At 54.5% G+C, this 57,671-nt stretch carries 47 protein-coding genes (1 of these 47 only partly in view); 23 read left to right on the forward strand and 24 right to left on the reverse strand.

Features of this window, described 5'->3' with window-relative positions:
- Positions 1–78: 78 nt before the first annotated feature.
- On the forward strand, positions 79–1,038 hold the full coding sequence (fepB, locus tag NL510_RS16695) for a Fe2+-enterobactin ABC transporter substrate-binding protein (protein ID WP_253378318.1): 960 nt from the start codon (positions 79–81) through the stop codon (positions 1,036–1,038).
- Positions 1,039–1,084: 46 nt separating this feature from the next.
- On the opposite strand, the gene entS is transcribed toward fepB, so the two are convergent.
- Complete coding sequence (gene entS / locus NL510_RS16700) at positions 1,085–2,332, reverse strand: enterobactin transporter EntS (RefSeq protein ID WP_253378320.1); 1,248 nt, start codon at positions 2,330–2,332, stop codon at positions 1,085–1,087.
- 112 nt (positions 2,333–2,444) lie between these two features.
- Here entS and fepD point away from each other — a divergent pair, with 112 nt between their 5' ends.
- Genes fepD through fepC form a run of 3 tightly spaced genes read left to right on the forward strand, consistent with a single transcriptional unit; the run spans position 2,445 to position 5,235 of the window.
- On the forward strand, positions 2,445–3,449 hold the full coding sequence (gene fepD, locus NL510_RS16705) for a Fe(3+)-siderophore ABC transporter permease (protein WP_253378322.1): 1,005 nt from the start codon (positions 2,445–2,447) through the stop codon (positions 3,447–3,449).
- Positions 3,449–4,438 carry an iron-enterobactin ABC transporter permease gene (gene fepG / locus NL510_RS16710; RefSeq protein ID WP_253384974.1) on the forward strand — a complete coding sequence of 330 codons (990 nt, stop codon included), beginning with the start codon at positions 3,449–3,451 and terminating at the stop codon, positions 4,436–4,438. Before fepD ends, fepG begins: the two co-directional genes overlap by 1 nt.
- Positions 4,435–5,235, forward strand: a complete 801-nt coding sequence (gene fepC, locus NL510_RS16715) for an iron-enterobactin ABC transporter ATP-binding protein (protein WP_253378330.1) — start codon at positions 4,435–4,437, stop codon at positions 5,233–5,235. Before fepG ends, fepC begins: the two co-directional genes overlap by 4 nt.
- A gap of 78 nt (positions 5,236–5,313) precedes the next feature.
- Here fepC and entF read toward each other — a convergent pair whose 3' ends face one another.
- From entF to fes, 3 genes are read right to left on the reverse strand one after another with little or no spacing between them, the layout of a single operon-like run.
- A complete protein-coding gene (entF, locus tag NL510_RS16720) occupies positions 5,314–9,171 on the reverse strand; it encodes an enterobactin non-ribosomal peptide synthetase EntF (protein ID WP_253378332.1) in 3,858 nt (1,285 codons plus the stop codon).
- Positions 9,168–9,380, reverse strand: coding sequence for an MbtH family protein (locus NL510_RS16725; protein WP_253378340.1), 213 nt, complete (start codon positions 9,378–9,380; stop codon positions 9,168–9,170). The genes entF and NL510_RS16725 overlap by 4 nt, the downstream gene beginning before the upstream one ends.
- Positions 9,381–9,393: 13 nt before the next feature.
- Positions 9,394–10,593, reverse strand: a complete 1,200-nt coding sequence (gene fes, locus NL510_RS16730; RefSeq protein ID WP_253378342.1) for an enterochelin esterase — start codon at positions 10,591–10,593, stop codon at positions 9,394–9,396.
- Between the two features lie 253 nt (positions 10,594–10,846).
- On the opposite strand from fes, the gene NL510_RS16735 reads away from it, so the two are divergent.
- Together NL510_RS16735 and entD are read left to right on the forward strand one after the other, a co-directional pair.
- Complete coding sequence (locus NL510_RS16735) at positions 10,847–13,096, forward strand: TonB-dependent siderophore receptor (protein WP_253378344.1); 2,250 nt, start codon at positions 10,847–10,849, stop codon at positions 13,094–13,096.
- A 62-nt stretch (positions 13,097–13,158) separates the two neighbouring features.
- Entirely contained in the window at positions 13,159–13,800 is a 642-nt protein-coding gene (entD, locus tag NL510_RS16740; protein ID WP_253378352.1) for an enterobactin synthase subunit EntD, read from the forward strand.
- Here the strand turns inward: entD and sitD are convergent.
- The 6 genes from sitD to betT form a co-directional block, all read right to left on the reverse strand.
- Complete coding sequence (gene sitD / locus NL510_RS16745) at positions 13,787–14,626, reverse strand: iron/manganese ABC transporter permease subunit SitD (protein WP_253378354.1); 840 nt, start codon at positions 14,624–14,626, stop codon at positions 13,787–13,789. The two genes, entD and sitD, sit on opposite strands and share 14 nt — an antisense overlap.
- On the reverse strand, positions 14,623–15,480 hold the full coding sequence (gene sitC / locus NL510_RS16750; RefSeq protein ID WP_253378356.1) for an iron/manganese ABC transporter permease subunit SitC: 858 nt from the start codon (positions 15,478–15,480) through the stop codon (positions 14,623–14,625). Before sitC ends, sitD begins: the two co-directional genes overlap by 4 nt.
- A complete protein-coding gene (locus tag NL510_RS16755; RefSeq protein ID WP_253378358.1) occupies positions 15,480–16,283 on the reverse strand; it encodes a manganese/iron ABC transporter ATP-binding protein in 804 nt (267 codons plus the stop codon). Before NL510_RS16755 ends, sitC begins: the two co-directional genes overlap by 1 nt.
- 3 nt (positions 16,284–16,286) lie before the next feature.
- Positions 16,287–17,198: a metal ABC transporter substrate-binding protein gene (locus NL510_RS16760; RefSeq protein ID WP_436298441.1), complete on the reverse strand. Its 912-nt coding sequence runs from the start codon at positions 17,196–17,198 to the stop codon at positions 16,287–16,289.
- A gap of 121 nt (positions 17,199–17,319) precedes the next feature.
- Positions 17,320–18,060 carry a cytolytic delta-endotoxin (insecticidal protein) gene (locus NL510_RS16765; RefSeq protein ID WP_253378360.1) on the reverse strand — a complete coding sequence of 247 codons (741 nt, stop codon included), beginning with the start codon at positions 18,058–18,060 and terminating at the stop codon, positions 17,320–17,322.
- Between the two features lie 485 nt (positions 18,061–18,545).
- Positions 18,546–20,579 (reverse strand): choline BCCT transporter BetT, encoded by a 2,034-nt coding sequence (gene betT / locus NL510_RS16770; protein ID WP_253378362.1) that lies wholly within the window; start codon positions 20,577–20,579, stop codon positions 18,546–18,548.
- Between the two features lie 128 nt (positions 20,580–20,707).
- On the opposite strand from betT, the gene betI reads away from it, so the two are divergent.
- From betI to NL510_RS16800, 6 genes are all read left to right on the forward strand, one after another.
- The gene (betI, locus tag NL510_RS16775; RefSeq protein ID WP_253378370.1) at positions 20,708–21,295 is read left to right on the forward strand and encodes a transcriptional regulator BetI; all 588 of its coding nucleotides are present in this window, start codon (positions 20,708–20,710) and stop codon (positions 21,293–21,295) included.
- Between the two features lie 13 nt (positions 21,296–21,308).
- Positions 21,309–22,781, forward strand: coding sequence for a betaine-aldehyde dehydrogenase (gene betB / locus NL510_RS16780; RefSeq protein ID WP_253378372.1), 1,473 nt, complete (start codon positions 21,309–21,311; stop codon positions 22,779–22,781).
- A 13-nt stretch (positions 22,782–22,794) separates the two neighbouring features.
- Entirely contained in the window at positions 22,795–24,459 is a 1,665-nt protein-coding gene (betA, locus tag NL510_RS16785; protein ID WP_253378398.1) for a choline dehydrogenase, read from the forward strand.
- 765 nt (positions 24,460–25,224) lie between these two features.
- Positions 25,225–25,887, forward strand: coding sequence for a lasso peptide biosynthesis B2 protein (locus NL510_RS16790; protein WP_253378400.1), 663 nt, complete (start codon positions 25,225–25,227; stop codon positions 25,885–25,887).
- A 2-nt stretch (positions 25,888–25,889) separates the two neighbouring features.
- A complete protein-coding gene (locus NL510_RS16795; protein WP_253378402.1) occupies positions 25,890–27,521 on the forward strand; it encodes an asparagine synthase-related protein in 1,632 nt (543 codons plus the stop codon).
- On the forward strand, positions 27,518–29,179 hold the full coding sequence (locus NL510_RS16800; RefSeq protein ID WP_253378404.1) for an ATP-binding cassette domain-containing protein: 1,662 nt from the start codon (positions 27,518–27,520) through the stop codon (positions 29,177–29,179). Before NL510_RS16795 ends, NL510_RS16800 begins: the two co-directional genes overlap by 4 nt.
- Before the next feature lie 124 nt (positions 29,180–29,303).
- On the opposite strand, the gene NL510_RS16805 is transcribed toward NL510_RS16800, so the two are convergent.
- On the reverse strand, positions 29,304–29,846 hold the full coding sequence (locus NL510_RS16805; protein ID WP_301308569.1) for a chorismate mutase: 543 nt from the start codon (positions 29,844–29,846) through the stop codon (positions 29,304–29,306).
- 1,085 nt (positions 29,847–30,931) lie between these two features.
- On the opposite strand from NL510_RS16805, the gene NL510_RS16810 reads away from it, so the two are divergent.
- Positions 30,932–31,426 carry a hypothetical protein gene (locus NL510_RS16810; protein WP_253378408.1) on the forward strand — a complete coding sequence of 165 codons (495 nt, stop codon included), beginning with the start codon at positions 30,932–30,934 and terminating at the stop codon, positions 31,424–31,426.
- Positions 31,371–33,086, forward strand: coding sequence for a hypothetical protein (locus NL510_RS16815; protein WP_253378410.1), 1,716 nt, complete (start codon positions 31,371–31,373; stop codon positions 33,084–33,086). Before NL510_RS16810 ends, NL510_RS16815 begins: the two co-directional genes overlap by 56 nt.
- 218 nt (positions 33,087–33,304) lie before the next feature.
- Here the strand turns inward: NL510_RS16815 and NL510_RS16820 are convergent, their stop codons facing one another.
- The 4 genes from NL510_RS16820 to budA all read right to left on the reverse strand — a co-directional run bounded on the left by NL510_RS16820 (position 33,305) and on the right by budA (position 37,173).
- Positions 33,305–33,778 (reverse strand): cold-shock protein, encoded by a 474-nt coding sequence (locus tag NL510_RS16820; RefSeq protein WP_253378412.1) that lies wholly within the window; start codon positions 33,776–33,778, stop codon positions 33,305–33,307.
- Positions 33,779–33,909: 131 nt separating this feature from the next.
- Complete coding sequence (locus tag NL510_RS16825) at positions 33,910–34,680, reverse strand: (S)-acetoin forming diacetyl reductase (protein ID WP_253378414.1); 771 nt, start codon at positions 34,678–34,680, stop codon at positions 33,910–33,912.
- A gap of 20 nt (positions 34,681–34,700) precedes the next feature.
- Positions 34,701–36,380, reverse strand: a complete 1,680-nt coding sequence (alsS, locus tag NL510_RS16830; protein WP_301308570.1) for an acetolactate synthase AlsS — start codon at positions 36,378–36,380, stop codon at positions 34,701–34,703.
- 13 nt (positions 36,381–36,393) lie between these two features.
- Positions 36,394–37,173 (reverse strand): acetolactate decarboxylase, encoded by a 780-nt coding sequence (gene budA / locus NL510_RS16835; protein WP_253384980.1) that lies wholly within the window; start codon positions 37,171–37,173, stop codon positions 36,394–36,396.
- A 105-nt stretch (positions 37,174–37,278) separates the two neighbouring features.
- On the opposite strand from budA, the gene NL510_RS16840 reads away from it, so the two are divergent.
- Positions 37,279–38,154 carry a LysR family transcriptional regulator gene (locus NL510_RS16840; RefSeq protein WP_253378416.1) on the forward strand — a complete coding sequence of 292 codons (876 nt, stop codon included), beginning with the start codon at positions 37,279–37,281 and terminating at the stop codon, positions 38,152–38,154.
- 217 nt (positions 38,155–38,371) lie between these two features.
- On the forward strand, positions 38,372–38,827 hold the full coding sequence (locus NL510_RS16845) for a hypothetical protein (RefSeq protein WP_253378419.1): 456 nt from the start codon (positions 38,372–38,374) through the stop codon (positions 38,825–38,827).
- Positions 38,828–39,170: 343 nt separating this feature from the next.
- Here the strand turns inward: NL510_RS16845 and NL510_RS16850 are convergent, their stop codons facing one another.
- Positions 39,171–39,488 (reverse strand): YebG family protein, encoded by a 318-nt coding sequence (locus tag NL510_RS16850; protein ID WP_253378421.1) that lies wholly within the window; start codon positions 39,486–39,488, stop codon positions 39,171–39,173.
- A gap of 201 nt (positions 39,489–39,689) precedes the next feature.
- On the opposite strand from NL510_RS16850, the gene NL510_RS16855 reads away from it, so the two are divergent.
- Positions 39,690–40,811: a YbdK family carboxylate-amine ligase gene (locus tag NL510_RS16855; RefSeq protein ID WP_253384982.1), complete on the forward strand. Its 1,122-nt coding sequence runs from the start codon at positions 39,690–39,692 to the stop codon at positions 40,809–40,811.
- Here NL510_RS16855 and NL510_RS16860 read toward each other — a convergent pair.
- From NL510_RS16860 to NL510_RS16870, 3 genes are all read right to left on the reverse strand, one after another.
- Positions 40,801–43,896: an efflux RND transporter permease subunit gene (locus NL510_RS16860; RefSeq protein WP_253378423.1), complete on the reverse strand. Its 3,096-nt coding sequence runs from the start codon at positions 43,894–43,896 to the stop codon at positions 40,801–40,803. The genes NL510_RS16855 and NL510_RS16860 overlap by 11 nt on opposite strands.
- 9 nt (positions 43,897–43,905) lie before the next feature.
- The gene (locus tag NL510_RS16865) at positions 43,906–44,970 is read right to left on the reverse strand and encodes an efflux RND transporter periplasmic adaptor subunit (protein WP_253378425.1); all 1,065 of its coding nucleotides are present in this window, start codon (positions 44,968–44,970) and stop codon (positions 43,906–43,908) included.
- A gap of 115 nt (positions 44,971–45,085) precedes the next feature.
- Positions 45,086–47,794, reverse strand: a complete 2,709-nt coding sequence (locus NL510_RS16870; protein ID WP_253378427.1) for a cation-transporting P-type ATPase — start codon at positions 47,792–47,794, stop codon at positions 45,086–45,088.
- 486 nt (positions 47,795–48,280) lie between these two features.
- On the opposite strand from NL510_RS16870, the gene NL510_RS16875 reads away from it, so the two are divergent.
- Positions 48,281–48,529, forward strand: coding sequence for a DUF1158 family protein (locus NL510_RS16875; protein WP_253378429.1), 249 nt, complete (start codon positions 48,281–48,283; stop codon positions 48,527–48,529).
- Here NL510_RS16875 and NL510_RS16880 read toward each other — a convergent pair.
- From NL510_RS16880 to NL510_RS16890, 3 genes are all read right to left on the reverse strand, one after another.
- Positions 48,515–50,083, reverse strand: coding sequence for an alpha/beta hydrolase-fold protein (locus NL510_RS16880; RefSeq protein WP_253378431.1), 1,569 nt, complete (start codon positions 50,081–50,083; stop codon positions 48,515–48,517). The genes NL510_RS16875 and NL510_RS16880 overlap by 15 nt on opposite strands.
- A 92-nt stretch (positions 50,084–50,175) precedes the next feature.
- Positions 50,176–50,517, reverse strand: coding sequence for a RamA family antibiotic efflux transcriptional regulator (locus NL510_RS16885; protein WP_253384984.1), 342 nt, complete (start codon positions 50,515–50,517; stop codon positions 50,176–50,178).
- 32 nt (positions 50,518–50,549) lie between these two features.
- Positions 50,550–51,653, reverse strand: coding sequence for an MBL fold metallo-hydrolase (locus NL510_RS16890; protein WP_253378433.1), 1,104 nt, complete (start codon positions 51,651–51,653; stop codon positions 50,550–50,552).
- Positions 51,654–51,844: 191 nt separating this feature from the next.
- On the opposite strand from NL510_RS16890, the gene NL510_RS16895 reads away from it, so the two are divergent.
- The 3 genes from NL510_RS16895 (at position 51,845) to nfsB (ending at position 53,567) form a co-directional block, all read left to right on the forward strand.
- A complete protein-coding gene (locus tag NL510_RS16895) occupies positions 51,845–52,435 on the forward strand; it encodes a TetR/AcrR family transcriptional regulator (protein ID WP_253378435.1) in 591 nt (196 codons plus the stop codon).
- Positions 52,425–52,793 (forward strand): MmcQ/YjbR family DNA-binding protein, encoded by a 369-nt coding sequence (locus NL510_RS16900; RefSeq protein ID WP_253378437.1) that lies wholly within the window; start codon positions 52,425–52,427, stop codon positions 52,791–52,793. The genes NL510_RS16895 and NL510_RS16900 overlap by 11 nt, the downstream gene beginning before the upstream one ends.
- A 120-nt stretch (positions 52,794–52,913) precedes the next feature.
- The gene (gene nfsB / locus NL510_RS16905) at positions 52,914–53,567 is read left to right on the forward strand and encodes an oxygen-insensitive NAD(P)H nitroreductase (RefSeq protein ID WP_253378439.1); all 654 of its coding nucleotides are present in this window, start codon (positions 52,914–52,916) and stop codon (positions 53,565–53,567) included.
- Between the two features lie 75 nt (positions 53,568–53,642).
- On the opposite strand, the gene NL510_RS16910 is transcribed toward nfsB, so the two are convergent.
- A complete protein-coding gene (locus tag NL510_RS16910) occupies positions 53,643–54,512 on the reverse strand; it encodes a helix-turn-helix transcriptional regulator (RefSeq protein ID WP_253378442.1) in 870 nt (289 codons plus the stop codon).
- 107 nt (positions 54,513–54,619) lie between these two features.
- Here NL510_RS16910 and NL510_RS16915 point away from each other — a divergent pair, with 107 nt between their 5' ends.
- Both NL510_RS16915 and NL510_RS16920 read left to right on the forward strand, forming a co-directional pair.
- Positions 54,620–56,056, forward strand: coding sequence for an MFS transporter (locus NL510_RS16915; protein ID WP_253378444.1), 1,437 nt, complete (start codon positions 54,620–54,622; stop codon positions 56,054–56,056).
- Positions 56,057–56,121: 65 nt separating this feature from the next.
- Positions 56,122–57,366, forward strand: a complete 1,245-nt coding sequence (locus tag NL510_RS16920; protein ID WP_253378446.1) for a mechanosensitive ion channel family protein — start codon at positions 56,122–56,124, stop codon at positions 57,364–57,366.
- A gap of 72 nt (positions 57,367–57,438) precedes the next feature.
- Here the strand turns inward: NL510_RS16920 and pheP are convergent, their stop codons facing one another.
- Positions 57,439–57,671: the 3' end of a phenylalanine transporter gene (gene pheP, locus NL510_RS16925; protein WP_253378448.1), read on the reverse strand. 1,153 nt of this gene lie beyond the right edge of the window; 233 of the gene's 1,386 nt are visible here — the last part of the coding sequence; its start codon lies off the right edge, out of view; the stop codon is at positions 57,439–57,441.

Genomic DNA, 57,671 nt, shown 5'->3' on the forward strand with positions numbered 1-57,671 from the left:
GCGACTAAAACTTGCATCCCGTCAGCGCAATCATGAAAATGAGAAGCATTAACTTCAACAAAAACAGGATGCCGCGTTGTGAAACTCCCTGCCATTTGCCGTAATGCCCTTCTTTTATCAGGACTTTTTGTTTTAGGACTTACCTCAGCCTGGGCCGCAGACTGGCCGCGTCAGGTGACCGACAACCACGGTGTGCACACCCTTGAAAGCAAACCGACGCGTATTGTCTCCACCAGCGTGACCTTAACCGGCTCCCTGCTGGCGATTGACGCCCCGGTTATTGCCAGCGGGGCAACAACGCCAAACAACCGCGTGGCGGATGCACAGGGCTTTTTACGTCAGTGGGGCGACGTCGCGAAAAAGCGTAAGCTGGCGCGACTCTACATTGGTGAGCCAAGCGCCGAAGCGGTTGCCGCTCAGATGCCGGATCTGATTTTGATCAGCGCCACCGGGGGCGATTCCGCGCTGGCGCTTTACGATCAGCTTTCCACCATCGCGCCGACGCTGGTGATCAATTACGACGATAAAAGCTGGCAGGCGTTGCTGACGCAGTTGGGAACGATTACCGGCCAGGAAAAACAGGCCAGCGAGAGGATCGCGGAATTTGATAAACAGCTCGCGCAGGTGAAACAGCAGATGACGCTGCCGCCGCAGCCGGTGAATGCCATCGTCTACACCGCCGCCGCGCATACGGCGAACCTGTGGACCGCAGAATCCGCGCAGGGCAAGCTGCTGCACCAGCTCGGTTTCACGCTGGCAGAACTGCCGGCCGGACTGCACACCTCAAAAAGCCAGGGCAAACGCCACGACATTATCCAGTTGGGTGGGGAAAATCTGGCGACGGGGCTTACCGGCGAAGGGTTGATAGTGTTTGCTGGCGACCAGAAAGATGTGGATGCGATTTACGCTAACCCGTTGCTGGCGCATTTGCCGTCAGTGAAAAACAAACGCGTCTGGGCGCTGGGAACCGAGACGTTCCGTCTGGATTATTACAGCGCAATGCTGATACTGGACAGACTGAATGCGTTGTTTAGATAGGCATTTTCCCGCTCTCTCCCCGTTGGGAGAGGGCGGGATAAGAGCATCAGGCCGCACCGTCGTGCAACACAACCTCCTGCCTGAAGCGACGCAGTTCCGCCAATACCACCAGCAATATCACGCCAGCGATGGCTAATACAAAGCCGCTGCTGCTTGCCGAGGCCACCGGCGTCATTATCGCGCCCAGGCCACCGAGGATCGCCGCGCCAATCGCATCACCCGTCACGTTTTGCGCCGTCCACAGGCCATTAATACGCCCGAGCATGCCTTCCGGCGTCTGGGTCTGAATCAGGGTGTACTGCAGCAATGAACTGGTGGCGCTCAGCCAGCCGAAAATCACCAGGCACATCACCCCCAGCGCCCACACCGGCATCAGGCTAAACATCCCAATAGCGATAAACGAGACCAGCGTTGCCAGCAGCATAATCAGCCCCGGACGGGCACTTTGCGCCAGATTACCGCTGGTCAGCGCCCCACACGCCGCACCGAGCGGAATGGCGGCATACAGCACGCCAATCTCCGAGGCGCTCATCTGCCACTCCCCCGCCAGAGCGGGATAAAGCACGCGCACGGCGCTCGCCATCGTCAGCAGCGCGCCGATTAAGGCAATGCCGCCGATCAGCGGGTTGCTGAACAGAAAACGGATAGCCGCCATCAACGATTTCAGCGGATGCTCGCGCGGCTGCGGCGGCGGCGGTAGCCGCGGCAGGCGCAATAACGTCAGCGTGGTGATAAAGGTTCCCGCCGCCGCCAGCCCGTAGTTCCAGGCCACATTGCCGGTTGCCAGCAGTACCCCCCCGACCATCGGCGATAAGACCGAACCCAGACGCACGGTAAGCATAGTTATGGCGCCGGCCTGCAACAGATTTTCACGCCCGACCAGTGCAGGCGTTGCCGCCAGCAGCGCCGTCACCCCTAAGGAGGCAAAGAAACCATCCCATAATCCCAGTACGTAAATCGCCATTAATGACGGTTCCGGCAACATGGCGTTCAGACACAGCCCAATAAACCCTACGCCGCAGGTGCCGCGTGCCAGCAGGATCAGCGTTTTACGTTCGTAGCGGTCCGCCAGCACGCCGCCCACCATCAGACCGATAAACATCGCCCCACCAGTTAAGGTTACCGCCAATCCCACCAGCCAGCTGGAGTGGGTCATCGTCTGGATCTGCACCGGCACGGCGACGCCAAGCAGGCCAAGGGACAAAATGGAGATGAAGCGGGCGATAAAAACGGCGCGAAACGCCGGGTGCGTCTTGAGCAGGCTGAGGTTGAGCAGCCAGGATTTTTGGGTCATTACAAGGCCTTGTCCGGTTTCTTTTATACCAATTCCATGGCGGCACATGCTAACATAGCCAAATAAGATAGATAACGATAATTACTATCATTATCAAATCATGGATGTTGCTATGTCGTTTTCCTCTTCTGCAGTGCGCGCCATTACCGTGCCCGTTTTATTGCTCGTGTTGATCCTTGCGATTGCGCTCAGCCTGCTGGTTGGCGCGAAACCGCTGCCCGCTTCCGTGATTGTCGATGCATTCTCCGGCACCTGTCAGAGCGCTGACTGCATCATTGTGCTGGATGCCCGTCTACCCCGCACCCTTGCCGGGCTACTGGCCGGTGGCGCGCTCGGCCTTGCCGGTGCCCTGATGCAAACCCTCACCCGTAACCCACTCGCCGACCCTGGTATTCTCGGCGTTAACGCCGGAGCCAGTTTCGCCATTGTACTGGGTGCGGCAATGTTCGGTTTTACCTCTCCTTCTGAACAGTTGGTGATGGCCTTTTGCGGGGCGCTGACAGCCTCGCTGGTAGTGGCGTTTACCGGCAGCCAGGGCGGCGGTCAGTTGAGTCCGGTACGCTTAACGCTGGCGGGCGTGGCGCTGGCGGCCGTGCTGGAGGGGTTATCCAACGGCATCGCCCTGCTTAATCCTGATGTTTATGACCAACTACGCTTCTGGCAGGCCGGTTCACTGGATATCCGCACCCTCGAAACGCTTAATGTCGTCGCGATCCCGGTGGTTATCGCCGCCGCCGTGGCGCTGTTTTTAAGCCGGTCGCTGAACAGCCTGAGCCTGGGAAGCGACACCGCTACCGCGCTTGGTAACCGTGTGGCACGTACGCAGTTAACCGGGCTGCTTATCATCACCGTGCTGTGCGGCAGTGCGACGGCGGTGGTCGGCCCGATAGCCTTTATAGGCTTAATGATGCCGCATATGTCACGCTGGCTGGTCGGGGCAGATCATCGCTGGTCGCTGCCCGTTACGCTACTGGCAACGCCTGCCCTGCTGCTGTTTGCCGATGTTCTGGGCCGTTTACTGGTGCCGGGTGAACTGCGTGTCTCGGTGGTGAGTGCCTTTATCGGCGCGCCGGTGCTGATCTTCCTGGTACGCCGTAAACGCGGAGGTGGCGCATGATGACCCCGTCCCGTCGTTTAGTCACCTGCGTCTCCCTGCTGGCTATCGCTATAGTGATGCTGGCGGTCTGGAGCCTCTGCAGCGGCGCGGTGACGCTCGATTTTACCCAGGTCCTCAATGCGCTTATCGGCCGCTCGCCGCGCGCTATCACCCTGGTCGTCACCGAATGGCGATTGCCGCGGGTGGCGATGGCTATTCTGGTGGGGGCAGCGCTCGGCGTGAGTGGCGCACTATTCCAGTCGCTGATGCGCAATCCGCTCGGCAGCCCGGACGTAATGGGCCTGAACACCGGAGCCTGGACCGGCGTGCTGGTGGCGATGGTGCTGTTTGGTCAGCACCAGACAGCGATGACCTTTACGGCGATGGCGGGGGGCATTTTGGCGTCGCTGGTTATCTGGGCGCTGGCCTGGCGCAACGGTATCGACACCTTCAGATTGATTATCATCGGTATTGGTATACGCGCGATGCTGATGGCCTTTAACACCTGGCTGCTGCTGCAGGCCTCGCTGGAGACCGCGCTCTCCGCCGGGCTGTGGTATGCCGGTTCCCTCAACGGCCTGACATGGAGCAAAGTCTGGCCCGCCGCGCCGCTGATTTTACTGATGTTTATTGGCGCCCTGCTGCTGGTGCGACGTATGCGCCTGCTGGAGATGGGCGATGACAGCGCCTGCGCGCTGGGTGTGAGCGTGGAGCGCTCGCGCCTGATGCTGATGCTGGTGGCGGTGTTGCTTACCGCCGCGTCTACGGCCATTGCCGGTCCGATCTCGTTTATCGCCCTGGTCGCTCCTCATATTGCGCGGCGTCTTAGCGGCACCGCGCGATGGGGTCTGACCCAGGCGGCGCTGTGCGGGGCGCTCTTACTGCTGGCCGCCGATCTCTGCGCCCAGCGGCTCTTCATGCCTTATCAACTGCCTGTAGGCGTGGTGACCGTCAGTCTTGGCGGGATTTACCTCATCGTCTTGCTCGTTCAGGAGTCACGCAAGAAATGACAGACTTAGCAGCCCGCTTGCGCGGCGAAAATCTCACCCTTGGGTATGGCAAAAAAATCATTGCCCGCGATCTGACCGTCGCCATTCCAGACGGCCACTTTACGGCGATTATCGGCCCGAACGGCTGCGGTAAATCAACGCTGTTGCGCACACTCAGCCGCCTGATGACGCCAGCCGAGGGCAGCGTGTTTCTTGACGGCGAGCAGATCCAGCGCTTTGCCAGCAAAGAGGTCGCGCGGCGCATCGGGCTGCTGGCGCAAAACGCCACCACGCCGGGCGATATCACGGTACAGGAGCTGGTTGCGCGTGGGCGCTACCCGCACCAGCCGCTGTTTACCCGCTGGCGAAAAGAGGACGACGAGGCGGTAAACAGAGCGATGCAGGCCACGGGCATGACCGAACTTGCCCGGCAAAGCGTGGACACCCTCTCCGGCGGGCAGCGCCAGCGGGCGTGGATCGCCATGGTGCTGGCGCAGGAAACCGCCATTATGCTGCTGGACGAACCGACAACCTGGCTTGATATTAGCCATCAGATTGATCTGCTGGAACTTCTCAGCGAGCTAAATCGCACCCAGGGCTATACCCTCGCGGCGGTGCTGCATGATCTAAACCAGGCATGCCGCTACGCCACGCATTTAATTGCGCTGCGTGAGGGTGAGATTGTGGCGCAGGGCGCGCCGAAAGAGATTGTAACGCCCGCGTTGATCGAGCGGATCTACGGCATGCGCTGCATGATTATTGACGATCCGGTAGCGGGAACACCGCTGGTGGTGCCGTTGGGAAAACGTACGCTCTGATGCCCTCACCCCGGCCCTCTTCCACAGGGAGAGGGAGCAAACCATCCCTCGCCCCTTTGGGGAGAGGGACTATTGACGTTACCCCAATATCTCCTTCAACACCGACCCAATCTTCTCAAACGCCTGCGGTGAAATGATATCCACGTGAGCGCAATCCTGGCTGTACACCTCAAGCTCGCCGACCCATGGCGCCCAGGCGAGCAGCGGATCCTGGGTACGCGTACGTTCGGCGACAAACAGCGTCGCTTTACCGTCAAAACGTGAACTGTGCGCCGTGGTCAGCAGCCGCACCGCATCGGCATAATTGCCTTCAATGACGTTGAACAGTTCGCCTGGCCCCTGCCCTTGCTGTGCGGCGATAAACGCCTGACGTTCACGTTCGATCTCTGCCAGCACCTCAGGATCAAGGCCGTTGGCCTCTTTCTCAGCCCAGTTCTGCGTTTCTGGCGGCCAGGTATCCAGCAGGCCGAGGAAAGCGACCGCTTCACCCTGCTCGCGCAGACGCGCGGCAATCCCCTGCGCCAGCGTGCCGCCAAGCGAATATCCGAGAAGATAATATGGCCCGTGCGGCTGCTGTTCGCGCAGCGTGGACAGGTGATGTTCGATAACCCCGTCCAGATCGGCGCATTGCTGCATCGGCCCGTCTGGTCGCGGTGACTGTATTCCGGCGATCGCCCAGCGCGGGCTGAGGTAGCGTGTCAGGACGCTAAACTGCCAGGCAAATCCGGAGGCCGGATGGAAGCAGAACAGCGTCGGGCCATAACTTTCACGTAGCGGCAGTAACGTTTCATACCCCAGACGCAGCGCCTGTTCGTCGCTCAGTTGCGAATCCAGCAGCGCGCTAAGCTTACTGACCGTCGAGGCGATCATAATCTGTCCCGGCGTCACCTTGCGGGAAAAGGTTCGCCCCAACTGCGCGGCCAGGCGCATTGCCAGCAGCGAATGTCCCCCGAGGGCGAAGAAATCGGCCTCAATATCCTTCACCTCACAGCCCAGCAAGGCGGAAAACGCCTGTGCTACGGCCAGCTCAGTTGCCGTTTGTGCTGCGCGCCCGGTGGTTTGGCTGCTCATTTCCGGTAGCGGCAGCGCCTTGCGGTCAAGCTTGCCGTTGGCAGAGAGCGGTAGCGCGTTGATTTGCAACAGCACCACTGGCACCATATGCAGCGGCAGTTGCGCTTTGAGCGCTTCCAGCAGCGCGTCGCGATCCAGCGGTAAGCCAGATCCAGAGACAATATACCCCACCAGCTGACGCGCATCTCCCCCCGTGGCGGCCGCCTGGTTGAACACGCAGGCATGCGCCACCGCCTGCACGACATCGGGCAGAGAAAGCATCGCGCGATCGATTTCGCCAGGCTCAATGCGCTGTCCGCGAATTTTAAGCTGATCGTCGCTACGGCCTAAATATTCCACCGCGCCGTTATCCAGCCAGCGGGCCACGTCACCGGTGCGGTACATCCGTTCGCCTGGGGCAAACGGGTCGGCGATAAAGCGGCTGGCAGTAAGATCGGGACGTCCCAGATACCCCTGCGCTAGCTGGATGCCGGTGAGATACAGATCGCCCGCCACCCCAAACGGCACCGGACGCATCATCGCATCCAGAATACGCAATCCGGTATTCCATACCGGGAAACCAATCGGCACGCTGTTCCCTTCAACCGCCGCCAGTTCAGGGCCAAATGCCGGATACCCGCTCACGTCGACCGCCGCTTCCGTTGGGCCGTAGAGATTATGCAGCGGCACATGAGTAATCTGTTCCCATTCACGGCATAGCTCAGTCGGCAGCGCCTCGCCGCTACAGAAAACCTGCTTCAGGGTTGTGCAACAGTCGGCGTTTTCCGCCGTCAGCGACGCCACAAACGCGGCCAGCATCGAGGGCACAAAGTGGGTTGTGGTCACGCCATAATGCGCGAAGAAACTCTGCATTGCCTGCGGATCGCGGTGCGCGTCCGGTTCAGCCATCACCAGCTTCGCCCCGGCGATAAACGGCCACCAGAACTCCCACACCGACACGTCAAAACTGCACGGCGTTTTCTGCGCCACCACATCATTCGCGTCCAGCGGGTAGTGGTCCTGCATCCACATCAGGCGATTGACGATGGCGGTATGGCCTACCATCACCCCTTTCGGACGGCCGGTGGAACCCGAGGTAAAGATGATGTAGGCCGTCTGTGCCGGTTTCGCGAGATTCAGCGGTTCTGTGCCCGCAGCCGGTAATAGTGTGTTGTAACTAAACGTGGCAACCGGCAGATCGCTAAAGCGTGGAAGCTGCTCGTCGGTAGTGATGAGCAACGATGGCTGTGCGTCTTCCAGCATCATTCGCAGGCGATCGTCCGGATAACCGGTATCCAGCGGTAGCCACGCAGCGCCCGCTTCCACAATGCCGTGCAGCGCCAGGGTCAGGAACACCGAGCGTGGAAGTGCCACCGCCACGCTGTCGCCCGGCTTCACGCCGCGCTCGCGCAACAGGGTTGCCAGGGCGACAACCTGCTCGCGCATCTGACAATAGCTCAGTTCGTTATGCGCATCCGCCAGCGCGGGGGCATCCGGCGTTTTGCTCGCCTGTTCAACGACAAGTTGCGCCAGCGTGGCTGCGGGTAACATCACACCGGTGTCATTGATGCACGCAAGCTGCTGATACTCCTGCTCCGAGACGGTGTCCACATCGCCGCAGCGCAGATCCGGGTCTGCGGCAAACTGCACCAGCATCGCATTCAGACGCGCCACGTGACGCCTCAGCGTGGCTTCATCGTAACGCTGTTTACTGGCAAGGATTTCAATGCTCAGCCCGCCCTGCTCGTCCGGGAACAGCGCCAGCTCCAGATCGTTAACCGGCCCGGTTGCCAGCGTATGGGTAATAGCCTGCACGCCGTCAATATCCAGTTGATAATCGAAGACTTTAACGTTCAGTACCGAGCCAAACAGCGCCTCATCCCCCGCCGCTCGCCCGCTGTCGCGGACAATTTGCTCGGCGTCGTAGCGCTGGTGACGGCGCATTTTTTTTAACTGTTCGGCGAGGCGCAGCGCCAGTTCCGCCAGCCGTTCCTGCGGCGCGATATTGACCGCCAGCGGCAGCACGTTAAGCACCGGGCCGGTTGCCGTAAGGGCAGCCGACCCCATGCGACGCATAAAGATAAACCCGGCAGCGTAGTCCAGCCGTCCGGTCAGTCGCCCCAGCCACAGTGCCACCAGCGCAAGCGCCAGATCGGTACGCGCTACCTGCCCTGCAGCCCGTGCAAGCTGGCTAAAGGCACGGCTATCTGCAAAGACTTTCAGGCGTAAAATATCGGTTGTGGTCGCACGCCCGGGCAGCGGCGCGGATGACAGCGAGACCGGAGAAGGAAGCTGCTTACGCTGCCCGGCCCAGAAAGCACCGTCGCGCTGCCAGGCTTCGCTGGCGCGATAGCGCTGGTACTCTTCCACTACTTCCGCAAAGGGGGTAAACGGTGAGTCAGGCGTCGGTTCGTCCTTTTTCCACGCGCGGTAAATAGCGGCAATCTGGCGGGTAATGGCCGGGAAACTGAAGCCATCTACCACCAGGTGGTGATAACGCTGATACCAGTACCAGTGATGCTCTCCCACCTGAATAAGCTGGTGGAACGCCAGCGGCTGACCGCTGTCGACGCGCAGGTTCTGATTAAGGTCGGCCTCCATCAGCGCCACGGCGGCGTCATGGGAGTCAACGTGAACGATGGCCGGCTGCGGCAGGGTCATGGCGTCATCCACCCACTGCCACACCTCGCCGTCATCTTCAATGAAGCGCGTGCGCAGGGTGTCGGCCTGCAACATGCCTGCGGCAATCGCTTTTGCCAGCAGGGGCGCATCAAGCTCGCCTTTCAGCTCAGTGTAGTGCGCCACGCTCCAGGCGTTTGGCAACGTTGTAAGCTGTTCTGCCATCCAGATACCTGGCTGGGCGGCCACAAGGGGAAGACGATTCATGCGTGCTCCCCTGCAAAATGAGACGGGATTAACGTTTGCCAGCGCTCAGCCAGCCACTGCTGACATGCTTCGTGAGACTGTGGTTCGCAGACGACATGCCAGCCCGCAGGCAGTGCGCATTGCTGCGGCCACAGGCTGTACTGCGCCTGGTCATTACGCAAAATAGCGAACTGTCCTTGCGGATCATCGAAAGGGTTACTGAATTCCATACAAACTCCGTTATTAAATAAACGGCTGCCAGAGGGTCATTAACCCCTGCGTCAGCCCACCGCGCCAGCACAGCGCGTCGTGTCCGCCGTCAACCTGACGCCAGATAACCGGTTGCTGTATGTGGTGTAGTTCGGCGTAAATCGCCTGATTCGCGCGCATAATAAGCGGTTCGTTGCGCCCGGCCTCAAGAACGATGCGCAGCCCGCGTGCGGTTTTTTCACCCGCTTTAAGTTGTTCAGTGAGCAGGCCGTCCTGGTGTGCGCCACGGTGCGGCCACCAGAAAGAGCCGGACTGACTGAGCACGCAGCCAAAGCGCTGCGGCCAGTTGAGGCCGGCGTAAAGCGAGGAAAGCCCGCCGAAGCTCTGCCCTGCTACCAGCGTACGGTCGGCACGCTCGCTGAAGGACGCGGTGGTTCTCACCAGAGGAAGAAGTTCTTTCTGTACCGCCAGCCAGAAATCGGGGTTACACGGCAGCTCGCGGCTGCGGTGCGCGGTATCAATCACGTCAATCAACACGTAAACCGCCGACGGCAGTTTACCGTCGAGGGTCAGTGACGTTAGCGCAGGCCAGACGGGCATACTTTCAGCCCAGAACTGCCCGTCGAGCAGCACCGCCAGCGGGCGCTCGGGGCTGTCATCGCCTGCGGTAAAAATCCAGACGCGGCGTCGATTGTGCAGCCGCTCGCTTTTCCATTCGATGCAGACAGGCTTTTTGTATGGCGTATCGGGATGGTCCCAGCCAGGCTGCACCGGTGCCTCTGGCATTTCCAGCGCCGAGACGGCATGCCCGCGCCCGCCTCGCCAGCTCTGCGGGTTGAGCGGATCGGCCACCGCGCGCGGCAATAATGCGCGCCAGCCTTCGCGTAACGCCATGCGGTCAGGCTGTTCGCCTTCGAATACCGCATCGGTAAAATCATGCTCCTGCGCAGAGGGGATAAAACAGTAACTGCCGCGCCACCCGGGGCTGAACTTGCCCTGCCACTGCCAGACGTCGGTATCGGGGATGCGTTCAAGAGATTGCGGACGGCTATTTCGGTGATGATCGGTCACGCCGGTGATATAGAGCCAGACGCGCTTTACGCTCGACGTTACCTGCGTGCCTGCCGGATCGCGCCACCAGAACGTGACGCGATAATTATCCTGTTCACGTACCCATTCAGGGCCGTTTTTGGACTGCCACCAGGCTTCACTTCCCGTTGTTAACGCCGCCACCCTTATAACCTCATGTTTAGCGTGTCTTTTTTGTTACAAGACAAAATTTATTGATAATATTATTGATAACTATTTGCATTTGCAATAGCGTAGTGCCCGCGCTGTGGGAAGCGCGCTCATAAAACAACCATGCCACGCATTGTGTGCGCTCGAGGACAGGGCTGCTTACGCAATATGCGGATGACAACATGCCGCCTCCTCCCCCTTTCGGGAACGGAGACCCGGGGATGCGGCGCGAAAAGCAGGACGTACAATGAATAAAAAGATTCACTCCCTGGCCTTGCTGGTCAACGTAGGGATTTACGGCGTCGCGCTGCCCGCCCTGGCAGACGACGACAACGCCGCCGCGCAGCACGAAGAGACGATGGTGATCACCGCCGCGAAGCAGAACCTGCAGGCACCGGGTGTATCGACCATCACGGCCGATGAGATCCGTAAAAACCCGCCCGCTCGCGACGTTGCCGAAATTATCCGAACCATGCCGGGCGTTAACCTGACGGGTAACTCTACCAGCGGCCAGCGCGGTAACAATCGTCAGATCGATATCCGCGGCATGGGCCCGGAAAACACCCTGATCCTGATCGACGGCAAACCGGTCACCAGCCGTAATTCCATCCGTCTGGGCTGGCGCGGCGAGCGTGATACCCGTGGCGACACCGGCTGGGTACCGCCTGAGATGATTGAACGTATCGACGTGATCCGTGGCCCGGCCGCTGCGCGTTACGGTAACGGCGCGGCAGGCGGCGTGGTGAATATCATCACCAAAAATTTCGACAACCAGTGGCATGGTTCCTGGAACACCTATCTGAATGCGCCGGAACATAAAGACGAGGGTTCCACCAAACGCACCAACTTCAGCCTGAGCGGGCCGCTGGGCGGCGATTTCAGCTTCCGCATGTTTGGTAACCTCGACAAAACCCAGGCCGATGCGTGGGACATCAACCAGGGCCATCAGTCTGAGCGCACCGGCGCTTACGCCGACACGCTGCCAGCAGGTCGTGAAGGGGTTGAAAACAAAGACATTAACGGCGTAGTGCGCTGGGACTTTGCGCCAATGCAGTCCCTGCAGTTTGAAGCGGGCTACAGCCGCCAGAACAACCTCTATGCGGGCGACACGCAGAACACTAACAACGACAACAGCAGCAACGGCCTGGTGAAGAAAAACTACGGTAAAGAGACCAACCGTATTTATCGTCAAAACTTCGCCGTGACCTGGAACGGCGGCTGGGATAACGGCATGACCACCAGCAACTGGGCGCAGTACGAACATACCCGCAACTCCCGTCTGGGCGAAGGGCTGGCGGGCGGTACGGAAGGGCTGTTCAACAGCAATAAATTCACCGACACCGACCTGGCCGACGTGATGCTGCACAGTGAAATTAGCCTGCCAATCGATTTTCTCGTCAACCAGAACCTGACGCTAGGGACCGAGTGGAACCAGCAGCGTATGAAGGATTCAACCTCCAATACGCAGGCGCAGCAAGGCGGCACTATTCCTGGCATGAGCGACGATCGCAGCCCGTACTCTTCGGCGGAGATCTTCTCGTTGTTTGCCGAGAACAACATGGAGCTGACCGACAGTACCATGCTGACGCCAGCCCTGCGTTTCGACCATCACACCATCGTTGGCAACAACTGGAGCCCGTCGCTGAACCTGTCGCAGGGTCTGGGGGATGAATTCACGCTGAAGATGGGTATCGCACGCGCCTATAAAGCACCGAGCCTGTATCAGACAAACCCGAACTACCTGCTTTACAGCAAAGGCCAGGGCTGCTACGCCAGTTCCGACGGCGTGGGCTGTTACATGATGGGTAACGACGATCTGAAAGCCGAAACCAGCATTAATAAAGAGATTGGACTGGAGTGGAAACACGCCGGCTGGCAGGCGGGCGTAACCTGGTTCCGTAACGACTACCGCGATAAGATTGAAGCGGGCTACGCGCCGATTAGCCAGACCTCCACCAGCAACGTTACCACCGATATTTACCAGTGGGAAAACGTGCCGAAAGCGGTGGTAGAAGGTCTTGAAGGTTCCCTGAACGTGCCGGTCAGCGACACCATCAACTGGACCAACAACATCACTTACATGCTGCAAAGTAAGAACAAAGAGACCGGTGACCGTCTGTCGATTATCCCGGAGTACACGCTGAACTCGACCCTGAGCTGGCAGGTACGCCAGGATGTTTCCCTGCAGTCTACCTTCACCTGGTACGGCAAGCAGCAGCCGAAAAAATATAACTACAAAGGTCAGCCGGTGACCGGCTCTGAGAAAGACGAGGTTAGCCCGTACAGCATCGTTGGCCTGAGTGCGACCTGGGATGTAACCAAAAACGTCAGTCTGACCGGCGGGGTGGACAACGTCTTCGACAAACGCCAGTGGCGGGCAGGGAATGCCCAGACGACGGGTAATACCACCACAGGCGCCTATATGTACGGCGCTGGGGCATACACGTATAATGAGCCGGGCCGTACCTGGTTTATGAGCGTGAATACGCATTTTTGAGGCACTGAAGTCAATCATCCCCTCTCCCCTCCGGGTGAGAGGGGAAGGGTGAGGGGAAAACCATGCACACCACCCACAGCACATTTTCTCTCGCTGGCCACACCGTCCATCGCATCATCTTCGACCCCACGACCTTCACCGACGCCGATCTCCTCTGGCTTCCCCATTACCCACAGTTGGCTCGCGCCGGCCGCAAGCGTAAAGCGGAGCACCTTGCCGGGCGCATCGCCGCCGCATATGCCCTGAATGAACCTACGGTTCCCGGCATTGGCCCGAGCGGCGAGCCTCTCTGGCCTCAGGGCATATCAGGCAGCATTACCCACAGCGGCACGCAGGCCATGGCGGTTGTCACTCGTGAAAAACACGCGCTTATCGGCATCGATTGCGAAACCTGCCTCTCCGACAGTGAAGCCAGAGAAGTCAAAGAGGGCATTATTGATGCGCAGGAAGCGCGCGTGCTGTCACGCCAGGGCTGCCCATTCGCCCTCGCCCTGACGCTGGCCTTCAGCGCCAAAGAGAGCCTGTTTAAGGCCCTCTTCCCGCAGGTAAACACATTTATGGGATTTGACAGCGCACGTATCATCATGCTCAAAGAGGAGACCCTGACGCTGGCGCTGAGCCGCCCGCTGGCAGGGTTTGACGAGCACACGCTCTTCACGCTTCACTGGAAACGCGACACTGAACGGGTGATCACATTGCTGTAATGTTCTCCCGTCGCCGGGCCTTTACGCTGGTCGTCACGAAGGTAACGATGAAAACCAGCGCGAACAGCACCACAATGGTCGGTGCGGGCGCGCTGTCGAGATAAAACGACAGATAGACGCCACTGACGCAGACCAGCATCGAGACCGCCACCGCCGCCAGCAGCGCCATGTGGAAACGTCGGGTCAACAGCACGGCGATCGCGCCGGGTGCAATCAGCAGCGAGATCGAGAGAATAATCCCCACCGCTTTCAGCGTGGCGACGATGGTGAGCGAAACCATGCACAGCAGCCCGTAATGAAGCCAGCGGGTGCGTAAACCGCTCGCCTGCGCCTGCTGGTAGTCGAAGCAGAACAGCAGAAAATCACGCCATTTCACGGCAATCACCAGCGTAATCAGCCCCGCAACCAGACCGCTTTGCACGATATCCATGCCGTTTATGCCCAGCATATCACCAAACAAAATATGGTCGAGATGGACTTCAGGCTTGACGGCAATGTAGAGGATCAGCCCGGCGGCGAACATGCCGGAAAAGACGATCCCCATCACGGTATCCTGCTTGATGCGGCTGTTGTCCTTCAGATAGCCGCTGGCGACCGCGCAAAATACCCCGGCGACAAAGGCCCCCAACGCCAGCGGCAGCCCCATCATCCAGGCCAGCACGATACCGGGAAACACCGCATGGCTCATGGCATCGCCCATCAGCGCCCAGCCTTTGAGCACCAGAAACACAGAGAGCAGCGCGCAAGGCACGGCCACCAGGAGGGAAATCAGCAGCGCGTTGTTCATAAACGCAAACTGGAAAGGTTCAAGAAGCAGCGTCATCATTCAGGCATCTCCTGTGCGTGACGCGCCCGACGACGGCTGGCCAACAGGCCGTGCTTCGGCGCAAAGACAAACGCCAGCAGGAACAGCAGCGTCTGGGCGACCACGATAATGCCGCCGGTTGCGCCGTCAAGATAATAGCTCGCCCACGCGCCGAGGAAGCTGGTGATACTGCCAATCGCCACCGCAATCATCAGCAGGCGCGGGAAGCGGTCGGTGAGCAGCCACGCGGTCGCGCCGGGCGTCACCACCAGACAGATCACCAGAAATGCGCCGACGGTCTGTAGCGCCGCCACCGTGGAGACCGACAGCAGCGTGAAGAACAGTATTTTCAGACGCCCGGGGCGCAGACCGATGGCGCGGGCATGGTTCTCATCGAAAAAGGTCACCATCAGATCTTTCCATTTGAACAGCAGCACGATGATTGACACCACGCCGATAATCGTCAACTGGAGGATATCTTCCGGCGCAATAGCCAGAATATTGCCGAGCACGATGGTCTGGATATTTACCGAGGTTGGATTGAGCGACACCATAAATAGCCCGAGGCCGAAAAAGGAGGAGAAAATCAGCCCGATAATGGCGTCTTCCTTCAGGCGACTGCGCTGGTTGAGAAACAGCATGCTGCCCGCCGCCAGCCCGCCCGATAAGAACGCCCCCAGCGAGAACGGCAGCCCGAGCATGTAGGCCCCCGCCACGCCCGGCACGATAGAGTGCGAGAGCGCATCGCCAATCAGCGACCAGCCTTTAAGCATCAGGTAGCACGACAGAAACGCGCACAGGCCGCCCACCATCGCCGAGACCCACATCGCGTTGCGCATGTATTCATAGCTGAAGGGTTCGAGAAGCGCGTTCATTATGCCTCCCTGCGGTGGGTGACGAAGGGCCGCTCGTCGTCAGTAATAATGCGCTCTTCAGAGCCACTGAGCACCACGTGGCGCAGTACACCGCTGAAGGCGCGCTCCAGGTTCTCGGCGGTAAAAGTGGTGTCCGTTGGGCCGCTCGCCAGCACGGTGCCTTTGACCATTACCGTGTAATCGCAAAACGCCGTTACCGAGCCTAAGTTGTGGGTTGACACCAGCATGGTTTTACCCTCGTCGCGCAGTTCCCCCAGCAGGCTGATGATCCTGGCTTCGGTTTTTACGTCCACGCCGGTAAACGGCTCGTCAAGCAGGATCACCTCACCCTGCTGGGCAATCGCCCGCGCCAGGAAGATGCGTTTCTTCTGCCCGCCTGAAAGCTCGCCAATCTGACGATGGCGCAGCTCAAGCATATCTACACGCTTGAGCGCGTCGGTGACGATCCGGCGATCGTTCTCTTTGGGCCGACGCAGAAACCCCATGTGCCCGTAGCGCCCCATCATTACCACGTCCTCAACCAGCACCGGAAACGACCAGTCGACCTCTTCCGACTGCGGCACGTAGGCGACCAGATTCTGACGCAGCGCGCGCACGGGGGGCATGCCGAGGATCGTGATGTTGCCACTCGCCGCCCGCACAAAGCCCATCACCGCCTTAAACAGGGTGGACTTACCGGAACCGTTTACGCCCACCAGCGCAGCAATGGATCCTCCAGGCACGCTGAACGAGGCATTGCGTAGCGCCGTGTGGCCGTTGCGATAGGTTACCGTGACGTCGGTGACGACAATCCCCTTTTGCATGTGCTACTCCTTCATGCCGTCGCGAATGCCCTGCACCAGGGTGCGCGTGGTGACGTTAAGCAGGTCGATATAGGTCGGCACCGGGCCGTTTTCCGCGCTCAGGGAATCTACATACAGCACGCCGCCGTAGTGTGTACCTGTTTCGCGCGCCACCTGACGAGCCGGTTTATCAGAGACGGTGCTTTCACTGAATACGGCCGGGATTTGATGTTTTTTCACCAGGTCGATGACCTTACGCACCTGCTGGGGCGTGCCCTGCTGATCGGCGTTGATCGGCCACAGATAGAGTTCCTTCATCCCCAAGTCCCGCGCCAGATAGGAGAACGCGCCTTCGCTTGTCACTATCCAGCGCTTATCTTCAGGGATCTCCGCGACCTGCATGCGCAGTGGTTCGAGTGTTGCGGTAATTTTCTGCTTGTAGACTTCGGCGTTGCGCTGGTAGGTCTGCGCATTGGCCGGGTCATACTTCACCAGCGCATCGCGAATGTTATCGACGTAAATGAGGGCGTTGTCCGGGGACATCCACGCATGCGGATTGGGTTTGCCGTTATAGGGTCCTTCGGTGATCCCCATTGGGGTAATGCCTTTGGTGACAATCACTTCCGGCACGCCGTTCAGATGCTGATAAAAGCGCTTAAACCATAGCTCCAGATTCATGCCGTTCGCCAGAATCAGCTGCGCCTTCTGCGCGCGTTTAATATCGCCCGGCGTTGGCTGGTACTCGTGAATTTCTGCATCCGGTTTGGTAATGGAGGTGACTTCTGCGGCATCGCCCGCCACGTTTTTTGCCATATCAGCGATCACGGTAAAGGTGGTGATAACCTGAAATTTTTCATCCGCCTGCACGCCCGTTGTGGTAACGGCCATAAACAGCGCGCCGAGCAACAAACGCTTCAATCCTTGTAGTGGGTGCATCGCAGAACTCTCCTGAGGTGATTAAATTCAAAAAAATAGCCCGGGCTATAAGGTATAGCACGGGCTATATTTAAATGAAAATAATTATCATTAAAGTTTTGTCAACGAAGACCCGGTTCGGTTATTCAACTTTGCGAGGACCATTTTGCAGCAATACGTTTAACACGGCGTCGGCCTCGGCAGTTCGACTCCCGGGTTTCGCCAGTTGGGCGGTATTGAGCGCCTGAATGCGGGTTGAATAAGATTCTGTATCTTTCAGGGTAATGAACAATACTCGCTCATACTCTTTATCGACGTCTATCGTCAGCCCCATGGGGCAAGTCATCAGCAGTGCGCCGGTAGGACCAGCCTGTACCGCAAAGGTGATATTGTATTGATAGGTGGTTTTCTTCTCCTGTTTCTTTTCCCAGAAAATCCAGGCATTACCCTCTTCTTTATGAAGATCGGTATAAGCGCTTTCAATCGCTGCCGAGAGTTTGGCAAGAGGTACGGGGGCAAGGGCAATACCCAGTACGGTCTTGATGGTTTCCACGACTAAATCGACCATCACCGAGGTCTGAGAACTGCTGGTCGTTTTGGTAATGTCCGTGTAACTAATGACTGATAGTTCGGGATTTTGCTTAACAACGTCAAGAGCGGTGTTGACATCGAAGCGAAGAGAATTATTTTCTGCGGGAACCAGCGCGTTCTGAAAGATCCCTGCTGTTTTCAACGCCAGGGGTAAAATTTCCGGATCCGTTAAAGAATATATTTCATCGTAATTAGTTTCCTCGGATGTTAAACGGATCAATAGGTTTCGGGTAACCACCGGACTAATAAGCAACTGTGCCGGGCTATTTAATACTTCTGTTTGTGCAGTCATTTTAAACCTCTGTAATTTAAAAAAAGTGAAGTGATAAAACGTTTTAAAAACAAAGATAATGGATACCGCATTCCGTATAAAAAATTACACATAGAAATTAGAAATAAATAACAAACCTATCTATTTCAATGAGTTAAATTGAAAAATACAAAAAAACGTTAAATATCAATTAACCTCCTCAGACGCCTCACGGATTCACATATTATAATGCAAATTATTTTCCTGACACTTAAGCAATGTTTAAGAGGGACTAAATAGTATTATCATTTCTTCTGGAATTAAACGTATTTGAATAACCAAAATTAGTCAAACATAAATTTTTATTTCACGATGAAAAAATATAATATATACAAAGATGCGTTCGCGCTTTGCCAGTAGGTTAATGATTTTCATGATCTCTCAGGACATTATTTAGCAGCCTAATGGAGTATATAAAAAAACGGCGCCATAGTCGCTATGACGCCGTTTCTTAACTTAACGCAAATTCAGGCGTCCGGGAACATTACGCTATTACCCGGCGCTTCCCTGTGCAGGTGGATAAAGTTCAGATGCCGTTCATACTGATCCAGAATGTCCGTAATCACCTGCTCTTTACTGTAATCCATCAAGTCGTTGCCCTGGCTGCCTTCCAGCAGGAAGGTCTCCAGCCGATAGTAGGTTGATTTCCCGCTTCGTGCCCGGTAGGTAAACCCAGGCACCGAATACTGCTGCGGCCAGATCTGATAGACAAAGTTCTGCTCGTCGCCCATGTGCACCAGCAGATCCAGATGCCCCAGGTTATCCCCTTCGTCCGGCGGCAGGCTTTTTAGCTCAACGTGGGCCCCCCGCAGCTTCAGCTCCTGCGCGACCTCTTCCATTGCCGGGTAGCAAACCGTCTCCATCATCTGTTTGGTGTACCGCGTCCCCGGGTAGTTCATCAGGCGCGAGAGCCGTTTCTTCCAGCTCAGGCGGTCCTGCGTGCCCAATGGCCTCGGCGCGGTGTCGCGGTTGGCGCTTTCGCGGCGAAAATCTTCCACCTTGAGCGATTTATACAGCCCGGCCATCACAAAGAAGATCACGAAACTGAACGGCAGGCCCATGATCACCGTGGTGTTCTGCAATGCCGAAATGCCGTTGGTCATCAGCATACCGAGCGTCAGCAGGCCGATGGCGATGGACCAGAAGATGCGCAGCCAGTTCGGTGCATCACTGTTGATATCTTTCAGCTTCGAGGTGAAATTCCCCAGCACCAGCGCGCCGGAATCCGCCGAGGTGACGTAAAATAGCAGGCCGGTAATGGTCGCCACAGAGGCGCTAAAGGTGAACGCCGGATACTGCGCAAGCAGGCTGTAGAAACCGCGCTCCGGGTGGGCCATCGCTTCCTGCGCGAAGGTCGCATTGCCGTGGATGATCTCGTGCAGCGCGCTGTTGCCGAAAATCGACAGCCACAGCAGGGTAAAGGTGAACGGGATAATCAGGGTGCCCATCACGAACTGACGGATGGTGCGCCCACGCGAAATACGCGCCAGGAACAGGCCGACAAACGGCGACCACGCCACCCACCACGCCCAGAAGAATAGCGTCCAGTTGTTCATCCACTCGACCGGGCGGTCGAAGGCGAAGCTGTTGAGCGTCATGCCCATAAAGCGGTTAACGTAATCGCCCACGTTCAGCACTAAGGCATTGAGCAGGAATGAGGTGTCGCCCATAAACAGCACGAACAGGATCAGTCCCAGCGCCAGCGCCACGTTCAGCTCTGAGAGCACGCGGATGCCCTTATCCACGCCGGAGGTCACCGAAATGGTGGCGATTATCACCGACAGCGCAATCAGCGCCGCTTTCGCCGCCATCGAATCCGGGATATCAAACAGCACGCTCAATCCATAGTTGAGCTGCACCACGCCAATACCCAGCGTCGTGGCGATACCGAAGATGGTGCCAATCACCGCCGCGATATCCACGCTGTGGCCGATTGGCCCGTTTATTTTTTTCCCAAAAATAGGATACAGCGCGGAGCGGATGGTGAGGGGCAAATTATAACGATAGCTGAAGTATCCCAGCGCCATCCCCATCAGGGCGTACATTGACCAGCCGGTTAAGCCATAGTGGAACAGCGTCCAGACCATCGCCTGTCGCGCGGCCTCCATCGTCTGCCCTGCCCCTTCCGGCGGCTGCATATATTGCGTGACCGGTTCCGCCACCGAGAAGAACATCAGGTCAATACCAATGCCGGCTGCAAACAGCATCGCGGCCCAGCTTAGCAGGCTAAACTCGGGTTTTGACTGTTCTGGCCCGAGCTTAACCGAGCCGAAACGCGAGCAGGCTATGCAGACGACGAAGACAATATACAGCGTCGCCGCCAGCAAATAGTACCAGCCGAAGGTCTTTGACACCCCGTTCAGGGTGCGCCCAATCCACTCGGCAGAAAAATCGCGAAAGAAGATCGTCATCAGGGAAAACAACAAAATCAGTCCGGCGGATGTGAAGAAAACCACCGGATTGATTTTGTCCTTTTCTCTGTTTTGCGAAAGATCTGTCATCCAGTATCCCCACTGTTTTTGTAACTATTAAAAATCAAATCGGCAACAATTAAGACACATTTTATATTGAACGTCCAATCAAAAACCGCTTTAATATATAACCAACACTGATGAATGGAGTGGCAATAATGCCCAAAGTGGGAATGCAGCCAATCCGGCGCAGGCAGCTTATTAACGCCACGCTGGAAGCCATAAATGAGGTGGGGATGCACGACGCCACCATCGCGCAGATCGCCCGACGGGCGGGCGTGTCCACCGGGATCATCAGCCACTACTTCAAAGACAAAAATGGTCTGCTGGAAGCCACCATGCGCGACATCACCGGCCAATTGCGCGACGCGGTGCTAAGCCGTTTACGCGCGCGACAGGGCGGCAGCGCGGAGCAGCGCCTGCAGGCGATTGTCGGCGGCAATTTCGATGAAACCCAGATCAGCAGCGCGGCAATGAAAGCCTGGCTAGCCTTCTGGGCCAGCAGCATGCATCAGCCGATGCTCTACCGTCTGCAGCAAGTGAGCAGCCGCCGCCTGCTGTCGAACCTCGTGAGCGAGTTTCGCCGCGAGCTGCCCCGCGAGCAGGCCCAGGAGGCGGGCTACGGCCTGGCGGCGCTGATCGACGGCCTGTGGCTGCGCGCGGCGCTGAGCGGCAAACCGCTGGATAAGACGCTTGCCCGGTCGCTCACCAGCCACTTTATCAGCCAGCATTTACCGACCGAATAACCGAGGAGAAATTATGTCCCGAATGGCAGAACAACAGCTTTATATTAATGGTGGTTATACATCCGCCACCAGCGGTCGTACCTTCGAGACCATCAACCCGGCTAACGGTGAGGTTCTGGCGACCGTGCAGGCCGCCGGGCGCGAGGACGTGGACCGCGCCGTAGAGAGCGCCCGGCAGGGGCAAAAAATCTGGGCGGCCATGACCGCCATGGAACGCTCGCGCATTCTGCGCCGGGCGGTGGATATCCTGCGCGAGCGTAACGACGAGCTGGCGAAGCTTGAAACCCTCGACACCGGCAAAGCGTTTTCAGAAACCAGCGCCGTCGATATCGTCACCGGCGCGGACGTGCTGGAGTATTACGCCGGGCTGATCCCGGCCCTCGAAGGAAGCCAGATCCCTTTGCGCGATACGTCATTCGTTTATACCCGCCGTGAACCGCTGGGCGTGGTGGCCGGTATTGGCGCATGGAACTACCCAATTCAGATAGCCCTGTGGAAATCCGCCCCGGCGCTGGCGGCGGGCAATGCGATGATCTTCAAGCCGAGCGAAGTGACGCCGCTCACCGCCCTGAAGCTTGCCGAGATCTATACCGAAGCGGGCCTGCCGGACGGCGTGTTTAACGTCCTGCCGGGCGTGGGCGCCGAGACCGGACAGTATCTGACCGAACATCCGGGCATCAGTAAAGTCTCTTTCACCGGCGGCGTCGCCAGCGGCAAAAAAGTGATGGCTAACTCGGCGGCATCGTCCCTGAAAGAGGTGACGATGGAGCTGGGCGGCAAATCTCCGCTGATTATTTTTGACGATGCGGACCTGGATAGCGCAGCCGATATCGCCATGATGGCGAACTTCTTTAGCTCCGGTCAGGTCTGCACCAACGGCACCCGCGTGTTCGTGCCCGCGAAATTCAAAGCGGCGTTTGAGCAGAAGATCGTCGAACGCGTCGGGCGTATCCGCGCGGGCGATCTGTTCGCACCAGGCACCAACTTCGGCCCGCTGGTGAGCTTCCCGCACCGTGACAACGTGCTGCGCTACATAGCCAAAGGCAAAGAGGAAGGCGCGCGGGTGCTGTGCGGCGGCGACGTACTGAAAGGCGAAGCCTTTGATAACGGCGCATGGGTGGCTCCCACCGTATTCACCGACTGCAGCGACGAGATGACCATCGTACGGGAAGAGATCTTCGGCCCGGTGATGTCCATCCTCACTTATGCAAGCGATGAAGAAGTCATCCGTCGCGCTAACCATACCGACTATGGTCTGGCGGCTGGCATTGTCACCACCGATCTGAACCGCGCCCACCGCGCCATTCATCAGCTCGAAGCGGGCATCTGCTGGATCAACACCTGGGGCGAATCCCCGGCGGAGATGCCGGTGGGCGGCTATAAACACTCGGGTATTGGCCGCGAGAACGGGGTGATGACGCTGCAAAGCTACACCCAGGTGAAGTCCATCCAGGTTGAGATGGCTAAATTCCAGTCCATATTCTGACCGGGAGGTTTATTTGCAATTTGACTACATCATTATTGGTGCCGGCTCTGCCGGCAACGTTCTGGCGACAAGACTGACCGAAGATCCCCACACCACCGTGCTGCTGCTTGAAGCGGGCGGCCCGGATTACCGGATGGATTTTCGCACCCAGATGCCTGCCGCACTGGCGTACCCGCTGCAGGGTAAGCGTTATAACTGGGCGTATGAAACCGAGCCAGAGCCGCACATGAACAACCGCCGCATGGAGTGCGGGCGCGGCAAAGGGCTGGGCGGCTCGTCGCTGATCAACGGTATGTGCTACGTGCGCGGCAACGCGATGGATCTGGACAACTGGGCAAAAGAGGCCGGTCTGGAGCACTGGAGCTATCTCAATTGCCTGCCCTACTACCGTAAGGCTGAGACGCGTGACGTGGGGCCAAACGATTATCACGGCGGCGACGGTCCGGTGAGCGTGACCACCTCCAGACCGGGCGTCAACCCGCTGTTTGACGCGATGGTCGAGGCTGGCGTGCAGGCAGGCTATCCGCGCACTGACGATCTCAACGGCTATCAGCAGGAAGGGTTTGGCCCAATGGACAGGACGGTCACTCCGCAGGGCCGACGCGCCAGCACCGCGCGCGGCTATCTGGACCAGGCAAAGCCGCGCCCGAACCTGACTATCTGCACCCACGCTATGACCGATCGCATCCTCTTCAACGGCAAGCGTGCGGTGGGCGTCGAGTGGCTGGAAGGCGAAAGCACGATCCCGTCAAACGCGACGGCGAATAAAGAAGTACTGCTGTGCGCAGGGGCGATCGCCTCTCCGCAGATCCTCCAGCGTTCCGGCGTAGGCAGCGCAGACCTGCTTGAGGAGTTTGCTATCCCGCTGGTGCATAACCTGCCTGGCGTCGGTGAAAACCTGCAGGATCATCTGGAGATGTATCTTCAATATGAATGTAAAGAGCCGATCTCCCTCTACCCTGCCTTGCAGTGGTGGAACCAGCCGAAAATTGGCGCAGAGTGGCTGTTTAGCGGCACGGGCGTAGGCGCGAGCAACCACTTTGAGGCGGGCGGGTTTATCCGCAGCCGCGAAGAGTTTGCATGGCCGAACATTCAGTACCACTTCCTGCCGGTGGCGATAAACTACAATGGCTCGAACGCAGTGAAAGAGCACGGCTTCCAGTGCCACGTTGGCTCCATGCGCTCGCCGAGCCGCGGACACGTACGCATCACGTCGCGTGACCCGCATCAACATCCGGCGATCCTGTTCAACTATATGTCACACGAGCAAGACTGGCAGGAGTTCCGCGACGCCATCCGCATCACCCGCGAAATAATGCATCAACCCGCGCTGGATAAATACCGCGGGCGCGAAATCAGCCCGGGTAGTGAGTGCCAGACCGACGAGCAATTAGACGAGTTTGTGCGTAACCACGCTGAAACCGCCTTCCACCCGTGCGGTACATGCAAGATGGGCTATGACGAAAGGGCGGTAGTCGACGGCGAAGGCCGGGTACATGGGCTGGAAGGATTGCGCGTGGTAGATGCGTCGATTATGCCGCAGATAATCACCGGCAACCTGAACGCGACCACCATCATGATTGGCGAGAAAATTGCCGACGCCATACGCGGGCGCGGGCCGCTGGCGAAAAGTACGGCGGCGTATTATGTGGCGAATGGGGCGCCGTTGAGGCGCTAAGGGGCCCCCGCTTACGTTCGAACGCTGGCTTAGACTTTATTTTCACAGCCACAATTCCCCGGGGATATGCCGGGGAATTATTCCAGTCAGAACCCGTTGTCATGATTACATTGCTACATTTGCGGAAAGATTTGCTAGTGAATTAACCGTGCACACGCCATCCTGATACACTTCGTCTCCTCACTTATGAAATAACCTGTTTTTTATCTAAACATAATATTTTATTTATGCGTCATATTTTACTGGCCGCTACACTTGCGTCCTGATGCTGAGAAAAGAATATTACCACTTCGAAGATGGCAATTTTTATAAGGTGTTTAACTGATTTAAGATGCTAATCAAGCGGCTCTGGGACGTGGCTATGCCGGGTTATTATTTGGTGGCATAACGTTTCATAGCCCGGTCCATTTAAATGATCGAAATCAAATTCCAGTAAATTATGCGCGTTGCTACTGGCATTATTATGAATGTGCGCTAGTAATGTAATGTGGCAGTTGATATGCCACCTGTTATTACCAATAAATCCACGAGGATACTATGGAAGAAACTAAGGTAATTACCTGTAACGACACATCTGATAAATACGAGGCAATAGATTTCGAGCTTGTAGAGTGCGAGTCTGTTGAGGCGACTACCAGCATAATGGGATTGCCTCGCGGTCCTCTTATGGAAGCTGTGTTCTATGTGTACAGGTGCTGAATTTGATTGCATAAAAGGGGGGAGCGATTTTGCTCCTCCCTCCCGGTAAACAAAGAAGGAGGATGCGTGAAATACAGAAATTTTATTCCTGGAATCTATCCAGCCCGTGTACGGGGTCAAATTATTATAATGAATGTAATAGATAATAATTTTTATATCCTTTCACCCGGGGAATCCCGTTCTCTGTTACAGTGTTACACTGGCGATAATAATGTAACATTTATGGGGCGCGGAATACTAACCAACAAATTTAATAATCATGATCAATATAATCTATTTAAAGAAAAAGATACGCTGGGGATTGGCGTAAATTTTTGGTCTCTTAAGAACATGAATATTTCTTTTAGAAACCAGTTCTGGATTTTGCAGATGATCAAATCACTGTATATATCCCATAAATTGATAAAAAAAGGATTGCCTTATACAATCAATTACTTAAATGAGAACTGTATAAAAACAATCAAAAAACTAGATGTCGCTCAGGTAGTACAACATCTGAATGCCGCCACCCTGCTTTACCCTTTCAAAACAAAATGTCTGGAATGGTCCATAGCATTAACTCACTATATTATTCAGTTTGGTTATCAACCCGTTTTAAAAATAGGCGTTCAAAATAAACCATTTTACTCACATGCCTGGATTGAACTTGACGGAGAGGTTATTGGAGACATTAGTGATTTAAATGAGAGAATGGTAGTAATATATCAAAGCAAGTTAGGAGCAAGGTGATAATGTTCAAAATAGATATAACCTTTGAAGGAAAAAAACAAACTGATGTTTTTCTGCGTAATGACAACGTCGAGATATCAGGGAAAATAGACCTTCCTTACGCAGCACACTTAGAAAAAGATCATTTAGTACTTATTGCTGGCAGCATAAAATGTTACAACGGCGAATCTGTTGAACTTAACATGGCAGCAAAAATGCTATTAAACAATGAAGTTCAGGAAACGGATTTCTATGGAGATTTTATATGTCTGGCATTTTCTCGGGACTGTGTGGAAATTTATACCGATCCTTTCGGTCAGTTTCCTGTTTATTATGTAATTAATAACAATGGCAGTATAGTGCTGGCAAGCGGGAAGGACTGTAAAGGTTTATCACGTTCAGATAACAATATAGACATTGATTTTCTCTCCAGTTATATCAACTCAGGTGATTTTATTGAAAACAGAACAGCTATTGCTGGCATGCATATCTTGTCCCCGGGGTTTAAGTATTGTTTTACATCGACAGGGGGACTTTCCAGGGAATATATCATAAATAAAATCATATCAAAGGCAGAAAATACAAATCCGTATACTATCCTAAAAAAAACACTGGAGCAAAAAATAACTGCGCATGACAAAATTGTACTTGAATTATCGGGAGGCGTTGAGTCAAGCAGTATTGCTGCTATTCTTGCCTGTCATAAAAATAATAAAGACATTAAATTCCTTACATACTATGACAAGTACAGTTTATCTTCAAATGAACTCAGCCACGCAAAAAAAGTTGCGAAATACTTCAATGTTAAACTGGATGTTATTGAACTAAGTGATAAGTTACCGTTTACGCCATTTACAGAGGAAATACCATTTCACCCTTTACCTGGAAGTTATGCCTGTTTTTATAATCAGCAACGTTACATGGCTGACTCGTATGATGCCAGTACGTTGTTTATAAATGGTCATGGTGGAGACTCAATTTATCTGGCTCCATCCCCCCCGGCACTATTCGCAGAGACATTATTCAATTCAGGTGTCAGCAAGGCATTTAAAATCCTTTATAGTATATCACTGCAACACCACTCTTCTCTTTTTGATGAAGCGGTAAAATCGATGACTAATGAATACATATTAAAAAACAATCCGCAATTGTGGTATTTTGATAGTATCAAAAACATAAATAGATATACCCGTCCGGCATCAGTTTTCTGGTGGCAAGCACTTGGTTCAACAATATCTGAGGTTCTTCCTATTCTGAATCATGCATTTTCTGGCAAAACCGTTTACTATCCATTTCTGTCCTCTCCGGTCGTTATCAACGCTATTCGCACCGGATTCGACAAACTGGTGCATAATGAATTCAACAGATTTCCTTTGCGTAAATCTGTTTACATAAATACGGGGTTTAGAGGGATCTGGAGAACAGATAAAGGGGACACTACATACAACATGCTTGCGGGCATTAGTAAAAATTACCATTTTATAAGGAATTTTCTACTCAGCGGGCATCTTGCCGAAAAAAAATTACTAGACCGCAACCTAACTGAAAATATACTAAAAAAATTGAACCTTGGTTTACCTGAGGGATTACCCGTTATCGTTCGCTTATACGCCGCTGAAACATGTCTGAGGTCGTTAGACAAAGGTGGTTTATGACATTATTACAGGATTTTAATTTCTTCCTGAGAAAAATATGTAATATTAATCACGCTTTAAAAGTAACAATTATTTTTAACGTGCTATGTGCGCTTTTATTTGTTGCTGTCACGCTCTCGGTGCCCTACGCTCTTAAGATGACAGTTGACACATTATCTCAAGCCGATCGCTTTGAAAATGCGCACGAAATCCTGTGCATTGTTTCACTTTACTGCGTTATCTGGACGGCTAATCAGGTACTGCAATGGGTTCGCACACTGCTGTGCGCGCCATTAATAGCAAAATGTGATTCAGCATCCCAGATATTACTTTATCTCCATCTGATTAAAATCAGGTACGAGATCATAAAAACGATGGACATCGGACTGCTTTATGCAACGCTAACCCGATGCAGGACGGCATTTAGTACGCTTTCATTTTCTTTTTTCTGGATTGTTATTCCCGTCCTTTTCCAGATTACAATCGGAAGTCTTTTCATTTTTGTTGTGCTGGGCGCTTTACCGGGGATAATCATTCTTGTCTCGGCTTTCATTCTTCTGTTCAGCTCCCTGCATTTCTCTTCAAAAACAACCCAGGCTCATCTTCAATCTTTTGAGGCCCAGAATCTTCTCTCCGTTCATTTTAATGAAAAGATCTTATCCATTGTTGAGATTAAAACAAATAACGCCTACCACAGAGAAGACAAAACCATTCAGAATGTTGCGAACCAATACAACGAAAAGCTGATCCAGAGCAGTAAAGGGTTTTCATTGATAATGATTAATCAGTCGGTTGTTTCCGGTATTGTGTTTACCGTCATTCACCTTTTTGCTGCATGGTTTGTTTACAGACAAACCATGAATATCGGTGATTTTATCCTCATGTCCGGATATATCGTATCCCTTATCGCACCTTTTGATGCCCTGGCTGCATCGTTTTCTGATCTCAAAAAAAACCATCTGGCGCTGCTGGAGGGTATAAATATTCTTAACACTGAACAGGAGGGGGCGAAAACTATTACGCAGAAAAAGAAGTTACCCGTTCTTGAGATAACTGGCTACAGGTCACCCTATTCCTCTGATTCGCTCAACGTTACCATCAACTGCGGAGATATTCTGCTCATTACCGGTGAATCGGGTAAAGGGAAGACTACCCTGCTTCATTCCATTATTGGGCTTACTATTAATTTCAGTGGATCAATCAGGCTGTACGGATGTGATGTCAGAAAACTTTCTCCGTCATCAATAAGCAGCGTTGTTTCATTTGTCCAGCAGGAGCCTACCATTTTTAGCGGAACAGTCAGAGATAATCTTCTCTATGGTTTTGACGGTTCTGTCGATGACGCTCGCCTTCATTCGGTTCTTAATGGATTATGCCTTTCTGGCCTGAATAATACACATCCTCTTGATTATCATGTTGGACAAAAAGGAAATAAGCTTTCAGGAGGAGAAAAACGACGACTTGCAATAGCAAGAGCTGTTATCAGAGACTTACCAGTGATGGTTTTAGATGAACCAACGTCCGGGCTTGATTACGCTACAGAGCAATCCGTCATGTCTTACCTTTCCAGTCTGGGCAAAACGATTTTACTCGTTAGCCATAGCCGTTATATCCATAAATATTGCACCAACGTAATCGATATGGATAGTATAAGAGCCCGTGATAAAACCACTGAATGACCGCCGCTTGGGATCAATTAAGCAGGATATCCACGACAGCGCGGATATCCTTGATTGTCACCTTCTCCTGTCCTGGTTGTAGACCGCTGTCTGTGCAATTACCTACTGCCGGAACAATAATGTTTCACACATGGGTTCTGACCAGGTAAAGCGCAGTCACAATGTTACGTTTGTCCATATCACTTAGGTTTGGTGCTGTAAGTTGCGACATCACCAGTTGCACATCCTGGGGTGAAAAAGAGCCAACCATCAGTCTCTGGCTGACGGCCCTGAGTATCTCCAGATCAAGTTGACTGATTTGAGCTCTGACTCCGGCTAAACTCTCCGGCGAGGGGGAAAAATCCGGCGTGGCAAGCCAGTCAGCAAGATAGCGGTACTGAACCGCTTTTCCTGCATTCATGAGGCTACACATCAAGGCCCGGCTAGTGCCAGCAGCCAGTCCCTCACCGTCAGCCACCTCTTCAGCAGCGTCAAGCACAATCTGTTCCCGGTCCAGATCCTCCACGGCGAGATGGTGAGCCGCCTTGTAGGCTGCCACAGACTGCATTAGCAGCATGCGGGCATTGATAGCCTCTGAGAGGCGGCCGAGTGAAACGGTTGAGACTGACATGCTGAAAACCGTGCTACACATAAACATTGACGACAGAAAAATCACCACATACTGCATATCTGGCACTCCCGTGCTGACATCAACCCTTAAATAAACGATATAACATCACAATTAACAGATTTTGATTGTCATACCGGGACATATTTTCACCTGGATCCGCTACGGCGGTCTGTCTGGCAAAGGGCTCACTGGTATTGCCATAACCGCACCTCTCTGAGGATAATGAAGCACATGGAGGATCAATTCCCATTACCTCACTACCAAAGACAAGATGAAGAGTAATTTAGGTGAAAAATGATAACATTTGGTGATTATATTGTTTTCTGATTGTAAATGAATTCACATAAAGGGTGAATATCACCTGCAGTCGCCTGGGGTATGTAACGTAAATCTGCTGCTGATTCCCTGCTGGTTGTGGATTACACAATGATGGACAGCGCATAGACCCATTGAATAAAGAAAACCAACCTGTTGCTTACATAAATTTACATTAAGTAAAATCTTTCAGCAGTCCAGCCGATAAAAAACCTAAAATGGGATCGGTTTTCTCCCGGGTAAGTCTTCTGGTTGCCCTTGATTTGTGAAAATGAAGTTTCAGCCAGTTCGCTGCTGGCGCGAACGTTAGCGGAACGAAAATTCACGCTTAGATAAGTGACATTTGGGTGTTGACGAAGTTTGGAGCCTCGCCTACATCAGTTGTCATCTCTCAGACCTGGCCAAAGCCATAATATTTCCATTCGAAGATATTAGCTGATAGTGAGAAACTATTGTGTACTTTGGAAACGCATAAATGATATTTATTTAGGACATTCTTTTAAATTTCTCATAACGCAACTCAAATAAAACCGATAAGTATCAGGTGAATAAAGGGTGTGCTGAAAGATATTTTCACTGTAAGATTTCTCAGTTCTGTAAGTATTCAAGCACCTGCATGAACCCTATACTGAAATACATTCGTATGGTACTTATTTTCGATATCAAACCCAAAACAGGAAATCAAGAAGCGGCGCAGCTCACTAATTGTGTTATTCATTACCTATTAATAGTTTTATGCTACTTTATGAAAGATACGCATTTTTGAATATTATATATAAACGACATGATAATTGTTAGAAGAAAACGAGTACTCGAAGGAATGACTAATGTCCGATGTTAATAATGATTACGCTTTTTCTACCGTCCACTTTTCAGAGACTCAAAATTATGGACCTGAGAGCACAGAAGGCAACAGAGAATCAACTCTCCTGACAAAAGCGCTGATTTCCGTACGAAATAGCAGTCATAGACTTAACAAGGGAAGCACGTTAGCCAAAATGCCAACTTATCTTAACCAGTCATGGCAGTGGTTACGAACACCATCCGACAACCCTGTTTCTGTGGTAAATGGGAGCGGCAAAGAAGAAACCGAGTTGCAGGAAATACTTATTGAAGGTGAGAAACTTCGCAGACTGGGAGATTTACTACGCGCTCCCAAAACTGAAGAAACCGTTCCCCATGGCTGGAGAGATAGCATTCTAAAGCGTTTGCTGATCGGGATTAGTTTGATTGGCGCATCTGGATATGCAGAATACAGGTTCTACAATGCAAGTCCCCCCAGCGGAAGCCAGCAGAATGCACTGCCCGCCACCAACGGGTGACCATGTTCGCTTAATGCCCATACAACCTAAGAAAATGAACCTGGTCACTTTTGAAAATGAGATCCCTGCAAGCAAATTGCTCGTTATCCCCTTACCCAGTACGCATCACAAACATGAAATGCTACACAGTATTGATAATGGTTTGGATAAAATTTCAGCCCGAACAACGATTGCCAGCCCAGTCGCTTTCCTTAATGCAGAGGACGGTGTCAAGATTGAAAAAATGTATGATTTTTCATGCATTGATAAACGAAATAATATGTCCTGGGCAGACATTATTCGCCAGGTGGGAGAAACATTAACGTCTCCCGTTGAGTCTCTGGCCAGAGAATCTCAGATCGTTCATTATCATAATAGCCTGGGAGAAGGATGTCCTGGACAACCAGATAGCAAGCGTCTTCAGGAGTACGCAGGAAGAGTTGATGCTATTCTTTCGGGAGTTATGCAGCTTATTCCAGGCGCCAATCCTCTTATGGTTTTACAGCTCATCGTCGGCCCGGCGCTGGAGATTTATGCGGATGAGTTGGACGAAAAACCACTTGACCTGCAAAAAATCAATAATATCAATCAGCAGGTGTTAATCTGCTCCAGGAAAGAAATTCAGACCTTAAGTGCGAAAGAAAAAATGAGAATATTTCCTGGCGCATCAACAAATGAAATCATAAAAAAACTTGATACTATTAATGGCGAAGTCGCAGTTAAAATTGGCGAAGAAAAATATGTTCTTCATAACGATTTATATGACTCTCCCTTCATTGAAATCGATGGAGTGCAACGCTACATTCACTTTAACAATAAAGATAAAACCTGGGTGTTTAACGCAGAAAATGATATCAGGAGTTCATCTTATTTATCATCTATGAAAATAGATACTTACAAGAGTAACTTTTCATACAATGCTGACAACGATTTTATCATTACACCTGACGACGAAATAGTCGATACAAGAAATAAAAGAAAATATCTTCTTATCAATGGAAAAGAAGTGCATGTTATTGATGGGATTGAAAAAAACTCTTTTTTCCCGGCAAGTAGTATAATTTCAGGCGACGTAATAAAAAAAGGGGAAGGAGAATATTACTTTGAGGCTGAATCAGCACCTGTAGACTCGGAAGTTGCTGAAATATTGAATGTTGACGTAAATGAATTTATCAGTGGTGGTGATAAAACATCAATAAAACCCAATCTTTTATCCCTGGATAACAACAAACATCGTTATGTAAAATATCACAATCTATACCATCCTCTGGAAAATGGTAGTGAACTATTTATTGAACGCATCGATGGAAGCCTGGCGATAATCACTACAAGGTCAGGGCGTCTGAGTGTGGCTAAAGTAGTTAAGCAAAATCTACCTGATGCAGAACATCTTACCGGGGACTTATTTATCACCCGTGACCTGAAAATCAAATTAGAGCAGGAGGGCGCTACTTTAAACTACAGTGGTTACAAAAGTAGTGATGGTATGAAATTCGACGCAGATTCGCTAAAGAATCATTTGCAAATTAATAATAACGTATATAAATCTGTTCATTCAAGTCACTCTCCCTGGATTTTTGTAGAGAATAAAAAAGACGGATATCCAGATATTCCGGTATTTTTATATGACGATGTCCTTATACAAGGAAAAGAGGGTTTTATGGAAGATACGTCTTCATAATGCTTAATACGCCTGATTTTCTGGCAAAACTAGCATCAGATATCAATATGAATAAATTTGTTCAAACTTAACCGTATTAATGTCCTTACGGGATTATTTTGATGGTCAGGAAATCAAATCGTCATTTTTAGATTTCCTGACCATGCGCGGATGACATGGTTGCGCCGCAAACTAAGGTCACCCTACCAAAAAAGTGACCCGCTCCGCAGCGGAAAAAATTACTTCAGCAACTTCACCGTTGCGTCGATGTCTATCTCGTCTTCGGTGAAGATCAGCGTCGTGTTCTGGAAGGTGGTGATCGCCAGCTTCTTCACCGAACGCGTTTCGCCTGACTTTTTCTCGGATTTCGGCTTGATGCTGTTCATCAGAAGCCCTACCGACAGCACCGCGTTCTCTTTATCGATTTTGGTATCAACCGGCTCTTCTTCGCTGAACACCACGAAGGATTTTATCGAGGTGAGCTTCACGCGTTCACCCGCAATGTAGAGATGTTTGCTTTCCGGGATCACCTTCACCGCATAGGCGGAAAGACCTTTATTGTTGGTGGTGGGCTCGAAGGTCACCGCTGCATCTTTCTTGATCAAATCAGGATTGGCGACCTTAATCACGTGAAAATAGCGATTATCGCCGTTTTCATCTTTGATAAATCCAAAGCCTTTATCTTTAAACCACGTTGTGATTGTACCGTTCATCGCTGTTTCCGCCTGTCAGATCTCAATGACTCAATTTTGAAGCGCAGTGTAATGCACAATGGTTGAGGAGACAAAAAAAAGCCCCTGCACGACGGCAGGGGAAAGTTCATGTCAGAGCGTATCGTTATTTTTTAGTTGAATACCATCCCACCGTCAATGAGCAACGACTGGCCTGTCATGTAGTTGGAATCGGGGCCTGCCAGGTAGGAAACGCACGCCGCCACATCTTCCGGTTCAGACAATCTGCCAAGCGTAATGCGTTTGGCAAAGGTCTCTGTGCCGTAGCCGAGCGGTTTACCCGCGGCCTCGGATACCTGGCGGTCAATTTCAGCCCACATGGGCGTTTTGACGATACCCGGGCAATACGCGTTAACGGTGATCCCCAACGGCGCGAGATCGCGTGCTGCCGTCTGGGTTAAGCCGCGCACCGCGAACTTGCTGGAGCTGTAGACCGCCAGTTCCGGGTTGCCGGTATGGCCCGCCTGGGAGCAGGCGTTGATGATCTTGCCGCCGTGGCCCTCTTTGCTAAAGGCGTCAATCGCGGCCTGAATGCCCCAAATTACGCCCTTGACGTTGATGTTGTAGACCTTGTCGACAATCTCCGGGGTGATCGATTGGATGGGCGTGGAAGGTGCCACTCCGGCGTTGTTGACGATAACGTTGAAACCACCCAGCGCGGTACGGGCTTTCTCCACCGCCGCAAATACCTGTTCGCGGTTAGAAACATCCACCTTCACGGCGACGGCCTTCCCCCCGTTGCGGGTAATTTCATCGGCGACGGCTTTCGCGGTCTCTTCGTTATAGTCGGCAATGGCGACGGCAAAGCCATCTTTCACCAGGCGAAGCGCAATGGCTTTACCAATCCCCTGGCCTGAGCCAGTGACGAGAGCAATGTTTTGCATATCTCTGTCCTTATCGTGATTCACAAAATCTGGCTGAGATGGAGCTGGCCCATCAGCAGCGGGTTATCGCTGTAGTCGACGGGAATGGCCACCACGGCCGGGCCATCGACATCCATTGCCGCGCGCAGCATCGGTTCCAGTGCATCGGCGCTCTCCACGGCAAACCCTTTAGCGCCAAAGGCGTCGGCATAGGCTTTGAAATCGACCGGCCCAAACTCCACGCCGGAGAGACGCTGGTATTTTTTCTCCTCCTGAATTGCCACCATGTTGTAGGCGTTATCCACCCAGATGATGTGCAGCACGTTGGCCTTAAGACGTACGGCGGTTTCCAGCTCCATGCTCGACTGCAAAAAGCCGCCGTCGCCGGATACTGACACCACCTTGCGCCCGGGATTGACCAGCCAGGCGCCAATCGCCCACGGCAGCGCGACCCCCATGGTCTGCTGACCGTTGGAGATCATTACCTGACGCGCCCGGAAGCTGTAGAGGTAGCGGGCGATCCAGATGTGGAAACTGCCCATATCGACGGTGAGCGTAACGTCGTTATTCACGATATCCTGCATGGCCCGTACGATGCGCAGCGGATGCAGCGCAAACTGGTTAAGCGATGCGCCACGGCGATCGAGGAGATCGCGCTGATGCTGGCGATCGACAAGGATCTCTGAGGCGCGCGGGCTGAGTTCAAGAGAATGTGTGATGCGCCCGGCAAGCAGATTGAGCGTGGCGGCGATATCCCCTACCAACTCGAGGTCCGGAACATACTTGCGCTCTTCATAGGCTGGCAGCACATCAATGTGCACAAGCGTGGAATCACCGCTGTTCCACATCGACGGCTCGTATTCAACCGGACTGTAGCCAATACAGATAATCAGATCCGCCTGGTGCAGCAGCCTGTCCCCGGCCTGATTATTAAACAGGCCAACGCGCCCGGCAAAACGGGTAAAGTGCTCCTGGTTCACCGCCCCGGCAGCCTGGTAGGTGCTGGTCACCGGAATACGGCTTTTTTCCAGCAGTTTACGCAACGCCGCGCTGTTGGCAGGCTGGCTGGCCATCAGGCCGAGCAAAATCACCGGGTTTTTAGCCTTTTCGATTAATTTCGCCACATCGTTAATCGCTGATTCCGGCGCCGCGCCCATCAACGCTGCACTGCCGGCAGGCAAAATCGCCCCCGTGACGGGCTGGTCGACAATATCCTGCGGCAGGCTGACAAATGCCCCGCCCGGCCTGCCCTGTTCGGCAGCGCGAAAAGCGTTCGACACCACCTCGGCAATCGCCTCCGGCGAGTTGACCTCTACCGCATATTTGGTCACCGGGCTAAACATGGCAACGGTGTCCATACTCTGGTGTACCAGCTTGGCTTTATCCGCCCGCTTCACCGCCCCGCCCAGCGCCACGACGGGGTCACCTTCACTGTTGGCCGTCGCAATGCCCGTTATCAGGTTGGAACATCCCGGCCCGGAGGTCACCAGCGCGACGCCGGCTTTGCCGGTCAACCGCCCGACCGCCGCCGCCATAAACGCGGCATTCGCTTCATGGCGTACGGGAATGATTGTGATGGAAGAATCCAGCAGGGAATCAAATACTTTGTCGATTTTTGCCCCTGGAATACCGAAAACCTGCTTCACCCCCTGCGCTTCGAGCTGGCCGACGACCATATCGGCGCCGTGCGCCCACTGACGTGATTGTTTATCACTGTTCACGGTGATTCTCCTGTTAGTTTTCGACGGAACGGATTGCGGCATCAAGGTTGCTGGGATGGAGATTGGCCTGTAAAAACGCGCTGTCGGCAGGCAGGTCAATCATCAGCTTGCGGATTTCACCGAAGGTCAGTACGCCGCTCTCCAGCTGATAGTCAAGCAGGTGGCCCCCTCCCTGACGGTCGTCGGTAATAAAATGTTCATGATAGCCCGCCACGTTAATGCCCTGCATATGCTGGGGCGTGCGGAACCCAACCAGCACGCCTTTTCGCTGGTTAAAGCGGAACACTGGCTGGTCGTCCAGCACGTCGGTCATCGCCCGGTAGGGCGGCGTCTGGCGTGGTACGGTGCGGGTATGAGCATGGCGAAAATCGCCGTCGATGCGCAGCGCGCAGAACAGGTTATCGGAGGGGATTTGCTGGTCGATAACGTCGTGGACCTGCTGACGGCTGACCGGCGCATCGAACGTTTTACGATACTGCGGCTGAAACCATGTCATCACTGCGAACGGCGTTTTCTGGTCAGGCTTCGCGGCGCGGGCGCTGCCGTCGGCGCGCAGCTGATAGACCTGGCTGCTGAAAGCAATCATTTCGCCGTCCAGCTCGTTAAAGGTGCCCAGGCCAAAATCACCATGCCTGAGTAGATCGGCGATAGTGGTTTCCCCCTCATACACGCCGCTTAACAGGGCGCTCATTAACGATGTCTGATAGATCACGCTGTCAGGATGCTGAGCCGAGAACCCACGCAGGGTTTCGCACAAACTCGCCTCACAGTCGCATACAGATGAATGCGTCATCATGCTCTTCCTCTTCAACTTTAATTAGAAAGGTTAAATAAATGTTGACCCGATTCAGCACAGAGTTCCAATATAGAAATCATGCTGGTTTGAGACGTTTGAGATATGGAACTACGTTATCTACGCTATTTCGTCGCAGTTGCACGCGAGCGGCACTTCACCAGAGCGGCCCACGCGCTGGGTATTTCACAACCACCTTTGAGCCAACAGATCAAACGGCTCGAAGAAGAAGTGGGTACGCCGCTGTTCAGGCGCCTGACGCGGGGCGTTGAGCTGACCGAGGCGGGAGAAGCCTTCTATGAGGATGCGTGTAAGATCCTCGCGATGAGCGACGCCGCGCTGGAAAAAGCCCGGGGCATTGCCCGCGGGCTGAACGGCAGTCTGTCGATAGGGATCACCAGTTCAGATGCCTTTCACCCTAAAATCTTCACGCTGATTCGCCATTACCAGATGCAGAACCCGGCGGTAACGGTTCACCAGATAGAGGCCAATATGTCCTCGCTGATGGCGATGCTGGGGGAAGGCGAACTGGATATTGCGTTTGTGCGCCTGCCGTGTGAGAGCAGCAAAGCGTTTGATCTGAAAATGCTCGACCGGGAGCCGATGGTGGTGGCGCTGCATCGTAAACATCCTCTGGCGGAGCAGGGATCTTTGGCGCCAGAACAGCTACGGGACTCGCCGATGATTTTGTTTCCCCGGGAGGTTGCGCCGGGGCTGTACGAACGTGTTTATACCTACTGCGAGCGGGCGGGAATTGATATGCAGCGTACGCTACAGGCATCGCAACTCTCCTCCTCCCTGAGCATGGTCGCCGCCGGGGGCGGGTTTGCCCTGGTGCCGCAGTCCATGGCGGCCATTGCTAAGCCGGATGTAACCTACCACCCGTTAAGTGACCCAGCGCTCTATACCGATATCGCGCTGTGCTGGCGGCGTTTTGAACGTTCGCGGACGGTGAAGCGGTTTTTAGCCATGATGGACTGAGATGTGTTGTTTCGTATAGCAGGTCAGGCAAAGCCACCGCCAGTAAAAGACTTTCTGGAAGCCGCCTCGCAAACCTTGAAGTAACCTTGTGCAATTCGGGGTTATCTCTTCTCTTCCCTTCTGCGCAGTCGTAAAGTGCGCGTGTTGCGGCAAATTCGCAACCGGGAGCAGGACCCCGTGAACATGAAGCGACATTTTTTCATAAAGAGGATGCTAAATGGCTACTATCCCTCAGTTTTCTTACGCGCTCTCTGGAGAAAGCACTGACCATCAGCTTCTCTATTCGCAACTTCCCGATTCGGCAGATCTTTTTGAACTGGCTGATGCCTGTACCGCTTATGTGAGCATGCTGGTAGAAACGGTCGACACCGTAACATTTGCCACCCTCGGCAAGTGCTTGCTGTCGACGCTTAAGCGGCTGCGTGAAAGCTGTGATGCTGAACTTCCGCCGTACCTGGTTGAAAAGCTCATGGCAGAAGAAAATATTGCCTCCTGCGTGCCGGACTGCTGGCAGGAGACAACGTTGCAGGTGGATTATGCGCTGGCGCTCACGCGGGCGGTGACGAGCAGAACACTGCCTGCAAGCGTGGCGAAAGAGCTGACCGGGCTGTTGCACGATATGGTCTGGCTGCTGGCGGAGTTTGTTAAGGAGCCTTACATCACGGCGCATTGAGGCGGGTGGTGGCGTGAAAAGACGGGCTTCTGCTTGAGCAGGGGACCCGATTTTGACCCGACGCAACGTGAAACAGTGAGTGGTGCATGTGCGGGAGAGCGAGGAACAAACGTTGATCCTACAGGACAGCACCACTATGAATATTCACACTATTTCTCAATCCATGACAATCAGGACGTGTGTCAGTCGCTAAGGTTGATGAATATAGCGCGAATTGCAGCGTCTGCGCGGTCTAGCTTGTGCTGCAGTCCTTTGAATTTGTTGTGGCTCCCGATAAGCAACAAAAAACGCCGCGCACTTTCCTGCTTACGGCGTCATGATCGGTGATGATGTGTTCAGGTTATCAGGCTGCTTTAACCGCTCTGATTTTTTTACTCTCAGACATCTCTGGCTCTGTTATATCTGTTGCCGTTACGGCATTGAGCTCAGGGAGCTTGCTGGTACGCAGAATGTGCTGCACAGTCTCTTTCTGTTCGGCGAGATACAGCCCAAGATCCTCCGCCTGCGTTTCATCCATTTGCATTCCGCTTTGCAACAGCCAGTCGGTGAACGCTTCTGCCATATCAAGCAGTTTATCGTGAGCGTCAGCCTCTTTCTTACTGGCAAATGTCATTTTCTCTTCACCTTTTCTTACAACAACAAATTTTGTTTCAACAGTCATTTCACACCCCCGACACTGTAATTATATACAGTATAGCAGCTTCTGATTATTCTGGCTACTCGCTGTGTTCATTTACGCTTCTGGCGCAAGGCAGACGCATCTTTCATTCCATACCGTATTAGCCGTCGTTCATTCCCTCACGCCAGAGGAATAATGACGTCGTTGTCTATACTCAACGAAGACCAGACAGCGGAGCTCACCATGCCTTTACCCGACTTCCACTCTTCCGAACCCTACACTCTTGGCATCGAGCTTGAGCTGCAGGTGGTTAACCCACCGGGCTACGATCTGAGCCAGGACTCCTCCGCCCTTATCGCCGCGGTAAAAGATGAAATCAAAGGCGGCGAAGTTAAGCATGACATCACTGAAAGCATGCTCGAGATAGCCACAGGCGTGTGCCATAACATCGACCAGGCGGCAGCGCAGTTTTCGGTGATGCAGCAGAGTATTTTGCGTGCGGCGGCGGAGCAGCATATTCAGATCTGCGGCGGCGGTACGCACCCCTTCCAGAAGTGGCAGCGTCAGGAGGTGTGTAACGATGAGCGCTATAACGTTACTCTGGAGCGTTTCGGCTACCTGATTTTGCAGGCCACAGTGTTCGGCCAGCACGTGCATGTCGGGTGTCGAAACGGGGATGACGCTATCTACCTGCTACACGGGCTGTCGCGCTTTGTGCCGCACTTTATCGCTCTCGCGGCCTCGTCGCCCTATATGCAGGGCACGGACACAAAATTTGCCTCATCAAGGCTGAATATTTTCTCGGGGTTCCCGGATAACGGCCAGATGCCGTGGGTGGATAACTGGCAGGGATTTGAAGGCCTGTTCCGTCGACTATGCTCTACCAGCATGATCGACAGCATTAAAGATCTGCACTGGGACATTCGCCCCAGCCCGCATTTTGGCACCGTGGAGGTACGGGTGATGGATACGCCGCTCACCCTTGCCCACGCCATTAATATCGCTGGGCTTATCCAGGCGACGTCGCACTGGCTGCTAACCACCAGGCCGTATAAACATCAGGAACAAGATTTTTTGCTATACCGCTTCAACCGTTTTCAGGCCTGTCGCTACGGGTTAGAGGGCATTCTGACGGACGTTCATACTGGCGAGCACAAAACCGTGGCCGACGATATTATCTGGCTGCTGGAACAGGTTGCCCCCTCGGCCGAGAAGCTCGGCGCGAAAAGTGCAATCCATGAAATAGGTCTGATGTTAAAACAGGGCAAGAGCGAGGCGCAGCGAATGCGGGACGTTATCGCAGACGGTGGCTCGCTCATCTCCTTAGTGCAAAAACATTGTGAGCTGTGGGCGACTAGCCCGTAAGCCGATGCCCCCACTCTCGCAGGCGCTGGAAAAGCACGAACAGCGCTGGAATAAACAGGATCCCCACCACGGTCGCCACCAGCATGCCGCTGAATACCGTGGTCCCGATGATGCGACGGCTCTGGGCACCCGCGCCGGTCGCCAGCATCATCGGCAATACGCCAATGATAAAGGATACCGCAGTCATCATTACCGCCCTGAAGCGGCGTGAGGCCCCTTCTCTCGCGGCATCGACAATCGCCATTCCGTCCATGCGCCGGGCACGGGCAAACTCGACGATAAGGATCGCGTTCTTGGCGGCGAGGGCTATCAGTAACACCAGGCCAATTTGCACATACACGTCGTTGGCATAGCCGGTTGCCCACAGCCACACCAGCGCCCCGCCGATGGCGAACAGCACCGAGAGCATTACGCTCGCCGGGAGCGTCCAGCTTTCATACTGGGCGACGAGGAACAGCCACGCCATGACTACCGCCGCCAGCACAATCCAGATTGCCTGATTACCGGTCTGCTGCTCCTGATACGACATGCCGCTCCAGGCATAGTCGTAACCCGCGGGCAGATTCTCTGCCAGGAGTTGGCCCATTACCGCCATCGCCGTACTGCTGCTCACCCCTTCTGCCGCCATGCCGCTCACCGACACCGACGGGAACTGGTTGTATTGCTGCAGGAACGGCGCGCCGACGGTTGGGGTGATGGTGACAAGGTTACTCAGGCGCACCCGCTCCCCGTTATTACTGCGCACGAACAGCTCGCTGATTTGCTCGGCGCGCTCACGCCACTGCATCTCGTTTTGCATCACCACATGATAGACGCGGTTGTTGACGCTGAAATCACCGGCGCGCGTGCCGCCGAAAGCGGTTTGCAGGCTGCTGAAGATACGCGAAACCGGCACGTCAAGACGGGCGGCGCGCTCGCGGTCAACGGTTAACGTCAGCTGCGGGACGTTACTGCTCCAGGTGGTGAACACCCGGTTAAGTTGAGGATGTTGGTTAGCTTTCGCCAGCACCTCACGCGTCACACGCTCCAGCTCTGCCGGACTTTGTCCCGCCTGTGCCTGAATACGCAGGTCGAAACCGGAGGCATTGCCCAGCCCCGGTAGCGTCGGCGGGGCAAAGGTCATGATGGTCGCTTCCGGCAGGGCCAGAAGCTGGCGCTGCAGCGTTCCCATAACCTCATTCAGCGGTGGACGCTGGCTCCAGTCCTTCAGCATGATCGAGATAAATCCGCCGTTGGAGGCGCTGGTGCCGTTGAGAATGTTAAACCCGGAAACCTGAATTACATCTTCCACCGCCGGGTTTTTAGCAATAAGCTCCCGCGCGGTGGCCATCACCGCTTCGGTACGCTCCAGAGACGCCGCTTCCGGCAACTGGACGCTGGCGAAGAAGTAGCCCTGGTCTTCCTGTGGCAGAAAACCTTTTGGCATCGACATAAAACTGAATACCACCACGGCAGCCGCGCCGGCGGTCGCCAGCAGTGCCAGCCACGGGCGAAGGTTTAAGCTATTTACAATGCGGGCGTAGACGTTACGTGTTGCATCCAGCCCGCGGTTGAAGCCGCGAAAAATCGCCGCCGGTCGCGCCGATCGCGGACGCAGCAGCATTGCACATAACGCAGGGGTCAAGGTCAGCGCCACCAGGCTTGAAAGGGTGACCGCCGTTGAGAGCGTGACCGCGAACTGGCGGTACAGCTCGCCGACAATCCCTGGCAGCAATGCCACCGGCACAAACACCGCCAGAAGTACCAGAGTCGTCGCAATGACCGGTCCGGCAATCTGGCGCAGCGCCAGTGCCGTCGCCGCCGTTCGGCTCTGCCCTTCCGCCATCAGCGTTTCGACGCTCTCCACCACGACGATGGCATCATCAACCACCATGGTGAGCGCCAGAATAATGGCAAACAGGCTAAGCGTGTTGGCCGAATAGCCGAGCGCATACAGCACCGCAAAGGTGCCCACCAGCGATACGGGAATGGCGAGCGCCACAATCAGCGTGGCACGCCAGCTTTGCAGGAACAAGGAAACCACCACCACCACCGCCAGCATGGTGAGCGTCAGTGAAACGCCAATTTCCTTAATGGTCGCGGCGACAAACGAGGTGGTATCGAATTTAACTTCGTAGACCAGATCGTCCGGGAAGCGCGTGGAGAGTCGATCCAGTTCAGCGCGCACCCCATCGGCTACGCGCAGGGCGTTGGCGGATGGCGTAGGGTAGATACCGAGATAAGCAGAGCTTTGTCCATTCAACTGGGCGCCGGAGCTGTAACTGCGCGAGCCTAGTTCGATATTCGCCACGTCCTTCAGACGCACCAGTTGGCCCATCTCACCGACGCGAATAATGATGTCGGCAAAGTCCTCGGCCCGGTTTAAACGTCCCAGACCGTTGATGGTCAGTGTCTGCTGCTGGCCGTTAAAGACCGGTGGCGTACCGACCTGTCCCGCCGCGCCCTGTACGTTTTGCTCACTCAGCGCCTGCGCCACATCGTCAGTGGTGACGTTCAGGGCGTTCATCCGATCCGGACGCAACCAGATACGCATGCTGTAATCGCGTGCGCCAAACATCTGCACCTGCCCGACGCCCGGCAGGCGAGACAACGCCTCAAGCACCTGAGTGCTGGCGTAGTTGCTGACAAACAGCGGCGTGTGGGTGTTATTCGGTGAGTAAAGGCTTACCCCCATCATCAGGTTAGTGGAGCGTTTACGCACCTGGACGCCGTTTTGCTGGGCTTCTGCGGGAAGCTGGGCCACGGCCTGCGCGACGCGGTTTTGGACGTCGATGGCGGCCAGATCCGGGTCGGTTCCCGCCGCAAAGGTTATATTGAGGCTGTAGGTCCCTTCGTCCGAACTGGTAGACTCCATATACAGCATGTGATCCACGCCGTTAAGCTGCGTCTCCAGCGGCGTGGCGATGGCCTCCGCCACGTCGGCCGAGCTGGCGCCAGGCCACGACGCGCTAACATTCACCACCGGCGGCGTGATCTGCGGATACTGCTCCACAGGAATAATCCTCAGCGCGATGGCCCCCAGCAGAGTGATGACCAGCGCAATCACCATCGCGAAGCGCGGGCGTTTGATAAAAAACGTCAGCATGATGGCTCCTTAATTAAGTATCTGAACGGCGGCACCTGGCTGCACGCGTTGCGCACCGTCAGTGATCGCTCGCTCACCGGGCTTCACGCCGGATGAGATCTGGAACTGCTGGCCAATCTGCCCGGCAATGTTCAACGGACGCATTTCGGCTTTACCGTCGTCATTAACGATCCAGGCAAAGAAGCCGTCACCGTTTTGTTGCACCGCGGCGGCAGGCAGCGTCAGCACCGGCTGCTCACTTGCCGGGCGCAGATAGACATTCACATTCCCGCCGGGCAGGAGCTGGTGGCGCGGGTTAGCAAACTCGGCGCGCATCATAACGCTGGCGGTACGCGGGTCGATGCGGTTATCAACCGACGTCAGCTCGCCGCTAACGCGCTGGCCGTTGCTGTCTATCAATGCCTGCCAGGCTTTTTTCATGGCGTTGAGATCCTGATGCTGCCCGGCTTTGGCGGCAAATACCCCCTCTTCCAGCGCAAAGGCAATGCGGATCGGATCCAGTTGCACGACTTCCACCAGCACGCCGCTGGAGGGATTCACCAGGCTGCCGACGTGAAAGTTGCTGTGTCCCACGCGACCATCAATGGGTGAGACGATCCGGGTGTAGCTCAAGGTCACGTTGCGGGTTTCGAGCCGGGCACGGGCCTGTTCCAGCGCGGCGCTGGCGACATCGCGCTGCATGCGGGCGTTATCGACGTCGTGACGGCTGATGGCGTTACTGGTGCCCAGGCTTTCGAAGCGAGATAACTGCTGCTGTGCCTGACGCAGAGTTGCTTCGGCGCTTTTCACTTCAGCCTGCGCCAGACGCACGGCGGAACGCGGTTCAGCGTCGTCCAGCTCAAACAGCACGTCGCCTTTTTTCACATACTGCCCGTCGCGGAATGGCGCTTTGGTGATAACCCCTTCCGTGCGGGCGCGTAACTCAACGGTATGAATGGCTTCGATACGACCGGGAATTTGACGCTCCGCAGCGTGGGCCGTTTGTTCTACGGTGGCAACCCGAACGGGAACAGCGGCAGCAAATGCGGGTTGCAGGGTACAGGCGAGAAAGGCGAACAGGAGCGGGAATTTCATGGAAGTACCTCAGGAATTGCCCCCCCTCACCCTAATCCTCTCTCCACGGGGGAGTGGGAACCAGAACACCCTCCCCCCTGTGGGGAGAGGGCTGAGTGAGGGGTAAGGTGTTAAGTTACGCAGCCTTACGGAACCTGCGGGTCAGTCGCTTCTCAATCTCGACGATGAAGAACATCACGCTCGCCACGGCCAGGGTCACAAACCAGTAGCGCAGCGGCAGTGCTTCAGTGCCAAACAGCATCTGCATAAACGGCAGGTAGATAATCGCCGCCTGGAGCAGGAACAGCACGCCCGTGACCAGCCAGATCCCTTTGTTCGCCAGCAGACCGCGGTTCAGGGAGAACCCTTCAGTGTTACGGCAGTTAATCATATAGACCCACTGCGCGCACACCAGCATCTGCAGCAACACGGTACGGATGAACTCCGCGCTGTGGCCGCGAGGGGCCAGCCAGGCTTCCAGCGCAAACGCCGCAATAGCAATCATAGTGCCGACAAACGCCACTCGCCACACCGCGAAAGCATCCATGACGTGCTGACCCGTCTGACGCGGCGGACGATGCATAATGTTGCGCTCTGCCGCTTCAAAGGCCAGGCCAAAGGAGAGCGTAGCGGAGGTCGCCATGTTCATCCACAAAATCAGCACCGGCGTCAGCGGAATAATGTTCCCCGCCAGCAGCGCAATCACAATCAGCAGCCCCTGCGCCAGGTTGGTCGGCATGATGAACAGGATGGTCTTCTTCAGGTTGTCGTAAACACGACGCCCCTCTTTTACCGCGCTGGCAATGGTGGCGAAGTTATCGTCCGTCAGGACCATGTCCGCCGCCTCTTTGGTGACTTCAGTACCTTTGATCCCCATCGCGATGCCCACGTCAGCCTGGCGCAGCGCCGGGGCATCATTCACCCCATCGCCGGTCATGCCCACGATTTCGCCTTTATTCTGTAACGCCTGTACCAGACGCAGCTTATGCTCCGGGCTGGTACGGGCAAAGATGTCATATTTCACCGCCGCTTCCGCCAGCTCAGCGTCGTCCATCTTCTCAAGCTGATAGCCGGTCACCGCCTGCTCGGCGTTAGTAATGCCTAACATCTGCCCGATGCTCATTGCCGTCTGCGGATGATCCCCGGTGATCATCTTCACGCGGATCCCCGCCTGCTGACAGGCGTTAATTGCCTCAATCGCTTCCGGACGCGGCGGATCCATCATCCCGGCAATGCCGAGGAAGATCAGCCCGTTATTGAGATCATCATGCGTCAATTCCTGCTCACCGTTGGCCGGTTTGAACGCCGCAGCGACCATACGCAGCCCCTGACGCGCATAGCGCTCCATCTCGGTTTCCCAGTACGTGCGGTCGAAAGACTCGGCGCCGTTACGGGTCTGCTGCTGGGCGCAGAGAGAGAAAATCACATCTGGCGCACCGGTAATCAGGATCTGCTCCTCACCGCCAATCTGGTAGTGGGTGCTCATGTACTTATACTGTGAGTCGAACGGGATCTTGTTAATCAGCGTGGTCATGACAGGCACAAGATTGGCTTTCGCCGCCAGCACTTTCAGCGCCCCTTCGGTCGGCCCACCGGTAATGCCCCACAGACCGCGCTCATCCTGAATCATCTGGCTGTCGTTACACAGGTCAATGGTGCGCAGGTATTGCTCAAGCACGGTGCCCGGCTGGATTTTCACCGGCTCATCGCTGCCTTCCAGATAGATGTTACCCACAGGCTCGTAGCTGTTGCCATCCACGCGGTAGCAGGTATCGGCAGTGATAATGGCTTTTACCGTCATCTCGTTCATGGTCAGGGTGCCGGTTTTATCCGAGCAGACCACGGTCATTGCCCCCAGGGTTTCTACCGTCGGCAGTTTGCGGATAATGGCACGCTTACGCGCCATCGCCTGCACGCCCAGGGAGAGGATGATGGAGATAATGGCTGGCAGACCTTCCGGTACAGAGGCTACCGCCAGGCTAATCAGAGAGAGCAGCAGCTCGCCCATCGGGATCTCGCGGAACACCAGGCTGAAGATAAACAACGCGGCCATCATCGCCAGAATAATGGCGAAGATCGCTTTCCCCAGCTTATCCATTTGTACCAGCAGCGGCGTACGGTGTTTTTCAATGCCAGCCATCATCTGGTTAATATGGCCCAGTTCGGTATCCTGGCCGGTAGCAATCACCACGCCGATACCGCCACCTGCGCTCACGGTGGTACCGGAGAACACCAGGTTAGTGCGGTCGCCCAGCGGCAATTCGCCGCTCAGCGGGTTGGTGTGCTTATCCACGACCGTAGATTCACCGGTCAGAATCGCCTCTTCGACACGCAAATTATGCGCTTCGATTAATCGCATATCGGCCGGAATACGATCCCCGGCGCGCAGGACAATAATATCGCCCGGGACAATTTCAGTTGTCGGAAGGGTTTCGTGGTTGCCGTTGCGAATAACGCGCGCCTCGCTGGAGAGCATGTTACGAATACTTTGCAACGATTTCTCAGCGTTACTTTCCTGGATGTGCCCAATTAAAGCGTTGATCACCGCCACGCCAAGGATCACCAGCGTATCGACCCAGTGGCCCATCACCGCCGTTAATACCGCCGCCGCCAGCAGAACGTAAATCAGAACATCGTTAAAGTGCGCGAGAAAACGCAACCAACCCGGCTTACCCTTTTTCTGCGGTAACGCGTTTGGTCCATGCTTCTGCAAACGTGCCTGAGCTTCAGCACGATCTAAGCCGTTGGTCTGACTCTGCATGTTAGCCAGCACGTGCTCTACAGACTGCTGATACGCCTGCCCGCTTGCGGGTGGCGTATTCTGTGAGAGGTTCTTTTTGGTCATCGTATTTTTCCTTTAATAATCGTTAAGCGGTAGCCTGAATTCCTTTCGGGCTTTAATAAATATTTTTTAATGCTTGCGGGTTAAATTGATCTGCCGCAATATAATTACTGCCGGGTTAGACAAAACAGCTAAAAATCATTTTGATACAGTGATTTTTACAAAATATTTCTAAACCAATATTAAACAAGGAGGAAGCATGTTCGGCATTTATCGCGGGCGCCGCCTGGCGTTATACATTGTCGCTGCCATTGTTATTGCAACGTTAATTGGCTTTAGTACATATACCTTTGTAAAATTGTTTTCGTGAAGCAGACGTATTTTTACATAAGGTGATGCTCATTTAATTATCACGGCGTCATTATTATTTTTTGACGCTTAATTAGCAGACTATGGCTTTATTAAATTAAAAAACCGTCTCCGGGTAGATATTGCTTTACGATCCAGGATGCCTGACAATGGCATTTTTAACTGACGATTAACATTAAGATGAAACACCCGTTAGAATCGCTTCTCGTTGCGGGGGGCATTTTACTGCTCGCCCTAATCTCATGCCTGCTGTTACCTGCGCCATCGCTGGGTCTGGTGCTGGCGCAGAAGCTGGTTGCGACCTTCCATTTGGTCGATCTCAATCAGCTTTACACCCTTCTGTTCTGCCTCTGGTTTTTACTGCTCGGCACCCTTGAATTTTTCATCCTGCGTTTTGTCTGGCGCCGCTGGTTTTCACTGGCTTCGTAAACCGGTCAAATCACGCATCCCGTGGATCAGCGCTTCACACCAGGCCGCGTAGTCGTGGCCGCTGGACCATGGGTGGAAGCTGACGCGATACCCCTTCTCCTTTAAGACCTGTTCAAAATCTCTGGTGGTACGGTAGATCCCGCCGCCCGGCCCCGTGGTTTCAAACTTCCCGGCCTGCAGCCAGAAACGCACCGGATACAGCGGTGAATGCCTGAACTGACGCGTTAGCCAACCTGGAGCTTCGCCTTTTGGCGCCCACCAGTACGAGCCAGACAGGCTCAGCACGTTACCAAACAGCCGTGGGTAGCGTAGCGCCACCCACGATGACGCAATTCCGCCGTAGCTGGAACCGGCCAGCACCGTTTTCTGCCGCTGTCGCGCTATCCCCTGCCCGCGCAACCACGGCAACAATTCATGGGCCATGAAATCAGCGAACACCGGGCTGGGCGGCAACTCTTTTCCACGTCGGGCGTGATCGAGGCTATCGATAAAGACCACGTTAACAGGCGGCAGGTGGTGGCGAGCAATCAGGCCATCCAGCACGTTGGCGAAATGGTAGTCGTCCTGATAAATCTGCCCGTCAAACAGTATCAACGTCCAGCGCGCGGGCTGTACGCCACGTGGTTTGTAGATAATGACCTCACGTGAATTGCCGAGGATTTTGCTGTCAAGACGCTGGCGACTTAACGTGCCGTGCGCCAGTGGCTGGGCTGTGGCTTGCACCGAGCAGTAACGTGCCGGGCTAAGCTCGAGCAACGAAAAGCGGTTCCAGCGATCGGATTTCTGTTCACCAAAGGTGTTCGGGTTCAGCGGGTCGGCCTGGGCGCTTACCAGGATCGCCCGCCGCTGTTCGCGCGGGGAGCCATCGATCAACGGCACATCGGGAGCAAGTTTGTACTGCATTAGCGTATCCGCAGGCACGACGTAGCTGCGAAACCAGACGTCGCTCTTGCCCAAACGGAACAGCGGATCGTGATCCCCCGCCGGTGAACCGAGTATAAAGACGTTGTCCTGCGCGCCCCGCCATAAGAAGGTCACGCGCTTATGGCTGGCATCGATCGGTTCGACCATCGGCGTTCCCTGGCGAACCTGCGCCTGCCAGAACGCATCGGTACTCCCTCCGGCAGCAAGCGTTTTTGCCAGCGTCTGCAGCGTGGGGCTTTCAGGCTCCAGCATCTGCATGCGGGGTAACGGGGAGGTCTCTTTCATTCGCCACTGAAAACGCCACGGCATACCCGCTTTGCCGTGCAACACCAGTGAGCTGCTTTGCTGCACCGGCAGCGCAAAAAGCAGCGTGTGCTCACCGTCGGCGGGCCCTTTTTCAACCAGCGTACGCAGGCGACGGTTATGCCCGTCCAGCAGTCGCGCATCCGTTACGCCGTTTAGCGTGGCGGAAACATAGTTTTTGTTAAGCCCGGGCAACACAAAGCAAACTTCACCGCTGGCATCAAACTTTCCCTGTACATCCCCCTGCAGGGAAGAGTGTTCGCAGGTTGCCGCGACTGCGGGCAACGCACCGATCCCTAACAACAATCCACTCCATGCCCTTTTCATTACAGCCCGTTCCACGATGTTATTTGCCAATAACGCTAATGCAAATGGTAATAATTTGCAATATCATCTTTAACGGCATCGGGCCGATGCGTTCAGTGTGCCCGGCCGTGATTTTCTTTGCGGTAAGCGCCCGGCGGCTGGTTGAACGTGCGGGTAAAGATACGAGTAAAAGTCTGCTGCGAATCAAACCCGTAGCGCAGGCAAATGTCATATACCCGCTCGTCTGATTCTCGCAGATCGCGCGCCGCCAGCAGCAGCTTACGTTCGCGGATATAGCGCCCCAGGCTCTCCCCTTTATACTGCATAAACAACCGCTGCAGATGCCATTTCGAGTATCCCGCGTGGCGGGCAATCTCTTCTATGCGCAAGGGCTGATGTAGGTTGTCGTCGATCCATTCGACGATGGTGTCGATGACCTGAGCGGAAATAGGCATACTGCTCTCCCCCTCTGCTTCTCGATTAAACATTATTCCCACCACTCACGAAATTGTTGTGTGCTATCGCTCACCCGAACAGGCTCGCCCAGTTCCGGCGTCAGTAGCCGATAGTTTTTATCCTTGCTGGCACGGGCCAACTGGATAAGCGGATCGTTCCAGGTATGTTTCGCCAGCACAAAGCGTCCGTTATGCCCTGGAACAACGGCTTTAGCCTTCAGGTCCACCGATGCCTGTGCCGTTTCATCCGGCAGCATGTGAATGTATTTCCAGTCCTGGTCATACTGGCCGTTTTCCATAATGGCTAAATCCACCTCGCCAAACTGTTCGCCGATGGCCTTGAAGTGCGGACCGTAACCCGAGTCACCGCTGTAGTAGACGTTCTGTTCTGGCGTGACGAACATAAAACTGCCCCACAGCGTTTGGTCGCGCTTGATGCCTCGCCCGGAGAAGTGGCGCGCAGGCAGCACATGCACCGTCAGCGCATCGCTGATGCGTACCGACTGATTCCAGTCCCGCTCGTCGATAATCGTCGGGTTCATGCCCCAGTAACGCAAGTGCGACCCCACACCCAGCGGGGTGACCACGCGCTTCACCTTTGGCAACAGGGCCTTGATGGTGGCGTAATCCAGATGATCGTAGTGATCGTGAGAGATAATCAGCAGATCGACCTCCGGCATGCTCTCTGCATGCCATGGATACTCACCGGCAAAGGCTTTGTTGAGGAACGAAAATGGCGCGGCGTAGCTACCGAGCACCGGGTCGATCAGAATACGTTTACCCGCTAGTTGCATATACCAGGAGGAGTGGCCAAGCCACACCAGCGTGTCCTGCTCCAGCGGCAGGCTCGTGAGATCCGTTTTGACCAGCGGTAGCGGCTGCGCAGGGCGCGCATTTTCCGTTTTACGGGTCAGAAATTGCCACCATGCCACCAGCATATTCTGCTCACCGGTAAAACCCGGCGTCGGCAGCGTATTATGGAATTTCCCGTCGCGATACTGCGGCGAAGCTTCCACTTGCGTAAGCTGCGCCCCGTGCGGCGGCTGGCCGAATCCGGGGTTAAGAATAAAAGGTAAACTGGCCGCTGAAGCGATAATCATGACAAACACCACGCAGATGAATAGAGGCTTTTTCATTTCCTGACCTGACGACGCGCCCCATCCAATGGTTTACGCGGATTAAACTTGATTATGAGTGAGTAAGCACTCATTATTGGATATGATGAATATATCGTCAAGATGTTTTCGTTCTTTGACATTCCGCGTTGCAGCGTGGCAGAGCACGTGTTTCAATCACGGCATTTATAATTGACAGGAGGAAAAATTTAGTGGCACGTCCGAAGAGTGAAGATAAAAAACAGGCCTTACTGGAAGCCGCTACGGCTGCGTTTGCACAGTCGGGGATTGCCGCCTCAACGGCGTTAATTGCCCGTAATGCGGGTGTCGCTGAAGGCACACTGTTTCGCTACTTTGCTACCAAAGACGATCTGCTGAATGCACTCTATCTGCACCTTAAGCAGGATCTTTGCCAGACCATGCTCTCTACTCTCGATCGCACGCTTACCCATCCGAAAGCCTATACCCGCAATATCTGGAACAGCTATGTGGAATGGGGGATCCGTAATCCCGTGGCGAATGCCGCCATTCGCCAGCTTGGCGTCAGCGAAAAGATCAACACCGAGACCGAGCAGGCGGTAAAAGATATGTTCCCGGAATTGCATGAACTGTGCCGTCGCTCGGTGCGCCAGGTGTTTATGTCCGATGAATTCAAAACGTTCGGTGATGCGATTTTCTTAACCCTTGCCGAAACCACCATGGAATTCGCCACCCGCGATCCGTCCCGCGCCGCTGATTTTAAAGCACTCGGTTTTGAGGCCATGTGGCGCGGCCTGGCACATGAGGAAACCAATGGAGAGTAAATCATTACAAGAACATGCGAAACGCATCGCCCTCGAACTGCCCTTTACCGAACACTGCTGGCCGTTTGGTCCGGAATATGATGTGTTCAAAGTGGACGGAAAGATTTTTATGCTGATGGCGGTAGTCAAGGGACGCCGCCATGTCAGCGTAAAATCCGATCCCGACAAATCCCTTCTTAATCAACAAATTTATCGTGGCATTGAGCCCGGTTATCATCTGAATAAGAAGCACTGGATTTCGCTCTACGGCACCGACGATATTACGCCAGATCTGGTCGCAGACCTTATCAACGATTCGTGGAATCTGGTGGTGGATAAACTGCCGAAAAAAGTTCAGAAAAGGATACGTCCGGCCTGATTGTTCGTTTGAACCGAAAAGTATAAGCGCCCGAATTGCACTTATCATTTACCGTTTCGCACGGTAATCTGCCTCTCTTTCGCGCCTGACTACGGGCTAATCTCATCCCCAGGAGTTGTTATGGATATTATTTCTGTCGCCCTGAAACGCCACTCGACTAAGGCGTTTGACGCAAGCAAAAAACTGACCGCTGAAGAAGCGGAAAAAATCAAAACCCTGCTGCAGTACAGTCCGTCCAGCACCAATTCACAGCCGTGGCATTTTATTGTGGCCAGTACCGAAGAGGGCAAAGCGCGCGTGGCAAAGTCTGCGGCGGGCACTTACGTGTTCAACGAACGTAAAATGCTGGATGCCTCGCACGTGGTGGTGTTCTGCGCGAAAACCGCAATGGATGATGCATGGCTTGAGCGCGTGGTGGATCAGGAAGAGGCCGACGGCCGCTTCAATTCTCCTGAAGCGAAAGCTGCTAACCACAAAGGCCGCTGCTACTTTGCCGATATGCACCGTGTGGACCTGAAAGATGACGACCAGTGGATGGCGAAACAGGTTTACCTGAACGTCGGTAACTTCCTGCTGGGCGTGGGTGCGATGGGTCTGGACGCGGTACCCATTGAAGGCTTCGACGCCGCTATTCTCGACGAAGAGTTTGGCCTGAAAGAGAAAGGGTTTACCAGCCTGGTGGTGGTGCCCGTTGGCCATCACAGCGTGGAAGATTTCAACGCCACGTTGCCTAAATCTCGCCTGCCACTGAGCACAATTGTCACGGAGTGCTGAGGAGAAGAGGAGCGCTCATCAGTTCCCCCTCAGCGAGTATGCAGCGCAGGAGTCGTTCTTATTAACGGATGCTGTTTATTTTGCCTGCTCCGCCAGCCATGTCAGCGCCTTTTCCCCCGGCGCATCCACCGGTAAATAGACTAACAGCCGCGAACCGTTACGGGGAGCGGAATACCAGTACATTTGCTGCAGGGTAAAATCCCCCAGTTCAGGATGGCAGAATACCTTGAGCTGGTTCTCTACGCCGCGCACGTCGTTGCGCTGGCGCCACAGGGTTTCAAACTCCGCCGACACCGCAAAAAACCGCGCAAGTCTGGCTTCCCACAGTGGGTCGCCCCGGTGTTCGGCCATCGCCGCACGGAAATAGGAGACAAATATCGCCAGCGCGTCATCGCGTTTGCCGAGCCGTGACCGCCATGCCGGATGGGTGAGAAAGAGATAAATACAGTTGCGGTCTTCCGGTGGGATCGTATTGAAGTCAACGCCCATCAGATGCCCAAAACTGTCGTTCCACGCCACGATGTCAAAATTCGGTTTCTGGATGCTGGCAGGTTTTGGCATCAGAGTATCAAGCAAGCGACGCGTACCTTCGCTGGTCTCCTCGCAGCACACCGCCTGAGGCGCTTCGCCCGGCGGCAGTCCGGCCAGTACAAACAGGTGTCGTGCTTCGGTTGGAGTACATTGCAGCGCTTTTGCAACCGCGGCCATTACCGCGCCCGACGGATTCACATCCCTTCCCTGCTCAAGCCAGGTGTACCAGGTCACCCCCACATCGGCCAACATAGCCACCTCTTCACGCCGCAGGCCCGGTGTGCGGCGGCGACCGCTGCGCGGCAAACCTAAACGTTGCGGATCAAGACTTTCACGCCGTGCGCGTAAAAATGCACCGAGCTGTTTTCGCGTGTCATCCTGGCGTGAGGTGACGGGTTCCGACATCAAGGCCATAGTTCCCCCTGCAGGGTAGTGCCAGTACCAGTATAAGCAAGAACTGGTACCCGTTTATGAGATAGACGATGCTACGTCCATCCGCGGTTTGACGCAATGGAGTTACCATGAATACGTCAGTTGTTTCACCGGGTCGCGCAGGCCTGATACTACTCTTAACCGGACAGATGCTGCCGCTGATTGATACCTCAATCACTAACGTCGCCCTGAACTCCATCACCCACTCGTTACAGGCCACCGCCACTGAGCTGGAGCTGATTGTCGCCCTCTACGGCGTAGCTTTCGCCGTCTGTCTGGCGCCAGGCAGCAAGCTGGGGGATAACCTCGGCCGCCGCCGTCTGTTCATGTGGGGCGTGGCAGGCTTTGGCCTGGCCTCGCTGCTGTGCGGTATGGCGGGCAACATTGCGCAGTTGCTGGCAGCACGCATTGTGCAGGGAGCGGGCGCGGCGCTAATCGTGCCGCAAATTCTCGCTACGTTGCATGTGACGTTGAAAGGATCGGCGCATGCCAAAGCCCTCAGTCTGTTTGGCGGTATCGGCGGCATTGCATTTATCGTCGGGCAAATGGGCGGCGGCTGGCTGGTGTCGGCAGATATCGCCGGGTTGGGCTGGCGTAATGCTTTCTTTATCAATGTGCCCGTCTGTTTGCTGGTGCTGGCGTTATGCCGCCGTTATGTGCCGGAAACCCGCCGCGAGACGCCGTCGCGCATCGACTGGACGGGAACCCTCTTACTGGCGCTCCTTCTCTGTTGCTTGTTATTCCCGATGGCGCTTGGCCCGCAGTGGCACTGGTCCTGGCCGCTTAAGGCCGCGCTGATTGGCACTCTCCCGCTGGGATATCTGATGATATTGAATGCGCGTAAAAAAGAGCGTGAAGATGCACATCCGCTGATCCCGCTGCGTCTGCTTCAACTCAACAGTATCCGTTTTGGCATTTTGATTGCGATGCTTTTCTTCAGCGTCTGGTCCGGATTTATGTTCTGCATGGCGTTAACTATGCAAACCGGGCTGGGAATGGCGCCGTGGCAATCGGGGAACAGCTTTATCGCGTTGGGGGTAACCTATTTTATCTCTGCATGGTTTGCGCCACGTCTGATCGCCCGTTACAGCACCAGCACGATCCTGCTGACCGGGCTGTCGATCCAGATGGTCGGCCTGCTGGCGCTGATTGCCACCTTTAAACACTGGGGGATGCACAACACCGCGCTCACGCTCGCACCAGCGACCGGGCTTATCGGTTATGGGCAGGCGTTGATAGTGAACAGTTTTTACCGCATCGGAATGCGTGATATTCAACCTGATGACGCGGGAGCGGCAAGCGCCATTCTGAGCACATTGCAACAGGCCGCACTGGGGCTTGGCCCGGCCATGTTTGGCGCGATTTTGCTGCACGCGCTGCAGAATCATCACGGGGATTACACCCAGGCGGTCAATATCTTTCTTATAGTGGAAACCGCCATGATGCTGGCGCTGGCGCTGGCCACGTTACGTATGCGTCAGCATCTGCGCTTACCGGTGGTAAAGACCTGTCAGGCGGTTAAATAGCCACACGAATTTGCATAATACTTCTGCAGCCGCCATTATGGGGCTGCATCAATAAAGGAGACATTATGCAGGAATTAATTGCTCAGGTTGAAGAGTTAGGCATTGAAATTAATCACACTACTTCATTAGTGATTATCTTTGGTATTATTTTTCTTACCGCCATCATCGTCCATTTTATTCTTCACAAACTGGTACTGCGAGCCTTTGAAAAGCGCGCGCAGGCCAGCAGCCATTTATGGTTGCAAATCATTACTCAGAATAAGTTATTTCACCGTCTGGCCTTTACCCTGCAGGGGATAATCGTCAATGTTCAGGCGGTGCTGTGGCTGCAAAAAGGCAGCGAAGCGGCAGAAATACTGACCACCTGCGCGAAGCTGTGGGTGATGGTCTACGCCCTTCTCGCCTTCTTCTCGCTGCTGGACGTAATTTTCAATCTGTCGCAAAAAATGGCGACAGCCTCCCAGCTGCCGCTGAAAGGGATATTTCAGGGCATCAAGCTAGTGAGCGCAATTCTGGTGGGGATTTTAATTATCTCCCTGCTGATTGGTCAGTCCCCGGCGATTTTAATAAGCGGCCTGGGGGCAATGGCCGCGGTACTGATGCTAGTGTTCAAAGACCCGATACTGGGACTTGTGGCGGGTATCCAGCTTTCGGCTAACGACATGCTGAAGCTTGGCGACTGGCTGGAGATGCCGAAATACGGCGCCAACGGCACGGTAACTGATATCGGCCTGACCACCGTTAAGGTGCGCAATTTTGATAATACTATCACCACTATTCCAACGTGGGCGCTGGTGTCAGATGCCTTTATCAACTGGAGCGGAATGTCGGCTTCCGGCGGTCGTCGCATTAAGCGCAGCCTGAATATCGATACCACCAGCATTCATTTCCTCGACGAGCAGGAGCAACAGCACCTGATCCAGGCAAAATTGCTTAAGCCGTATATGGCGGCGCGACATGAGGAGATTAACCTGTGGAATCAGGAGAATGGAGAAGGTCAATCGGTCCTGAACCTGCGCAAGATGACCAATATTGGCACCTTCCGCGCCTACCTGAATGAATATTTACGTAACCATCCGCACATTCGTAACGATATGACCTTAATGGTGCGCCAGCTGGCGCCGGAGGCCAACGGTCTGCCGATTGAAATATATGCTTTTACCAACACGGTGGTCTGGGCGGAATATGAGGCGATACAGGCCGATATCTTCGACCATATTTTCGCGGTGGTGGATGAGTTTGGTCTGCGGATCCATCAGTCGCCGACAGGAAATGATATTCGCTCCCTGACCAGCACAATGGCGAAATAATCAGGTACTGGCGCGGGAAATAAAGCGCCAGTCCATCATCACCCTTTCCGTAGGGGCCGCCGGGTTGTCGATTTACCTTCGGGACAATTTAAACGCCACAAACAGGAACACTACCCACACTGGCAGCAGCATGGCGGAAAGGCGCATCTCATCCATGGCGCACATCAGCACTAGGATCATCCCCAGGAAAGCGATGCAGAGATAGTTCCCCGCCGGATACAGCAGCGCTTTAAACTGCGTCTCACGCCCTTTGCGACGCATAGCGGCACGAAAGCGCAGGTGCGCCAGGCAAATCATTATCCAGT

It is taken from the genome of unidentified bacterial endosymbiont (assembly GCF_918797525.1).
Taxonomy (GTDB): Bacteria; Pseudomonadota; Gammaproteobacteria; order Enterobacterales; family Enterobacteriaceae; genus Enterobacter.

Bases quoted from the DNA above. Each gene is read 5' to 3' on its own strand.
- NL510_RS16820 (WP_253378412.1), bottom strand. From the start codon at position 33,778: ATGAACGGTACAATCACAACGTGGTTTAAAGATAAAGGCTTTGGATTT.
- NL510_RS16855 (WP_253384982.1), top strand. From the start codon at position 39,690: ATGCCTTTACCCGACTTCCACTCTTCCGAACCCTACACTCTTGGCATC.
- NL510_RS16760 (WP_436298441.1), bottom strand. From the start codon at position 17,198: ATGCACCCACTACAAGGATTGAAGCGTTTGTTGCTCGGCGCGCTGTTT.
- NL510_RS16910 (WP_253378442.1), bottom strand. From the start codon at position 54,512: ATGGCCTTGATGTCGGAACCCGTCACCTCACGCCAGGATGACACGCGA.
- NL510_RS16870 (WP_253378427.1), bottom strand. From the start codon at position 47,794: ATGACCAAAAAGAACCTCTCACAGAATACGCCACCCGCAAGCGGGCAG.
- NL510_RS16885 (WP_253384984.1), bottom strand. From the start codon at position 50,517: ATGCCTATTTCCGCTCAGGTCATCGACACCATCGTCGAATGGATCGAC.
- entS (WP_253378320.1), bottom strand. From the start codon at position 2,332: ATGACCCAAAAATCCTGGCTGCTCAACCTCAGCCTGCTCAAGACGCAC.
- nfsB (WP_253378439.1), top strand. From the start codon at position 52,914: ATGGATATTATTTCTGTCGCCCTGAAACGCCACTCGACTAAGGCGTTT.
- budA (WP_253384980.1), bottom strand. From the start codon at position 37,173: ATGACGCATTCATCTGTATGCGACTGTGAGGCGAGTTTGTGCGAAACC.
- sitD (WP_253378354.1), bottom strand. From the start codon at position 14,626: ATGATGACGCTGCTTCTTGAACCTTTCCAGTTTGCGTTTATGAACAAC.
- NL510_RS16920 (WP_253378446.1), top strand. From the start codon at position 56,122: ATGCAGGAATTAATTGCTCAGGTTGAAGAGTTAGGCATTGAAATTAAT.
- NL510_RS16755 (WP_253378358.1), bottom strand. From the start codon at position 16,283: ATGCAAAAGGGGATTGTCGTCACCGACGTCACGGTAACCTATCGCAAC.
- NL510_RS16765 (WP_253378360.1), bottom strand. From the start codon at position 18,060: ATGACTGCACAAACAGAAGTATTAAATAGCCCGGCACAGTTGCTTATT.
- betT (WP_253378362.1), bottom strand. From the start codon at position 20,579: ATGACAGATCTTTCGCAAAACAGAGAAAAGGACAAAATCAATCCGGTG.
- NL510_RS16915 (WP_253378444.1), top strand. From the start codon at position 54,620: ATGAATACGTCAGTTGTTTCACCGGGTCGCGCAGGCCTGATACTACTC.
- fepD (WP_253378322.1), top strand. From the start codon at position 2,445: ATGTCGTTTTCCTCTTCTGCAGTGCGCGCCATTACCGTGCCCGTTTTA.
- NL510_RS16810 (WP_253378408.1), top strand. From the start codon at position 30,932: ATGTCCGATGTTAATAATGATTACGCTTTTTCTACCGTCCACTTTTCA.
- betB (WP_253378372.1), top strand. From the start codon at position 21,309: ATGTCCCGAATGGCAGAACAACAGCTTTATATTAATGGTGGTTATACA.
- NL510_RS16805 (WP_301308569.1), bottom strand. From the start codon at position 29,846: ATGCAGTATGTGGTGATTTTTCTGTCGTCAATGTTTATGTGTAGCACG.
- NL510_RS16725 (WP_253378340.1), bottom strand. From the start codon at position 9,380: ATGGAATTCAGTAACCCTTTCGATGATCCGCAAGGACAGTTCGCTATT.
- sitC (WP_253378356.1), bottom strand. From the start codon at position 15,480: ATGAACGCGCTTCTCGAACCCTTCAGCTATGAATACATGCGCAACGCG.
- entD (WP_253378352.1), top strand. From the start codon at position 13,159: ATGCACACCACCCACAGCACATTTTCTCTCGCTGGCCACACCGTCCAT.
- NL510_RS16880 (WP_253378431.1), bottom strand. From the start codon at position 50,083: ATGAAAAGGGCATGGAGTGGATTGTTGTTAGGGATCGGTGCGTTGCCC.
- NL510_RS16800 (WP_253378404.1), top strand. From the start codon at position 27,518: ATGACATTATTACAGGATTTTAATTTCTTCCTGAGAAAAATATGTAAT.
- NL510_RS16845 (WP_253378419.1), top strand. From the start codon at position 38,372: ATGGCTACTATCCCTCAGTTTTCTTACGCGCTCTCTGGAGAAAGCACT.
- NL510_RS16840 (WP_253378416.1), top strand. From the start codon at position 37,279: ATGGAACTACGTTATCTACGCTATTTCGTCGCAGTTGCACGCGAGCGG.
- NL510_RS16900 (WP_253378437.1), top strand. From the start codon at position 52,425: ATGGAGAGTAAATCATTACAAGAACATGCGAAACGCATCGCCCTCGAA.
- entF (WP_253378332.1), bottom strand. From the start codon at position 9,171: ATGAATCGTCTTCCCCTTGTGGCCGCCCAGCCAGGTATCTGGATGGCA.
- betI (WP_253378370.1), top strand. From the start codon at position 20,708: ATGCCCAAAGTGGGAATGCAGCCAATCCGGCGCAGGCAGCTTATTAAC.
- NL510_RS16860 (WP_253378423.1), bottom strand. From the start codon at position 43,896: ATGCTGACGTTTTTTATCAAACGCCCGCGCTTCGCGATGGTGATTGCG.
- fepG (WP_253384974.1), top strand. From the start codon at position 3,449: ATGACCCCGTCCCGTCGTTTAGTCACCTGCGTCTCCCTGCTGGCTATC.
- NL510_RS16795 (WP_253378402.1), top strand. From the start codon at position 25,890: ATGTTCAAAATAGATATAACCTTTGAAGGAAAAAAACAAACTGATGTT.
- fepC (WP_253378330.1), top strand. From the start codon at position 4,435: ATGACAGACTTAGCAGCCCGCTTGCGCGGCGAAAATCTCACCCTTGGG.
- NL510_RS16825 (WP_253378414.1), bottom strand. From the start codon at position 34,680: ATGCAAAACATTGCTCTCGTCACTGGCTCAGGCCAGGGGATTGGTAAA.
- NL510_RS16890 (WP_253378433.1), bottom strand. From the start codon at position 51,653: ATGAAAAAGCCTCTATTCATCTGCGTGGTGTTTGTCATGATTATCGCT.
- NL510_RS16815 (WP_253378410.1), top strand. From the start codon at position 31,371: ATGCAAGTCCCCCCAGCGGAAGCCAGCAGAATGCACTGCCCGCCACCA.
- NL510_RS16865 (WP_253378425.1), bottom strand. From the start codon at position 44,970: ATGAAATTCCCGCTCCTGTTCGCCTTTCTCGCCTGTACCCTGCAACCC.
- NL510_RS16850 (WP_253378421.1), bottom strand. From the start codon at position 39,488: ATGACTGTTGAAACAAAATTTGTTGTTGTAAGAAAAGGTGAAGAGAAA.
- NL510_RS16875 (WP_253378429.1), top strand. From the start codon at position 48,281: ATGAAACACCCGTTAGAATCGCTTCTCGTTGCGGGGGGCATTTTACTG.
- NL510_RS16735 (WP_253378344.1), top strand. From the start codon at position 10,847: ATGAATAAAAAGATTCACTCCCTGGCCTTGCTGGTCAACGTAGGGATT.